Here is a 54278-nt window from a genome sequence, read left to right as displayed (position 1 = left end):
GCGCCCGACCGGCGTGAACCTCTACGACCTGCGCGGCAAGCTGGCGCTGGCCCTGCCCTACGCGACCCTGCGTGACGAGGCGCAGGTGCTGGCGCGGCGGCTGCTGGCCTCTGGGCTCGCTGCGGGCGACCGCGTGGGCCTGGTGGCCGACACCGACGCCGACTTCGTGCGGCTGTTCTTCGCCTGCCAGTACGCCGGCCTGATCCCCGCGCCCCTGCCCCTGCCCGCGCCGCTGGCCGGGCGGCAGGCCTACATCGAGCAGCTCGGCCGCCTGCTGGGCTCGGCGGGCGCGGCGGCGGTGTTCGGCCCGGCCAGCCTGCTGCCCTGGCTGGCGGAGGCCGCCGCGGCGCTCGCCATGCGCGCCCCGATCGGGATCGACGACCTGCCGCCGCCGGCCGCGGGCGAGCTGCCGGCGATCGCGCCGGACGCGCCCTGCTATGTGCAGTTTTCCTCGGGCAGCACGCGCAATCCGACCGGCGTGCTGGTCACCCACAGGGCGCTGATGGCCAACGCCCTGGCGATCACCCGCGACGGGCTGCAGGTGAGGCCGCAGGACCGGGCGGTGTCGTGGCTGCCGCTCTACCACGACATGGGCCTGATCGGCTTCCTGCTGAGCCCGCTGGCCAGCCAGATGACCGTCGACCTGATGCCGACCGCCGCCTTCGTGCGCCGGCCGCTGATCTGGCTCGACCTGATGACCCGCGGCGGGACCATCTCCTACAGCCCCTCCTTCGGCTACGAGCTGTGCGCCCGGCGCGCCGACACCGCCGACATCTCCGGCTACGACCTCTCCGGCTGGCGGATCGCCGGCAGCGGCGGGGACATGGTCCGTCCGGGCCCGCTGCGCGCCTTCGCCGAGCGGTTCGCCGGGGTGGGCTTCAGCGACCGGGCCTTCGTGGCCAGTTACGGCATGGCCGAGGCGACGCTGGCGCTGACCATGGCCCCGCTCGGCCAGGGCCTGCAGGCGGCGGCGGTGGACGTCGCGCGCATGGAGGCCGACGGCCTGGTGCGTCCGGCGTCCGGCCGGCGGGCGCGGGAGTTCGTGAGCTGCGGTCCGGTGCTGCCGGGCCATGAGCTGGAGGTCCGCGGGGCGGCCGGCGAGCGCCTGCCCGAGGGCCAGGTGGGCCGGATCTTCGTCCGCGGGCCCAGCATCATGACCGGCTACCTGAACCAGCCGGAGGCGACCGCCGCCGTGCTGGACGCGGGCGGCTGGCTCGACACCGGCGACCTGGGCTTCCTGGAGGGCGGCGCCTTCACGCCGACCGGCCGGGCCAAGGACCTGATCCTGCTCAACGGCCGCAACATCTGGCCGCAGGACCTGGAGTGGACGGCGGAAGCCGAGGTGGAGCGCCTGCGCTCCGGCGACGTGGCGGCCTTCGCCGTCGAGGGCGACCCGGAGGACGAGGTGGTGGTGCTGGTGCAGTCGCGCTCCAGCGACCCGGCGGTGCGCGAGGCGCTGGCCGCCGACGTGGCGGCCGTGCTGCGGTCCCGCCACGCGGTCGAGGCCCGGGTGGAGCTGGTGGGCGCGCACGCCCTGCCCCAGACCTCCTCCGGCAAGCTCAGCCGCTCCAAGGCGCGCGCCCTCTACCTGGCCGGCGCGTTCCGGTCGGTCGAGCCAGCCTGACGGTGGCCCGAGGGCTCGCGGCGCTCACGGGCGCGACCGGATTCCTCGGCCGCCAGGTGGCGCGCGAGCTGGCCCGTCAGGGCTGGCGCGTCCGCGTCCTCACCCGCCGCGACCCCATCCACGCCGACTGGCGGGGCTTCGAGCCCGAGGTGGTGGCCGGCGACCTCTCCGATCCGGCGGCCCTGGCGGCCCTGACCCGCGGCGCCGACGTGGTGATCCACGCCGCCGGGCTTGTGAAGGCCCGCAGGCTCGAGGACTTCGCGCGGGTCAACGCCGAGGGCGCGGCGACGATCGCGGCCGCCGCGGGGGACGCCCACCTGCTGCTGGTCTCCAGCCTCGCCGCGCGGGAGCCGCAGCTCTCCCCCTACGCCGCCAGCAAGCGCGCCGGGGAGGACGCCGCCCGCGCGCTCGTGGGCGACCGCCTGACCGTCGTGCGGCCGCCGGCCATCTACGGGCCCGGCGACCGGGAGATCCTGCCGCTGTTCCGGGCGGCGGCGCGGACGCCGGTCCTGCCGGTGTTCGCCGACCACGCCCGCACCGCCCTGATCCATGTGGAGGACGCGGCCCGGCAGGTGGCGGCGCTGGCGGACATGACGCCGCAGGGCGCGACCCATGCGCTCAGCGATTCGCGGCCCGAGGGCTACGGCTGGGCCGAGATCATGCGCACCGCCGCCGAGGTGATGGGCGGCCGGCCCCGGCTGGTCCGCACACCGGGCGCGGTCGTGCACGGCCTGGCGGCCGCGAGCGTGCTCCGCCGCCTTGCGGGCGGGGCTCCGATCTTCACGCCGGGCAAGGCGCGCGAGCTCCTGCACCCCGACTGGAGCGTGGCGCCGCATGAGCGCGCGGCCGGGCTGCCACAACCGGAATTTGACCTTTCGACCGGTCTGGCGCAGACGGCGCGCTGGTATCGGGCCGCCGGCTGGCTGCCGCGAGAATTCGTGACCGCGGCGTTACAAACGGTGGAAAATCCGGAGCTTCATGATTAGCTACTCACCGGGACCGGGCCACAGGGGGCAGGGCTTAAGCATGGCCGAAGTCGTGACTGACCTCACGGTGCGCGAAATCGAGCGCGCCGTGGCAACCGTGCTTGGCCGATCCGTGCGGTTGCAGGACGACACTGACATCGCCCGAGACCTGGCGGTCGATTCGCTGGCGCTGATGAACATCGTCATGGAGCTGGAAGACCGCTTCGACATCTCGATCCCCCTCGATCGACTTGCCGATATTCAGACGATCGGCGACCTGAGCGGTCTGATCACCGAGCTGCGGGCGTAAGGCGGACAATGGGACTGCTCGACAAGCATCTGGGCTACAGCCAGGCCTACGAGGGAATCCGCAGCCAGGGCGCGGACCCCTTCAACGTTCGCTTCGACGCCGTGCGGTCGCCCACCGAGGCCGAGCTGCAGGGCCGGCGGGTGATCCTGCTCGGCACCAACAACTACCTGGGCCTGACCTTCGACCCGGACTGCATCGAGGCCTCGGCCGAGGCGGTGCGCGCCTGGGGCACGGGCACCACGGGCTCGCGGATCGCCAACGGCAGCTTCGACGGCCACCTGGCCATGGAACGCGACCTGGCCAAGTTCTACGGCCGCGAGCACGCCATGGTGTTCACGACCGGCTACCAGGCCAACCTCGGCGTGCTCTCGGCCCTGGTCGGCCGGGGGGACCACCTGATCCTCGACGCCGACAGCCACGCCTCGATCTACGACGGCGCGCGGCTGGGCCATTCCGAAGTGATCCGCTTCCGCCACAACGACCCGGAAGACCTCTACAAGCGCCTGCGCCGCCTGAAGGACCAGCCCGGCGAGCGGCTGATCGTCGTCGAGGGCATCTATTCGATGATGGGCGACGTGGCGCCGCTCAAGGAGATCGTCGCGGTCAAGCGCGAGATGGGCGCCTACCTGCTGGTGGACGAGGCCCACTCCATGGGCGTGCTGGGCGACAGGGGCCGCGGCCTGGCGGAAGCCGCCGGCGTGGAAGCCGACGTGGACTACATCGTCGGCACCTTCTCCAAGAGCCTTGGCGCGATCGGCGGCTTCTGCGTCTCCGACGACAGGGACTTCGACATCCTGCGCGTCGTCAGCCGCCCCTACATGTTCACCGCCTCCCTGCCCCCGGCGGTCGTCGCCTCGACGCTGGCGGCGCTGAAGCGGGTCGAGGACGAACCCGGGCTGCGGGCGCGCCTGCAGGCCAACTCCAAGCGGCTGTTCGACGGCCTGCGCGCCATGGGCTTCACGACCGGCGACACCGTCAGCCCGATCGTGGCCGTGGTGATGCCCGACCTGCCGGCGGCGCTGACCGCCTGGAACGCCCTGCTGGCCAACGGGGTCTACCTCAACCTCGCCATGCCGCCGGCCACGCCGGACAACCGCCCGCTGCTGCGCTCCAGCGTCAGCGCCGCCCACACCTTCGAGCAGATCGACGAGGTCTTGGGGGTGTTCGAGGCGGTCGGCCGGCAGATCGGCCTGCTGCCCTCGGAACAGCGCGTCTCGGCCTAGGGCTGGATCCGCCCCGCCCACGACCATCCCTACGCTTCCTCCATCGAGGAGGAAGGGGCGAACATCAGGCCCGCTTCGCGCGCCAGAGGCGCCAGAGCACGCCGGGCGCGGCCAGGATCGGGTGGCGCTCGCGGAACGGGGTGACGGCGATCTGCAGGCCCGTGTGCCGCTCGATCTTCCAGGCGGCGTAGCGGGCGGCGCCGTCGAAGGTGAAGGCGGCCTTGACCAGCCTCGCCATGTTCAGCGGCTTGCCGGCCAGCCGGCGCATCCGCCAGCGATCCTGCAGGTGGCGGCGCAGCGCGGGATCGAGCGCCGGCCGCAGGTCGTCGCCCACGCGCTGGAAGGCCAGGCCCTCGGAGCTCCAGGCGAGCGGCAGGAGCGTCGTCCAGCGGGCCGGGGCGGCGCGCAGCAGCTCGTCGGCCCGGCCCGCGGTCTCGACCCGGAACTCGGCCTGGTAGGTCTGGCGGAACAGGGCGCGCCAGAACTCCAGCGCCACGCCCCGTTCTGGCCCCAGGGCCGCGGCGAACCGGCCGGCGGTGCGCACGGCCGCGGTGACCGCGCGGACGACCTCGTCACGGACGTTGACGTCCCGCGTCCAGACCAGGGCCGTGGGCTGCACGAAGCGCGCCCAGATGGTGGTGTCGAGCGTCTCGCCGCCGGCGGCCCGCGCAAAGGTGGCGAGCGGCATGGTGGCGACCTTGGCGCGCAGGACGCCCACGTCGGCGTCGACCTCGCGATAGCTGACCTCGGGCCACAGGGCGCGCTCGGCGAGGCGCCGCAGGCCGGTGCGGTGCGGCTGGTCCGTGAGGACGTAGAAGTCGAGCAGGCCGGTGAGATCGCCGGTCCGCAGGGTCGAGCCGTAGAACAGCACGGCGATCGCGCCGGGCGCCTGCGCCAGGGCCTCGGCGAAGCGGCGGATGGCCGGCGGCGTCCGCGCGCCCAGCTCCTTCTTCACGACGGAGTCCAGCGACACCGCCATCAGGTGACGAACTCCAGGACCGGGCCCTGGCGGACGGTCAGCGCGCCGGCGGGATAGGCCTCGCCGTCCAGCACGTACTCGCCCTCGAAGGCCACCTCGAGGTCGCCGTCGCGGCGGACATAGCCCGCCCCCTCCAGCCAGGCCGGCCGGGCGCCGGTCCAGAGCGGCGGCAGGGCGGCCACGAGCCGCCGCGGCGGGGCGTCGATGGCCAGGGTCTTTAGGCCCGGTCGGACCGGGCCGAACGGCTTGAGGCCGAGCGGCAGGGTCTCCAGCGTCGAGGCGATCACCAGGAAGCGCGATCCGTCCGTGGCGGGGCCGCCGCCGAGCGCGAGCCGCATGGGCTCCCCGGCCCGCCAGCCGCGGTCGCTGCGGCCCGCCATGCTCTGGGCCACGGAGGCGGCCAGGGTCAGGGCGACCGAGGCGGTCCCGAAAGCGCCCATCCGGTGCGCGGACTGGGCGAGGCGCGTGGCGCGGACATAGGCGCCGGTCCCGAAGATGAAGCCGCGCCGCCGCTCGGTCCCGTCACGGCGCTCGACCTCCACGCAGGGCCGGCTCACCCGCGGCCGGCCGGGGTCCAGCGCGCGCTGCAGGGCGGCCTCCACGGTCCAGCCGGCGGGCACGCCGAGGTCCTCGGCCAGGACGTTGGTCTTGCCGGACGGCACCACGGCCAGCCGCGGCCGACGCTCGCCGAAGGCGGCCGGCAGGCGGGTGAGCACGTCGCGCACGGTGCCGTCGCCGCCGTCGATCACCAGGGTGTCGACCCCCTCCCCCGCGAAGCCCGCGAGCGCCTCGGTGAGGGCGTCCTTGGTCCTCGGCTTGGCGAACAGCGTGCCCTCGGGCGCCGCGGCCCAGGCCATGTCGCGCCGGTTGCGGTGGCTCTTCGGGTTGCGGATGACGCCGGCGCGCATCAGCGCGAGAGCCAGGAGACGACCTGGTCGCGCGGCGTCATCAGCGCCTTGGCGAGCTGCACGGCATGCACGGCCAGGGAGATCGCTGTCCAGGCGCCCACCAGCCAGAAGCCCAGGCCCGGGGCGCCGAGTAGCGCCGCCGGGGTCAGGATCAGCAGGTTGGGGTTCCGCCGGGCGGTGATCAGCCGGAAGAAGCTGTCGAACGGCCGCCACGAATGCACGTGGAAGCCGTAGCGGCGCATGAACACGCCCTCCAGGCCCCGCTGCACCCAGTAGCCGATCAGGATGATTCCCAGCATCAGGCCGGCGTCCGGCGGCAGCTGGCCGGTGGCCTGCAGGCCCACGTACCAGGCCCACCACCAGAAGGGCGGATGGATCAGGTCGATGCCGTGGTCGAACAGGTTGCCGAACTTCGACGAGGTGAGCGTCACCCGGGCGAGCTTGCCGTCGACGGTGTCCAGGAAGGTCATGATCCAGGCGCAGACCAGGCCCCAGCCGAACGCGCCGATCCAGAACAGCCAGAAGGCCGCCAGCACCAGCAGGAAGCCCACGAAGGTGACCTGGTTGGGCGTCATGCGGGCCAGGGCGCACCAGCGGGTGACGATCCGCGCGGGCGTCGGCCAGAGGTACTTGGTGACGATGTCGGTGACGCCCTTGTACGAGCCCTTGAAGGTCCGCGCCTCGACGGTCCGGACGTTGGCCTCCGTCAGCGGCACGAGAACCGGCGGCTCGCGCTTGCGCAGGGCGCTGTTGTAGGCGACCGACGAAGGATCGAGCCGTTCCAGCTCGCCCGGCGCGGATCCGGCCGCGAGCATGGCGGCGACGGCCTCGGCGCGTCCCGCGGGCGCATGCGCCGCCACCGGCTCGCCGCCCGGACCGACCAGCACCACGCCCGGCCGCGCGACGACCTCCTTGACCAGGGGCTCGTCGATAACCCAGTCGGCGCGGGCGATCACCGCGGCGCGGTCCGGCGCGACCGCCTCGGCCGGCTCCAGCCCCGCGCGCACGAAGGTGCGGCGCAGGCGCTCGGCGCCGGTCATGCCCCAGATGCGCGCGGCCCCGCCGCCGACCGTCACGCCGAGCGGCCGACGCCCGCCAGATTCAACCTCGCCCGACTCGCCCAAGACGCGCATCACCCCTATTCAAAGCCGGCGCCTTGATAGCCAGATTGCGCTCGGCCTGACCAGAATCCTTCACGCTTTGCCGCACTTCCGCCTCGCCCACGTCTCCGATCCCCACCTGCCGCCGCCGGACGTGCGGCTGGGCTGGCGCGACGTCGCGTCGAAGCGGCTGCTCAGCCGCATCGCCTGGCGGCGCAAGCGCCGGCGGCACAGGGCCGAGGTGCTGGCGGCGCTGGTGGCCGACGTGCGCGCCCAGGCGCCGGACCATGTGGCCCTGACCGGCGACCTGACCAACTTCGCGACGGCGGAGGAGTTCGCCGCCGCACGGACCTGGCTGGAGAGCATCGGCCCGCCCGGGGCGGTGACGGTGAGCCCCGGCAACCACGACGCCCTGGTCCGCGCCCCGGGCGCCGATCCCTTCGCGGCCTGGCGCGACTGGCTGGGCGACGACGCGGCCGAGCCCTTCCCGAAGCTGCGGGTGCGGGGCGAGGTGGCGCTGATCAACCTCTGCTCGGCCGTCCCCACGGCCCTGCACCTGGCGCAGGGCCGCCTGGGCGAGGCGCAGATCGACCGGCTGGCCGCGATGCTGCGCGAACAGGGCGAGGCCGGGCGCTTCCGCCTGGTGCTGGTGCACCATCCCGTCGCCGACGGCGCAGTGTCCGGCCGCAAGGCGCTGACGGACGCGGCGGCCCTGCGGGCGGTGCTGGCGCGGGAGGGCGCCGAACTCGTCCTGCACGGCCACGCCCACGAGGCCCTGGTGACCCGGGTCGCCGGCCCGGCCGGCGCGATCCCCGTGCTGGGCGTTCCGTCGGCCTCGGCCGCGGCGGACGGGCACGGCGAGGCCGCGCGCTGGCACGGCCTGGAGATCGCCCGGGTCGGCGACGGGTTCGAGATCGGCGTGGTCGCCCGCGGCCTCACCGGCGAGGGCGAATTCGGCGAGCTCGGCCGCTACCGGCTGACGTCGCCGGGGCGAAGGTAGCGCATCTGAACCGGCAGCGTCCGCCCGCCAGCGCCCACCGAGAAGCGCGCGCTCTCGAAGGCGGGCAGGCCGAATCGCGTCGGCGGGTCGTTGGAGAAGGCGAAGCCCTCCACCGGCAGGCCGACGGCGTTGCGGTCGTAGTCATGGTTGCCGTTGGCGTCGTGGTAGACCGCCACGGCATAGGCCCCCGGCCTCACCCAGAAGCAGGCCGTCGTCACCGGGGCCACCGCCCGGGTGCGCACGCGGGCCAGCTTGCCCCCGGGCGCCAGGAACCGCGCCTTCACATTCGGATAGAGGGTCACCGCCACCTGGCCGCGGGCGGACTGCAGGCCGGACACCCGCACGACGAGCTGCACCGCGCCGGCGGACGGATCGCCCTCGCACTCCGCCGCGCGGGCGGGACCCTGCGCGGCGAGCGCGCCGAGGACCGCCATGCACGCGGCGGCCAAACGGGCTTTCATCGGTACGACCCCCTCCCTATGATGGACGGGACAGCGCCAGTGGCCTGTCCTGACGGACGATGACCAATCCTACCGCGCTGAAATTCGGGTATCCAAGGACCCAGGTCGCCGAGACGCCGCACTGGCTGGTGCTCGTGCGTCCGCAGCAGCCGACGCTCGGCTCGCTGGTGCTCGTGTGCAAGGACCCCGCCGGGGCCTTTTCGGAACTCGGCGCGGAGGCCTTCGCCGACCTCAAGACGGCAGTGGACGGGATCGAGCGCCTGCTCGGCGGCTTCGTCGGCTACGCGCGGATCAACTACCTGATGCTGATGATGGTGGACCGGGACGTCCACTTCCACGTCATCCCCCGCTACGAGGGCGCGCGGGAGCACGGCGGCCAGAGCTACCCCGACGCGGGATGGCCCGCCCAGCCGAACCTCGGCGCGCACGTGGCGCTGGACGACGAAGCGGCCGCGGCGCTCGCGGCCGAGCTCGCCGCACGCTGGACCGGCGCCTAGGCGCGGCGACGGGGGACCGGGTGCGGATCATCGACCGCTACGTGCTGAAGCTCATGCTGTGGCCCCTGCTGGGGGCCATGCTGGTGACGCTCACGGGCCTCCTGCTGGAGCGGGTGCTGCGTCTGCTGGACGTGCTTTCGGGCTCGAGCAACCGGTTCGGCTTCCTGACCGAGCTGACCGCCAACCTAGTGCCCCACTACCTGGGCCTCACCCTGCCCGCGGCCTTCTTCATCGCCCTGTTCGTGGTGATCTCGCGCCTGAACCAGGACTCCGAGGTCGACGCCCTGCTGGCCAGCGGCGTCTCGTTCACCCGGATCGTCTACCCCTATGTGGGGCTGGGGCTGGTCCTGATGTGCGTCAGCCTGGTGCTGTTCGGCTTCCTGCAGCCCTACTCCCGCTACGCCTACCGGGCGGTGCTGCACGCGGCGGAGAACGCCGGCTGGAGCGGCTCGGTGCAGTCTGGGATGATCGTCTCGCCAAGCGACAGGCTGACCATGACGACCGATGTGGCGGACGCCGCCGGGCGGCGGCTGACCGGGGTGTTCATCCGCCAGGTCGACGACCGGGGCCGCGAGATGGTGACGACGGCGCGCATGGGCCAGCTCCGCACCAACGCCGACGGGGAGACCGCCACCCTGCTGCTGGACGACGGGCTGCAGCTCAGGGTCAACAGCCGCGGCGAGCCGGAGGTGCTGAGCTTCGACAGCTTCAGCCTCGAGGTGCCGCTGAGCGGGGCCGCGCGCCTGCTGCGGGCCCGGGGCGGCGACGAGCGGGAGCTGACCCTGACCGAGCTGATCCGGGAATCGCGGCGCACGGACGGCCTGATCCCCCGCGAGACCCTGATCGCCGAGTTCCTGGCCCGGCTCGCCCGGGCGCTGTCCCTTCCCCTGCTGCCGCTGCTGGCCCTGCCGCTCGGCCTCGCCACCAAGCGCCGCGGCTCGGCGCCGGGGATCATCGTGGCCGGCCTGCTGCTGCTGACGTTCAACCAGCTCCTGCAGTTCGGCCAGGGCCTGGCGGCGGGCGGCGAGGCGCCGGCCGTGCTCTCCGTCGGCGCGCCGTTCGTGGCCTTCATGGCGATCTGCGCGATCACCTTCGCCACCAGCCGCAAGCGTCCGGGGGAGACCCCCGTGGGCGTGGCCGTGGAGCGGATCGCCGACGCCGTGTTCGACCTGCGCCAGCGGATCCTGCCGAAGCGGGCCCCGGCATGACCGGGACCATGGCCGCCCACATCCTGAAGACCGTGGGCCTGCGGATCCTCGCGGCGCTGCTGGTCCTGCTGGGCGTGCTGCAGGTGCTCGACCTGCTGGACGTGACGACCGACATCATCGAGCGGGAGCTCGGTCTAGCCGGGGTCGCCTACTACGCCCTCCTGCGCCTGCCGCGGCTGATCGAGCAGGCCGCGCCGCTGGCGGTGCTCTCCGGGGCCCTGTTCGGCTTCACCAAGCTGGCCCGCAACAGCGAGGTGACCGCCATGCGGGCGGCGGGCATGTCCGCCTACCGGGTGACCGCGCTCGCCGTCCCGGCCGCGGTCCTGGTGATGGCCGTCCAGCTGCTGATGGCCACCGTCGTCGCCCCGCGCACCGACCAGACCCTCACTGACTGGTGGCGCGCGACCACGCCGAGCGCCGACCAGAAGGCGGCCGAGCCGCGCACCTTCCGCCTGGGCGCGGACATCGTGGTGGCGACGCCGGCGTCCGTGGGCGGCGAGCGGCTGACCGACCTCACCATCTATCACCGCAACGCCGAGGGCCGCCTCACCCAGACGACGCGCGCCCGCTCGGCGATCTACCGCGACGGCGCCTGGGTGCTGGAGGCGCCGACCTTCCGCAGCGTGGCGCCCGGCCGGGTGCAGTCATCCTCGGCGGCGGAGATGATCTGGCGCAGCGACCTCACCCCCGGGGACGTGGAGGCTCTGTTCGCCGGCAGCCAGATCAGCCCCGGCGCGGCGGCCGCGGGCCTGGAAGGCAAGGCGGCGGTCCGGCCCCGGAGCTACTACGCCACCCAGCTCCAGCGGTTCGCGGCGGATCCCCTGGCCTGCGTGGTCATGCTGCTGCTGGCCGCGCCCGTCGCCCTGGCGAACTTCCGCAGCGGCGGGACCGCCCTGCTGGTGAGCTGCCTGGCGGCGGGGCTGGTGTTCCTGGTGGTGGACGGGGTGTTTGTCGCCGTGGGCGAAAGTGGGCTCGCCGCAGCCTGGCTGGCGGCCTGGGCGGCGCCGGTCCTGTTCTCGGTCGGCGGGCTCACGGCCCTCATCTACCTGGAGGGATGATGGACGGGAGCGGCGCGACCAGCGCGATCGGCCTCGTTCCGGTCTCCAGCCGCCGGGAGCTCGACCGGTTCATCCGCCTGCCCATGGCGCTCGGCCGGGGCGACCCGAACTACATCGCGCCGCTCCTGATGGAGCGGCGCGAGGCGCTGACGCCGAAGACCAACCCGTTCTTCGACCACGCCGAGGTACAGCTCTGGCTGGCGGTGCGCGACGGCCGCGACGCGGGCCGGATCAGCGCCCAGATCGACCGTCTCGCGCCGGCGTCGATGGGGAGGGTGGGCCACTTCGGCCTGATCGCCGCGGAGGACGACCCCGCGGTGTTCGAGGCCCTGTTCCGAGAGGCGGAGGCCTGGCTGCGGGCCCGCGGCTGCGAGCGGGCGCTGGGGCCGTTCAACCTGTCGGTCAACGAGGAGGTCGGGCTGCTCGTCGAGGGCCACGACACCCCGCCGATGGTGATGATGGGTCATGACCCCGCCTACACGGGGGCCCGGATCGAGGCCCAGGGCTACGCGAAGGCCAAGGACGTCTACGCTTACATGGCCGACACCACGGTCGACCTGCCGGAGCGGGTGCTGGAGCGGGTGCGGCGCGGCCTGCCCGAGGGCGTGGTCCTGCGCGAGCTGGACATGAGCCGCTACGACGAGGAGGTCCGCCGGCTCACCGAGATCCTCAACGACGCATGGCAGGACAACTGGGGCTTCACCCCCACGACCGAGGCGGAGACCGCCCAGATCGCCAAGGCGATGCGGCCGGTGATCGACCGGCGGCTGACCTGGTTCGCGGAGATCGACGGGGAGCCGGCCGGGTTCATCGTCTTCCTGCCCAACGTCAACGAGGCGATCCGCGACCTCCACGGCCGGCTGCTGCCGTTCGGCTGGGCCAGGCTGCTGTGGCGGCTGAAGGTGAAGGGCGTGAAGACCGCCCGCGTGCCGCTGATGGGGGTGCGCCGGAAGTTCGCCCGCACGCCGCGCGGCGTGGTCCTGCCCTTCCTGCTGATGAACGCCGGCGCCAGCGCGGCCCGGCGACTTGGGTACGAGCGGGCCGAGCTGTCGTGGATCCTGGAGGACAACCGGCCCATGCGGCACATCCTCGAGGCGGCCGGAGCGCGCATCTACAAGACCTACCGCATCTACGAGAAGGCGCTGGCGTGAGGCCGTTCCAGGCGCTGGTTCTGGCCGGCTCGCGGGGCGGGCCGGATCCGCTCGCCGAGGCCGCGGGCGTCACCCACAAGGCGCTGATCCGCCTGGAGGGCCGCACCCTGCTGGCCCGCGTGGTGGGGGCCCTGCGCGAGGCCGGCGCGGACCGTATCGCCGTCTCCGCCGTCCACCCGGACGTGCGGCGCGAGGCCCTGGTCCTGGGCGCCGAGGTGCTGGAGGCGGCCGCCGGGCCGAGCGCCAGCGTCGAGGCTGGAGCCGCGGCCCTGGGGACGCCCCTGCTGGTCACCACCTCCGACCACGCCCTGCTGCGGCCGGAGTGGATCGCCCGCTTCCTGGCCGACGCGCCCGCCGACGCCGACGTCTGCGCCCTGCTGGCCCGGCGCGAAACGGTGGAGGCGGCGGTCCCGACCACCCAGCGCACCTACCTGCGGCTGGCCGACGGCCACTGGTCGGGCTGCAACTTGTTCTACCTGGCCACCCCGGAGGCGCTGGGGGCGGTGCGGCTCTGGCGCCGGGTGGAGGCGGAGCGGAAGAAGCCCTGGCGGATGGCGGCCATCCTCGGGCCCGGCATCCTCGCGGCCTTCGTGCTGGGGCGGCTGACGCTCATCGGCGCGGTGGCGCGGCTGGGCCGGCTGGCCGGCGTGCGGGCGGCGGCGGTGGCGACGCCCTACGGCCTCGCCGCGGTGGACGTGGACAAGGTCGGGGACCTGGAGTTGGTGCGAAAGCTGGTGGGCGAGGCCCAGGCGGCCGACATCTAGGCCGCCGTCTGGGAGGACTGGCGGGCCATCCAGCGCTCGGTCAGCACGAGGTTGGATTCCACGTCGGCCGGGAAGTCCATCTCCCCCCAGTCGAGGCCCTCGATGGACTGGACGGTGACCACCCCGGTTTCCCGGGCCAGTTCGTCGATGGCGCTCAGGTACCAGCGCTTGAGACCGCCCGGCGCGCGGATGACCGCGTCGATCATGGCGACGAAGCGCGCCGCGCCGGCGGCGGAGAAGCGGATGAAGCCGATGGACTCCGCGTTGTACTCGGCGATCGTCTTGCCGATCGCCTTGAGCCGCCCGCCCGCCTCCAGCACCTTCATGTCGTCGGCGTCGTACTCGGCCTTGCGGTCGACCGTGACCGTGATCTCCGACGGAGGCGCGGCCAGCAGGCGCTCGGCCACGGCCGGCTCGAACAGGGTGTCGCCGTTCAGCAGCAGGAGGTCGCGGTCGAAGACCTCGCGGGCCATCCAGCAGGAGGCCAGGTTGTCGGCCACGTCGTAGAACGGGTTGAACAGGGTGCGGACCTCGAGCCCCGGGATCGACAGCCGCGCGATTTCGGCGTCCACCGCCTCGGCCTTGAAGCCGGTGACCACAACCACCTCGCGGACCCCGGCGGCGCGCAGGCCCTGGAGCTGCCACTCCAGCAGGGTCTTGCCGGAGAGGTCGATCAGGCACTTCGGGCGGGCGGTGGTGAGCGGCAGGAGCCGCTTCCCCTGGCCGGCGCTGAGGATGAGGGCGCGAGTCACGGACGACATGGCTTCTCACTCGCAGAAGTTGGACGCGGCGCAAAGCCTCCGGCGGATCCGCGGCCGGGTCCCGCACGGAACGGGACCCGGCCGCAGCGGCGGAGCGCCCGTGAAAGACCGCCCCGCCCGGCTCCGGTGTGGGTATGACGGAGCCGATCCCTGCTAGCAGGTTCCGCGCCAGGAGGTTGCATACGCCCCGGCGTCGCGACCTTCGGACGCAGCGAGTCGACGACCAATGTTCGCCGACCGACCTGACGCCAAACTTGGCGGGATCGTGGCGACTCCGCCTTCCACCCGCCCAATGCGTGTCCCCGGCGCCACAGGAGTGAGGCGCGACCGCCCCGCTTGATGTGAGGCAATTGTCGAGCCCTGCGGCCGGCCTAAATCCCGCGGGCTTTGAGCCGGCGCCCGCGACTCCCCGCGTGGGCCGCTCCGGGAGGTTATCTATGCGAATTGTGAAGCTTCTTTGCGGGACGGCGCTGACGCCGGTCCTGCTGATGTCCGGCCTCGCCACGGCCGCCCACGCCCAGGAGGCCCCGGAGGCCGAGCGCGCGGTGGAAGAAATCGTGGTCACCGCGCAGAAGCGCGAACAGAGCCTGCAGGACGTGCCGATCGTCGTGACCTCGGTGTCCGGCGAGCTGATGCGCGACGCGGGCGTGCGCGACATCCGCGAACTGACCGTGCTGACGCCCGGCCTGACCGTCACCTCCACCTCGAACGAGACCATCGTGACCGCCCGCGTGCGCGGCGTCGGCACCGTGGGCGACAACCCTGGCCTGGAGTCCTCTGTCGGCATCGTGATCGACGGCGTCTACCGTCCCCGCAACGGCGTGTCGTTCGGCGACCTGGGCGAAGTCACCCGCATCGAGGTCCTGAAGGGCCCGCAGGGCACCCTGTTCGGCAAGAACACCTCGGCGGGCGTGATCAACATCATCACCGCCGGCCCGACCCGCGACTTCCAGGCCGAGTCGGAAGCGACCATCGGCAACCACGGCCAGTTCGGCGTCACCGGCGCCGTCTCGGGCCCGATCACCGACACCGTGGCCGGCCGCCTGTTCGCCGGCGCCCGCCGGCGCGACGGCTATCAGGACATCGTGGTGGGCTCCGGCCCGCGCGGCCTGTCGGAAGACAACGACCAGGACTTCTACACCGTCCGCGGCCAGCTCCTGTGGGAGCCCACCTCCGACCTGTCGGTCCGGCTGATCGGCGACTACACCAAGCGTGACGAGAACTGCTGCGTCGGCACCCAGCTGTTCGTCGGCCAGGCCGCCAACAGCCGCGCCAACCTGATCGAGGCCGTCCGTCCGGGCTCGCTCGACACCACCTCGACGCCGTTCGACCGCCGCGGCTACGCGAACCGCGACACCGACCAGCGCGTCGAGGACATGGGCTTCTCGGCCGAGGCCAACTGGGACATCGCCCCGGACCTGCAGCTGACCTCGATCACCGCGGTCCGCAACTGGCGCGCCGAGACCGGCCAGGACAGCGACTTCACCGCCGCCGACCTGGTCTACCGTCCGGCCGACGGCACGAACTTCGTCGAGTTCGGCCAGTTCTCGCAGGAAGTCCGCCTGGCCGGCCAGGCCGTGGACAACCGCCTCAACTGGCTGGTCGGCGGCTTCTACGCCAAGGAAGACCTCGACACCCGCTCGATCCTGCGCTTCGGCGCGGACTACTACCCCTACTTCGCCGGCCGCGTGCTGGGCGGCGCCCCGGCGCTCATCGGCCTGACGCCGGGCACGATCCTGCAGGCGGGCACGGGCTCGGACGACAGCTATTCGCAGGAGGGCGACACCTGGGCCCTGTTCACCAACAACTCGTTCGCGATCACCGACGCGCTCGAGCTGACGGTGGGCCTGCGCTACACCCGTGACGAGAAGAGCCTGACGTCGGACTACACCACCACGGGCTCCTCGTGCGACCAGGGCGAGCGCGCCTTCGGCGCCCTGGCCGGCATCGTCGGGGTCCCGACCGCCACCACCATCGTCGGGGGCCTGTGCCTCAACGCCCAGAACAATGACTTCGACGACCTGGGCGTGATCACCCAGAGCCGCACGGAGGAGGAAGTCTCCGGCACGGCGAAGATCGCCTACCGCTGGAACCCGGACATCATGACCTACGCGTCCTACTCGCGCGGGTACAAGGCGGGCGGCTTCAACCTGGACCGCGAGCAGCTGATCGTCGTCACGCCCACGGGCCCGAACTTCACGGCCGACGCGGACACCAGCTTCAAGGGCGAGTTCGTCGACTCCTACGAGATCGGCGCCAAGACCAGCTGGTTCGGCAACAGCCTGTTGCTGAACACCGCGGTGTTCTACCAGCAGTTCACGGACTTCCAGCTGAACACCTTCGTGGGCACGGCCTTCGTCGTGGAGACCATCCCCGAGGTGGTGTCGCGCGGCGTCGACCTGGACTTCATCTACGTCCCGCCGATCGATGGCCTGACCCTGCAGGGCGGCGTCACCTATGCGGAAACGGAGATCCAGCCGTTCACCGCCGCCGACCTGATCAACCCGACCCGGTTCAACAGCCTGCGCCGCCTGCCCGGCGCCCAGCTGTCGTTCGCCCCGCGGTACTCGGCCTCGCTGGCCGGCACCTACGAGCGCGACGTGTTCGGCGACCTGAAGCTGCGCAGCAACGTCTCGGCCAAGTACACCTCGCGCTACAACACCGGCTCCGACCTGCACCCCTCCAAGGAGCAGGACGAGATGGTGCTGGTGAACGCCCGCGTGGGCCTGGGCTCGGCCGACGAGCGCTGGACCGTCGAACTGTGGGCCAACAACCTGTTCGACAAGGACTACCTGCAGGTCGGCTTCAACGGCCCCTACCAGGTGGACGAGAACAACGATGCGGTCAGCGTCTACGACACCTTCCTGGGCGCGCCCCGGACGGTGGGCGCGACCCTTCGCCTGAAGTACTAGTCTCGCGTACCTGAGACGGACGAACGGCCCGGAGCGATCCGGGCCGTTTTTCTTTGCCTGGGCTAGACCGGCTTCAGCGGCTCGTGCGGGCCGTCGGGCAGCTCGACGGCGATCAGGTCGCCCGCCCTCACCTCGCCGCCCGCCAGCACCACGCCCATGACGCCGGCCTTGCGGACGAGCTCGGTCCCGCGCTTCTCCAGGCAGGCGTGCATCAGGCCGTCCTGCAGCTGGTCGAGCTGGTAGCAGGGGTTGCGCAGGCCGGTGACCTCGACGACGGCCTCCGCGCCGATCCGCAGGATCGCGCCCCTGGGCAGGCCCAGCAGGTCGACGCCCCGGGTAGTGATGTTCTCGCCCATGTAGCCGGGCGTGACCGCGAAGCCCTTGGCCGCCAGCTCGTCGTGCAGCTCCTGGTGCATCAGGTGGACCTGGCGGATGTTCGGCTGGGTGGGGTCGCGCCGCCAGCGGCTGCGGTGCTTCACCGTGGCCCCGCAGTGGGCGTCGCCCTCGACGCCCTGGCCCCGCAGCAGGGTGACGACCTCGCGATTGAGCTTCTTCGGGCCGTGCTTCGGCTTGGTGGAGACGGCGACGACGACGCCGCTCAAGCCAGCCGCTCCGCGTGCCAGGCCAGGTGGTCGGCCATGAAGGTGGCGATGAAGTAGTAGCTGTGGTCGTAGCCGGGCTGCAGGCGGAGCGTCAGCGGAATGCCCGCCCTGCGGCAGGCGGCCTCCAGCAGCTCGGGCTTCAGCTGGTCCTTCAGGAAATTGTCCGCATCCCCCTGGTCGACCAGGACCTCGGGCAGGCGGGCGCCGTCCTCGATCAGGGCGGTGGCGTCGTAGCGCCGCCAGGCCTCGCGGTCGGGGCCGAGGTAGCCGGTCAGGGCCTTCTCGCCCCAGGGGCAGCGCATGGGCGAGGCGATCGGCGCGAAAGCCGAGACGCTTTTCCAGCGGCCGGGCGTCTTCAGCGCCAGCGTCAGGGCGCCGTGTCCGCCCATGGAGTGACCGGTGAGGCCCTGGCGGGCCATGTCGACCGGGAAGTTCGCCGCGACCACCTCCGGCAGCTCGGAGACGATGTAGCTCTCCATGCGGAAGTGCTCGGCCCAGGGCGCCTGGGTCGCATCCACATAGAAGCCGGCGCCCTGGCCGAAGTCGTAGGCCGGGTCGTCGGGAACGCCCTCGCCGCGCGGGCTGGTGTCCGGAGCGACGAACACCAGGCCGAGCTCGGCGCAGGCGCGCTGGAACTGGCCCTTCTCGGTGACATTGGCGTGGGTGCAGGTCAGGCCCGAGAGGTACCAGACGACCGGTCGCGGCCCCTGCCCGGCCTGCGGCGGGACGAAGACGCTGAAGGTCATGTCCGCGCCCGTCTCGCGGCTGCGGTGGCGGTAGACGCCCTGGATCCCGCCGAAGGTCCGGGTCGTGGAGACGGTCTCGAGGCTCAATAGACCACCACGCTGCGGATGCTCTCGCCGGCATGCATCAGGTCGAAGGCCTTGTTGATCTCCTCGAGGCTGAGCTTGTGGGTGATCATCGGGTCGATCTCGATCTTCCCGTCCATGTACCAGTCGACGATCTTCGGGGTGTCGGTGCGGCCTCGCGCGCCGCCGAAGGCCGTGCCCTTCCAGACCCGGCCAGTGACCAGCTGGAACGGCCGGGTGGCGATCTCCTTCCCTGCCTCGGCCACGCCGATGATGATGCTCTCGCCCCAGCCCCTGTGGCAGGCCTCGAGCGCCTGGCGCATGACCGTGGTGTTGCCGGTGGCGTCGAAGGTGTAGTCGGCGCCGCCGTCGGTGAGCGCCACGAGATGGGCCACGAGGTCGCCGTCGACGGTCTTCGGATTGACGAAGTGGGTCATGCCGAACCGGCGGCCCCATTCCTCTCGGGCGGGGTTGAGGTCGACGCCGACGATCTGGCTCGCGCCGACCAGCTTCAGGCCCTGGATGACGTTGAGGCCGATGCCGCCCAGGCCGAAGACGATGCAGCGGGCGCCGGCCTCCACGTCGGCGGTGTTGACCACGGCGCCCACGCCGGTGGTCACGCCGCAGCCCACGTAGCAGGCGCTCTCGAAGGGGGCGTCCTCACGGATCTTCGCCACCGCGATCTCGGGCAGGACCGTGTAGTTCGAGAAGGTCGAGCAGCCCATGTAGTGGTAGATCGTCTGGCCCTTGTACGAGAACCGGCTGGTCCCGTCGGGCATCAGCCCCTTGCCCTGGGTCGCGCGGATCGCCGTGCAGAGGTTGGTCTTGCGCGAGAGGCAGCTTTTGCACTGCCGGCATTCGGGCGTGTAGAGCGGGATCACATGGTCGCCGGGCTTCACGCTGGTGACGCCGGGTCCGACCTCGACCACCACGCCGGCGCCTTCGTGGCCCAGCACAGAGGGGAAGATCCCCTCGGAATCGAAGCCGTCCAGGGTGTAGGCGTCGGTGTGGCAGACGCCGGTGGCCTTGATCTCCACCAGGACCTCGCCGGCCTTCGGGCCTTCCAGGTCGAGCTCGACGATCTCCAGCGGCTTCTTGGCTTCGAAAGCCACGGCGGCGCGGGTCTTCATGGCGGGCCCCTCCCAGATTCCGGATGGGCGACCAATTTCAGAACCGGGGCGCAAAGGGAAGCCCGCCGGGCCCGAAATGACACCGCGGCCGCAACGGCGGCAACGCCGAGCCAAGGTCGGCGTTAGGGGCTTTATGCAACCGGGTCACGAACTCACGTCCGAGGAACGGCAGGTCCTCATGCAGGCGCTGGAGGCGCCTCTGGTCGATCGAGATCCGGTGATCCTCGGCCTGTGCCTTCGGCTCTGCGGCCGCAGGCTGCTGCAGCGGGCCGGGACGACGGCGGTGATGAACGGCTGGCGCGGCTCGCCGCACGCCTTCGTTCTGACCCGCGAGGGCTGGAGCGTGCTGAAGGCCCAGCGCGGCGCCTGGCCGGTTCGCCGGGCGGGCTGACCCCTTCTCCGCGGCGGAGCCAGACCAGCATTTGATGCGGCTTGTCAGATAGTTGCGGGCGCCGATCACGTTTTCGGAACCGGGCGCCCGGCCCGCGGTTGCTTGTGCGGACCGGCCCTTCGGCCGGCCTGCTGACAATCTGAGGGAATTCCGGATGCGACTGAGAACCTTTGGCGCGGCCGTCATGGCGACGGGCGCGATGCTGGGCCTTGCGGGCTGCGGCGGCGGCGACAGGGCGGCCGAGACCCCCGAGAGCACGGCGGCGGCCACGACCGACCCGGCAGTGGCCGGCGGCGCGATGTCGGCGGGCGACGCCGGCATGACGGCCTCGGGTACGACGGGCGCCATGACCACCGATCCCGCGGCCGCCGGCGACACGACGGGCACGGGGATGAACTCCGGCGCCACGGGCGACAGCAGCGGCGGCGCCATGGGGTCAACCACAGGCGCCACCGGCACGGCCGGCGGCACGGGCCCCACCGGTCCGACCGGCTCGACCACCAACCCGTAAGGGCGCGCACATTCGCCGGAACGCGGGCCCGGCTCACCGCCGGGTCCGCGTTTTCGCGTCAGCCGTGCTCGTCGCCGGCCAGCGACAGGGGCGGAGCCACGCTCTCAAGCGGCTTCTTCTCGGCGCGCACGCCGAGGAACAGGGTGACCACGGCCGCGGCCAGCATCAGCCCGCCGCCCAGCAGATAGCCCACCAGGATCTGGCTCCGCTCGCCCGTATCGATCAGGGCCCCGAACACGGCGGGTCCGGCGACGCCGCCCAGGAGGGTGCCGACGGCGTAGAACAGCGAGATGGTCAGCGCCCGGATCTCCAGCGGGAAGAGCTCGCCCACCGTCAGGTAGGCGGCGCTGGCGCCGGCCGAGGCGAAGAAGAAGATCACCGTCCAGGCGACGGTCTGGGTCTCCGCGGTCAACGACCCCTGCGCGAACAGCCAGCCGGTGACGCACAGCAGCAGGCCGGCCAGGCCGTAGGTCCCGGCGATCATCGGCTTGCGCCCGACGCTGTCGAACAGCCTCCCGAGCAGCAGGGGGCCCATGAAGTTGCCGAGCGCGAAGGGCAGCATGAACCAGCCGATGTTCTGCGCCGGGATGGCGTAGAACCGCGTCAGGATCATTGCATAGGTGAAGAAGATGGCGTTGTAGCAGAAGGCCTGGGTCGCCATCAGCACCAGCCCCAGGATGGTCCGCCGCGGATAGGTGCGGAAGAGCGACACGCCGAGCTCGGTCCAGCTGGTGCGGGTGCGGTGGACGAGTCGGATCGTGGGATGCGGCGCGAAGATCGGCGGCATGGCCGTGTGGCGCTCCACCCGGGCCTCGATCTCCCGGACCACGGCCTCCGCCTCCTCGGGCCGGCCGTGGGTCATCAGCCAGCGCGGGCTCTCCGGGATGAAGCGGCGGATCCAGATGACGATCAGCGCCAGCAGTCCGCCGATGATGAAGGCGAGGCGCCAGCCCCAGGCTTGGTCGACCACGTCGGGGTCGAGCACCACGATCGAGCCCATGGCGCCGAGGGCCGCCCCGACCCAGAAGCTGCCGTTGATGGCGAGATCGGTGAAGCCGCGCCGCCGGGCCGGGATCAGCTCCTGAATGGCGGAGTTCACGGCCCCGTACTCGCCGCCGATCCCCGCCCCGGTGATGAAGCGGAAGAGCAGGAACGACCAGAAGTCCCAGGAGAAGCCGGTGGCGATGGTGGCCACGAGGTAGACGGCGACGGTGATGGTGAACAGCCGGCGGCGGCCCCAGCGGTCGGTCAGGCGGCCGAACACCAGGGCGCCGACCACGGCGCCCAGGATGTAGGCGCTGCCGGCCAGGCCGATCTGGCCGGCGGTCAGGTTCAGGCCGTCGGTCCCGGCGATGGCGGGCGACAGCGAGCCCACCAGCGTGACCTCGAGCCCGTCCAGGATCCAGGTGATCCCGAGCGCCGCCACCACCAGCCAGTGGAATCGGCTCCACGGCAGCCGGTCGAGCCGGGCCGGAACATCCGTGGTGAAGACCTCGCGCGCGCCGGGCATCCCCTCCCCGCTTCTAACTGGGCGTCCGGCCACAACGCACGAAGGCCGAGCTTGGGTTCCGCGGGGCGTCGTTGTATGCGCCGCCCATGCCTGCAGACGAGATCCTGGTGGACGCGCGGGGCCACCGCTGCCCGGTGCCCACGCTGCGCCTGCGCCGCGCCCTGGAGGCCGCGCCGTCGGGCGCGCGGGTGCGGCTGCTGGCCGACGACCCCCTGGCCCGCATCGACGTGCCGCACTTCGCCGCCGAGACCGGCGCCGCGCTGGCGGAGCGCGCCGAGGCGGACGGCGTGCTGAGCTTCGTGGTGGTCAAGGCCTAGCCGCCGCGCCCGGCGGCGTGGGAGTCGATGGCGATCTCCACCTCGGTGGCCAGCGCGCCGCCGAAGAAGATGGCGTTCACGTTCCACGACAGCCAGATCAGGAAGATGACGACGGTGGCCACCGAGCCGTAGGTGGCGCCCAGGTGGGCGATCTGCTCGACGTAGATGCCCAGGCCCCAGGAGGCGAAGATGCAGAGCGCCGCCGCGCTCGCCCCGCCCATCAGCGAGGCCCGCCAGGCGACCGGCTGGCGCGACATCGCCCAGCGGTAGATGAAGCTCATGCCGATGGTCATGCCGGCGCTGGCCCAGGTCCACTCGCTGTAGAGCCAGAGCGCGCCGCGCAGGGGCCGCAGATCGAAGGTCTCGCCGAGGATCCGGAAGCCGAAGAACACGACGGACAGGACGCCGAGGCCCACGAAGCTCGCCACCAGGACGGCCAGCGCCAGCAGGTTGAAGCCCACGAAGCCGCGGGGCTCGTCCTCGTCGTGGATGAAGGAGAGGCCGGCCAGCAGGGCCTTGAAGCCGCGGTGGGCGGCGTAGCCCCCGACGACCAGCGCCACGCCGCTCTGGAAGGACACCGCCTCCAGCGGCGCGTGGCTGAGCCGCATCAGCTCGCTGCGGAAGATCAGCCGGGCGGCGTCCGGCATCAGCCGGGCGAGATACTCCCCCTGGCGGGCCGCCTGGGCCGGGTCGGACATCAGGCTGTAGAGCCCCATGCCGATGGCCAGCGCCGGGAAGATGGCCAGCATGATGAAGAAGGAGACGCCGCCGGTGTAGAGCATCACGTCGCGGCCCCAGAGCCGCCTGAGCGCCTTGGCGAGGATCTGCAGGCCGATGCGGAGCCAGTGGGTGGGATCCCATTCGGCCGCCCGCAGGCGGCCAAGTGCGCGCCGGGTCGTCATCCGGCGGGAGGGTGGTGAAGCCGGCAGAGTCTGGCAAGCGCCCAAATGGAAACGGCGCGCCACCTTGTTGAAGGGTGGCGCGCCGCCGATGGGCGTGTCGTTCCATCAGGTCGGCCGCCGCTTCGAGGGACGGGAGAGCGCGACGTCCAACCTGCGTTGAGGTTTAGAGCCCGGCGGCTGAACCCAACCTGAACAGGGGCTTCAGGAAACTCGGGTGTCGGCGATCGCCCCGGCGTCGGCCAGCCGGTCGATGTCGGGACCACTGAAGCCCCAGTCGAGCAGCGCCTCGCGGTCGTGTCTGCCGACGGCGGGCGGCGGGCCCTGGATCGCCCCCGGCGTGGCCGAGAACCGCGGCGCGGGCGCGGGCTGGGTGACGCCGGCGACCTCGACGAAGGTCTGGCGGGCGACGTTGTGCGGGTGCCTGGGCGCCTCGTCGAGGTCGAGCACCGGAGCGAAGCAGACGTCGGTGCCGCCCATGATCGCCGTCCACTCGTCGCGGGTCTTCGTCGCGATGACCGCCGCCAGCTTGTCGTGCAGCTTCGGCCAGGCGGCGCGGTCCATCTGGGCCTGGAAGTCGGGGTCCGAGATGCCGGTCTTCTCCAGCAGCAGGGCGTAGAACTGCGGCTCGATGGAGCCGATCGAGACCCACTTGCCGTCGGCGCACTGGTAGGTGTCGTAGAAGTGGGCGCCGCCGTCGAGCAGGTTGGCGCGGCGCTCCTCCTGCCACATGCCCGAGGCCTTGAAGCCGTAGAACATGGCCATCAGCGAGGCCGCCCCGTCGCTCATGGCGCAGTCCACCACCTGGCCCTTGCCGGTCTCGCGGGCGTGGATCACCCCCGCCAGCAGGCCGAAGGCGAGGTAGAGGGCGCCGCCGCCGAAGTCGCCGACCAGGTTCAGCGGCGGGACCGGCTTGTCCTTGGTCCCGATGGCGTGCAGGGCGCCGGTGATGGCGATGTAGTTCATGTCGTGGCCGGCGGCCTGGGCGTAGGGGCCGGTCTGGCCCCAGCCGGTCATGCGGCCGTAGACGAGCTTCGGGTTGCGGGCGAGCGCCACGTCGGGGCCCAGGCCCAGGCGCTCCATGACCCCCGGCCGGAAGCCCTCCAGGATGGCGTCGGCGCCCTCCATCAGCTTCAGGCAGGCCTCGATGGCCGCGGGGCTCTTCAGGTCCAGCGCCACGGAACGGCGGCCGCGGGCGGTGATGTCGGACGGCGCTCCGCCGCGGCCGCCCTTGCGGTCGATCCGGATGACGTCGGCGCCGAGGTCCGACAGCAGCATGCCGCAGAACGGGCCGGGCCCGATCCCGGCGAACTCGATGACCTTCAGGCCTGACAGCGGTCCCTGGCGCATGTTCCGGTACTCCCTTGTGGGCCTATCCAATCATCCTGCCGCCCGGTCAGCCAAGCGTCAGCCGCCGCCGGGGAGCGACTGGCCGTCGTCCACGGTGACCACGGCGCCGGTCATGGCGCGGGCGGGATCGCCGACCAGCATGAGGAAGGCGGCGTCGAGGTCGGACGCCTGCATGAGACGCCGGCGCGGGAAGCCCCTGAGCTGTTTCTGGCCGCCTTCCGTGGGCCACCAGTCGGCGTTGATGTCGGTCTCGATATAGCCGGGGCAGAGCGCGTTCACCGCGATCCCCCGCCGCGCCCATTCCCGGGCGAGGCTCCTGGTCAGCATGGCCACCGCCGCCTTTGAGCCGCAGTAGGCGGACAGGCCCGGCAGGACGGTGTGGCTGGCGATGGAGGCGATGTTGAGGATCCGCGCCTGGCCCCGCTCACCGGCGCCGGAGGCGATCATCGCGCGCGCGGCGGCCTGGGCGGCGAAGAAGGTCCCGCGCACGTTCACGGCGAAGGTGTTGTCGAAGTCCTCGACCGAGAGCTCCAGGGCCAGCCCCTCGCCGCCGACGCCGGCGTTGTTCACCAGGATGTTCAGCGGGCCGAGCTCGGCCTCGATGCGCCGGAAGGCGGGGGCGATGGCGGCGGCGTCGGCCACGTCGAGCCGCAGGGCGAGCGCGCGCCCGCCCGCCGCGTTCAGCTCGTCGGCCAGCGCCTGCACCTTCTCCTGCCGCCGGGCGGTGAGCGCCACCGCGGCGCCCTCGCGCGCCAGCAGCCGCGCGAAATGCTCGCCCAGGCCGCCGGACGCTCCCGTCACGACCGCCGTCAGCCCCGTCAGCGTTCCCGTCATTCCGTCCCCTTCCCCGCGACTCACCGCCACGCCTGCAACTGAGAGGTGCAAGGCTATTGTTCCTATTCGCCCCGCCGCGATTCCGTGCTTAGCACGGTGGCGGGTCACGTCAGGGAATGGGGGATATGGCGGCAGGCGTCCAGGCGCGGGTCCTCATCGTTGCGCGGGACGATGTGCTGGCCGGGCCGCTCGCGGACGGGCTGGACCGTCTCGGGTGGCGCACGGTGACGGCGCGCGGGCCCTATGCGGCCATCGCCTGCCTGGCGGACCTGCAGATCGAGGCGGTGATCGTCGACCTGAAGCACGGCGGCGAGGAGGCCCTCCTCCTGGCCCAGCGGCTGAAGGCGGCCTGCGCGCCCCGCAAGATGCCGGTGGTGGCCATCGGCGACCCCGATCCGTCGCTCGCCGCCCATGGGTTCGACCTCACCCTCGCGCCGCCCCTGCATCCGGCCCAGGCGGCCATGCGGCTGGAGACCCTGGTGCGCGTGGCGGTCTCCGAGGAGGAGTTCGAGCTCCGCCAGGAGACCTTCGCCGACCGCGGCCGGGCCATGGACCTGCCGGAGCCCGACGCGAGCGCCTTCCGGGTGCTGGCGATCGGCGAGCCGGCCCCGCAGTTCCTGGCGCTGTCCAATGCGCTGAAGCGCAACGGCGCGGACGTCGTCGGCGCCTTCACCGCCTTCACGGCGTTCGACTACCTGCACGAGCGCGCCTTCGACGCCGTGGTCCTGTGGGCGGGCGAGAACCCGCAGGAGGCCATGTCCATCGCCGCGGGCCTGCGCCGCAACACGCGGCTCTTCCACACGCCCTCCCTGCTCTACATGCAGAAGGAGGCGGCGGTGACGATCTCCGAGGCCTACCATCGCGGCATCTCCGACGTGGCCTCGCCCGAGACCCCGGAGAGCGACACCGCCAAGCGCGTGGTCGAGCTGGCCCGCAGCCACCGCCGCGGCGTGGGCGTGCGCCAGGCGCTGGAGCGGGCCCGCAGCTCCGGCCTCATGGACGCCGCCACCGGCCTGTTCACCCGCGACCTGTTCGCCGCCCACCTGGCGCGCCTGGCCCAGGCGTCACGGGTGCGCAACCGGCCGCTCAGCGTCTGCGTGCTCAAGGTGGCCGAGAAGCCCGAGGTGCACGCCGCCCGGGCCGGCGGCTGGCTGGACCGCGCGGTGCCGCAGATCGGCTCGATGATCGGCCGGCTGGTGCGGGTGGAGGACACCGCCGCGCGCCTGGCCCCCGAGGTCTTCGCCTTGGCCCTGCCCGCCACGCCGCACGCCGCCGCCAAGGCGGCCGGCGAGCGGATCAGCGCGGTGATCGGCTGCACCGCCTTCGAGGCCGGCGACGGCAAGCCGCCGTTCGTGGTCGACTTCGACATCGGGGTCGCCGAGGTCGGCGCGCCCGAGACGGTGGCCCGCGCCCTGGAGGAGGCCGCGTCCCGGGCCCAAGGCCTGAAGGCCAGCTGATGCCGGGCGGCGCCTTCGCCCTGCCCGTCTGGGTCTGGCTCGTCGCGCTCCTGGTGATCCTGCTGGTCGTGGTCCTGAGCGCCCGGCCGCGGCCGCTGCGGGTGCAGCGTCTGTGGATCGGTCCGGGCCTGTTCCTCGGCGCGGCGACGGCCGTCATCGCCCAGCAGGGCCCGCCCCGGCCGCTGGCCGCGCTGGCGTACGGCGGCGCCCTGGCCGTGGGGGCGGTGTTCGGCTGGTGGACCGGGCGGCACACGGAGATCCGCCGCGATTCGGACGGCGGCCGGCTGACCAGCCAGATCTCACCCTTCGGCCTGATGGTGGTCCTGGCGCTGGTGGCGCTGCGCCTCGGCCTGCGCGATACGCTCAGCGCCAACGCGGGCGTGCTGCGCCTGACGACGGCGGAAATCGCCGACGCCTTCCTGCTGATGGCGGTGGGCCTGGTCTGCGCCCACGGCGCGGAGCTGTGGCTGCGCGCCTCGCGGCTGCTACGGGGGCCAGGCGCGCCCGCCGCCTAGCTCGCCGCGGCCCTTGCTCGGGATCGCCAGAAGGCGGACGACGGAGCGGTTCAGGCCGCCAGCTTGGCCAGTTCCGTCAGCACCTTCTCGGCGGCGTTCAGGCGCTGCTCCGGCGTCTCCCACTCGCCCTTGACCACGATCTTGTGGTCGGGACGCAGCTTCCAGGCGACCTGGTTCTTGGCCACGAACTGGACGAGGGCGGCCGGGTTTTTCGGCTCGTCGCCCCGGAAGGTGACGACCGCGCCCTTCGGACCCACGTCGATCTTGGCGACATTGGCCTCGCGGCAGAGCCCCTTGATCGCCACGACCTTGAGCAGTTGGCCGGCCTCCGGCGGCAGGGGGCCGAAGCGGTCGATGAGCTCGGCGGCGAGCGCCTCGCGGTCCTGCGCCTTCTCGGCGTCCGACAGCCGGCGGTAGAGCGACAGGCGCACGTTGAGGTCGGGGACGTAGTCCTCGGGCAGGAGGACGGCCGCGCCGGTGTTGATCTGCGGCGACCAGCCCCGGTCGTGCTCCAGGCCCTCGGCGCCGGCCAGGGTCTTCAGCTCGTTGACCGCGTCCTCCAGCATCTGCTGGTAGAGCTCGACCCCGATTTCGCGGATGTGGCCCGACTGCTCCTCGCCCAGCAGGTTGCCGCCGCCCCGGATGTCGAGGTCGTGGCTGGCGAGCTGGAAGCCCGCGCCCAGGCTGTCGAGCGACTGCAGCACCTTCAACCGCTTCTCGGCCGAGAGCGTGATCTGCTTCTGCGCCGGCGTGGTGAGATAGGCGTAGGCGCGGCTCTTGGCGCGTCCGACCCGGCCGCGCAGCTGGTAGAGCTGGGCCAGGCCGAACATGTCGGCCCGGTGGATGACCAGGGTATTGGCGGTGGGGATGTCGAGGCCGCTCTCCACGATGGTGGTCGACAGCAGCACGTCGTACTGGCCGTCGTAGAAGGCGCTCATCACCTCCTCGAGCTGGGTCGGGGCCATCTGGCCGTGGCCGACCACGAACTTCACCTCCGGCACCTGCTCGCGCAGGAACCGCTCCAGCTCGGGAAGGTCGTTGACCCGCGGGGCGACATAGTAGGCCTGGCCGCCGCGGTACTTCTCGCGCAGCAGGGCCTCGCGGATGACCACGGGGTCCCAGGGGGTGATGTAGGTCCGCACCGCCAGCCGGTCGACCGGCGGGGTGGCGATGATCGACATCTCGCGGATGCCGGAGAGCGACATCTGCAGGGTCCGCGGGATCGGGGTGGCGGTCAGCGTCAGCATGTGCACGTCGGCGCGAAGCTCCTTGAGCTTCTCCTTGTGCTTGACCCCGAAGTGCTGCTCCTCGTCGACGATCACCAGGCCGAGGTTCCGGAAGCCCACCTGCTTGCCGAGGATGGCGTGGGTGCCGATGACGATCTCCACCTCGCCGTTCTTCAGCGCCTCGCGGGTCTCGGCGGCCTCCTTGGCGGTGACCAGGCGCGAGAGCCGGCGGATGCGCACCGGCCAGCCCTCGAACCGCTCGGTGAAGGTCTTGTAGTGCTGGCGGGCGAGCAGGGTCGTGGGGGCCACGACCGCCACCTGCTGGCCGCTCATGGCGACCACGAAGGCGGCGCGCAGCGCCACCTCTGTCTTGCCGAAGCCCACGTCGCCGCAGATCAGCCGGTCCATGGGCTTGCCCGCGGAAAGGTCCTCCAGGACGTCGCCGATGGCGGCCAGCTGGTCGTCCGTCTCCTCGTAGGGGAAGCGGGCGCAGAACTCGTCGAACACCCCGTGCGGCGGCTCCACCGCGTCGGTCTGCTTGGTGGCCCGCTCGGCGGCGATGCGGATGAGGCCCTCGGCCATCTCCCGCAGCCGCTCCTTGGCGCGCGCGCGCCTCGCCTGCCAGGCCGCCCCGCCCAGGCGGTCGAGCTGCACGCCCTCGCTGTCGGCGCCGTAGCGGGTGAGCAGGTCGATGTTCTCGACCGGCAGGTAGAGCTTGGCCTCGCCGCCGTACTGCAGCTCGAGGGTGTCGTGCGGCGCGCCCTGGACGTCGAGGGTCTTCAGGCCCTCATAGCGGCCGATGCCGTGGTCGATGTGCACCACGAGGTCGCCGGGGGTCAGCGAGGAGGCCTCGGCGAGGAAGTTGGACGCGCGCCGGCGGCGCTTCGGCCGGGCCAGGCGGTCGCCCAGGATGTCGGTCTCGGAGATGACCGCCAGGTTGTCGGTCTCGAAGCCGGCGTCGAGCGGCAGGACCACCCGCTGCGGGACCTTCGGGTTGGCGGCGCGGGCGGCGTCCCAGTAGGCCGCGAACGGCACGTTCTTCAGGCCGTGGTCGGCCAGCATGTGCCCCAGCCGGTCGGAGGAGCCCTCGGACCAGGAGGCGAACAGCACCCGCTTGCCGGCTTCGGAGAGCCTCTTGGCGTGGTCGGCGGTGGCCTCGAAGAGGTTCACCGAATCCATTTTCCGCTCGGCGGCGAAGCTGCGCCCAGCCCGGGCCCCCATGTCGATGGCGACCTCGCCCTCGGCCTCGTTGAAGGCGGAGAACCGGCGGTTGGGTCGCCTGGCGAGCTCGGCCTGCCACTCCTCGGCGTCGAGGTAGAGGCGGGTGGGCTCCAGCGGATGGTACTGGACCCTGCGCTCGGTGGCCGCGCGGGACTCGTAGGCGTCCTCGATCAGCGCGAACCGCTCCTCCCGCGCCTCCCGGGCGAGGTGGTCGAGCGCCACCAGGGCGTCCTTCGGCAGATAGTCGAAGAGGGTCGCCATCTCCGGATAGAAGAGCGGCACGTAGTGCTCCATGCCGGCCCGGCGGCCGCCCTCGGAGACGGCGGCGTAGAGCGGGTCGTCGCCGGGCGCGCCGAAGGTCTCCAGGTAGCCGGTGCGGAAGCGGCTGATGGCGTCGGCGTCCAGCAGGGCCTCGTTGACCGGCAGGAGGCTGACCTCCTTGAGCTGCTTCGTGGACCGCTGGGTCTCCGGATCGAAGGCGCGGATGCTCTCCAGGGTGTCGCCGAACAGGTCCAGGCGCACCGGCTCCTCGGCCGACGGCGGGAAGACGTCGATGACCCCGCCGCGGATGGCGAACTCGCCGCGCTCCGAGACGGTGGAGGCCCGCTGGTAGCCGTTGACGGCGAAATAGGCCTCCAGGTCGGCGATCTCGACGGTGTTGCCGGTGCGGGCCGAATAGCTCGCCCGCTTGACGACCTTCTGCGGCGGTACGCGCTGGATCAGGGCCGGCACCGAGGTGACCAGCAGGACCTTGGCCTTGCCGTCGACGCCCTCCACGAGCCGCGAGAGCGTGGTCATCCGCTGGGCCGAGACGCCGGCCGAGGGGCCTACCCGGTCGTAGGGCAGGCAATCCCAGCTCGGGAAGACGAGGATTTCCACGTCCGGGGCGAAGAAGCGGAAGGCGTCGGCGAAGGCCGAGAGCCGGGCGCCGTCGCGGGCGACGAAGACCGACAGGCCCTTACGGGCCTTGACCACGTCGGCCATGACCATGGCGTCGAAGCCCTCGGGGGCGCCGACGAGGTCCAGGCGGCCGGGATCGTCGGCCACGCGGCGGAGCTGGGCCGGCGCCACGGGCCGCGCGTCGTCAGCCGCCATGATCGTCTCCGCGAACCTGATGAACTTCGAACCGGAATGCCTTGATCCGGTTCATGATTTCCACGTCGAACTCCGGCGGTGTCGGCAGGGTTCCGATGATCCAGGCGTAGAGGTCCTGGTCCGGCTGCTCCAGCAGGGTCTCGAACCAGTCCAGCTCGGCCGGGCTGAAATCCTGGACATGGCGGTCCGCGAACGGCCCCAGGATGAGGTCCGCTTCCCTGAAGCCGCGCCGCCAGGCCCGGAACCTCAGCTTCTTCAGCCGTGCTTCGTCGATGCTCATGAGGAGGTCGCGGATATAGAGCGCGCGTGACGCCGGCGCCAGTCGGCTATGTTCGAAGGATGCGGCCGGAGATTCTGTTCCCGCTTTTTGCGCCGATCACCTCCCTGAAGGGGGTGGGCCCGCGCGTGGCGCCCCTGCTGGAGCGGCTCGCGGGACCGATCGTTCGCGACGTGCTGTTCCTGAAGCCGCACTCCCTCGTCATCCGCACCCCCGCCGACGTGGCCGCGGCGGTGGACGGCCAGGTGATGACCTTCGAGGTGACGATCGACGCCTACGAGCGGCCGCGCAGCAGCGCCCAGCCCTGGCGGGTGCGGGTCTCCGATCCCACCGGCTTCCTGACCCTGGTGTTCTTCGGCCGCTTCGCCGACCAGCTCGAGCAGCGCCATCCGGTGGGGGCGAAGCGGATCATCTCCGGCAAGGTCGAGGACCAGAAGTTCGGCCGCCAGATGGTCCATCCCGACTACATGGTCGAGCCCGGCAAGGCCGGCGACATCCCGGAGTTGGAGCCGATCTATCCGGCCACCGAGGGGCTGCCCGCCCGCCGGGTGCGGGTGTTCGCCCAGGAGGCGCTGGAGCGCGCCCCCGAGTTGCCCGAATGGCAGGACCCCGCCTGGCTGGCCCGCGAACAGCTGCCGCCCTGGCGCGAGGCGATCGCGCGGCTGCACGGACCCGAGAGCGAAGCCGACCTCTCCCCCCTCTCCCGCCACTATCGCCGCCTGGCCTATGACGAGCTGCTGGCCCAGCAACTGGCCATGGCCAAGCGGCGGGCCGAGCGGCGGCGGGAGCCGGCGGTGCGGGTCCCGCCCAGCGAGACGGCCGAGCAGATCCGCGGCGACCTGCCCTTCGCCTTCACCGGCGCCCAGACCCGGGCCCTGGCCGAGATCCGCGCGGACCTGGCCGGCGGCGAGCGGATGAGCCGGCTGATCCAGGGCGACGTGGGCTCGGGCAAGACGGTGGTGGCCATGTGCGCCATGGCCGACGTGGCGTCCGCGGGCGGACAGACGGCGCTGATGGCGCCCACGGAAATCCTGGCGCGCCAGCATTTCGAGACCATCCAGGGTCCCCTCACCGACCATGGCGTGGGCGTGATCCTGCTGACCGGGCGCGACAAGGGCGCGGCGCGGGCCGAGAAGCTCCGGGCGCTGGCCGGCGGCGTCGTGCAGGTGGCGGTGGGCACCCACGCCCTCTTCCAGGACGACGTCGCCTTCCATCGCCTGCAGCTGGCGGTGATCGATGAGCAGCACCGGTTCGGGGTGGCCGAGCGCCAGCGGCTGCAGGCCAAGGGCCAGGCGGTGCACCTGCTGGCCATGTCGGCGACGCCGATCCCGCGAACCCTGGAGCTGACGGTCTACGGCGACCTCGACGTCTCCCGCATCGACGAGAAGCCGCCGGGCCGCACGCCGGTGGCCACCCGCGCCATGCCGATGACCCGGATCGCGGAGGTGGAGACCCGGCTGCACGAGGTGGTGCAGGCCGGGGCCCAGGCCTTCTGGATCTGCCCCCTGGTCTCCGAGAGCGAGCTGGTGGACCTGAAGGCCGCCGAGACCCGCGCCGCCGAGCTGCGCGAGCGGATCGGCCCCAGCGTCGGCCTGATCCACGGCAAGATGCCGGCCGCCGCCAAGGACGCGGTGATGGCCGAGTTCGCCGACGGCAAGCTCTCGGTTCTGGTCGCCACGACCGTGGTCGAGGTGGGGGTCAACGTGCCCAACGCCACCATCATGGTCATCGAGCAGGCGGAGCGCTTCGGCCTGGCCCAGCTCCACCAGCTCCGCGGCCGGGTGGGCCGCGGCAGCCGCGAGAGCGCCTGCGTGCTGCTCTACGACCCGCCGCTGTCGGAGACCGCCCAGAAGCGGCTCGACATCCTGCGGCGCACCGACGACGGCTTCCTGATCGCCGAGACGGACCTCGAACTGCGCGGCGGCGGCGACGCGCTGGGCCTGCGCCAGTCGGGCTTCCCGGACTACGTCTTCGCCGACCCGATCGCCCATCGGGACCTGATCGCCGCGGCCGGCGACGACGCGCGGCTGATCATCGGCCGCGATCCGGAGCTCACGAGCCCGCGCGGCAAGGCGCTGCGCGTGCTGGAGGAGCTGTTCGACTGGAAGGCCGGGATGGCGCTGAAGTCGGCCGGCTAGGCGACCTTCACCATCCGCTTCCCGCGGTTTTCCCCGTGGAGCAGGCCGACGAGCGCCTGGGGAAGCGTCTCCAGCCCCTCCAGCACGTCCTCCTGCACCTTCAGCTTGCCCTCGGCGACCCACTGCTGGAGGTCCTTCAGGGCCTGGTCGCGCTGGGCGTCGAAGTCGGAGACGATGAAGCCGCGCAGCGTCAGACGCTTGGTGACGATCAGGCCGGGCACGCCGCGCGGCCCGTGCTGCGGCGGGACCCCGTCGTACTGCGAGACCGCCCCGCAGCAGGCGATCCGCCCGTGGGTGTTCATGGCGAAGAGGCAGGCCTCGAAGATGTCGCCGCCGACGTTGTCGAAGTAGACGTCGATGCCGTTGGGCAGGACCTCCTTGAACTGCTGGCGGAGGTTCCCGGCCTTGTAGTCGACGGCCGCGTCGAACCCGAGTTCGTCGGTGAGCCAGCGGCCCTTCGCCTCGCCACCGGCGATGCCGACCACGCGGCAGCCCTTGAGCTTGGCGATCTGGCCGACGATCGAGCCAACCGAGCCGGCGGCGGCGGAGACCACGACGGTCTCGCCCGGCTTGGGCTGGCCGCACTCCAGCAGGCCAAAATAGGCGGTGAGCCCGGCCACGCCGTAGACGCTGAGCAGGTGGGTCATGGGTTCCAGCGCCGGCAGCTTCGCCAGGCGCTTCGCCGGGAGGACGGCGTACTCCTGCCAGCCGGTGTCGGCGAAGACGAGGTCGCCGGGCTTCAGGTCGGAGCCCGGGGCCTCCACCACCTCGGCCAGCGCCCCGCCGGCCATCACCTGGCCCGCGCTGAGGGCGGAGCGGTAGGTCGCCCCCTGCATCCAGGCGCGGTTGGCCGCGTCCAGGGAGACGTAGCGGATCTTCAGCAGGGCCTCGCCCTCGCCGGGGGCCGGCCGATCGGCCTCCGTGACGCGGAAATGCTCGGGCGACAGCGGGCCCTGCGGGAGCTGGTCGAGCACGATCTGACGATTGGCCGGCATGGTCACGCCTCCTGGAAATGGAGGCGCGACCATGAGGCCTCAGGCGCGAGGCGCCAAGGCTCAGCGGCCGCCGTGGCGGTCCAGCCAGCCCTGCAGCTCGCCGATCTCCTTGCGCTGCATCTCGATGGTCTTCTGGGCCATCCGCTTCAGCTCGGCGTCGTCCCCGTGCTTCATCAGCACCTCGGACATGGCGATGCCGCCCTTGTGGTGCTCGATCATCATCTTGGCGAAGGCGCGGTCGGGGTCGCGGTCGGAGGCCTTCATCATCGCCTGATTCATGTCGTGCATGGCGCGCATGTTGTCCTGGCCGGCGGGGCCGCCGTGCATGGACATGTCGCCCTTCATCATCATGCCGTGCTCGCCGTGCTTCATCTGGCCCTGGCCCTGCTTCATGGGGGCCTGGGCGTGCTGGCCGTGCTGGTGCTGGGCAGCGCCCTGGGCGACGGCGGCCCCGCCGAGGGTGAGGGCCGCGACGGCGGCCAGGCCGGCGAAGGTGGTGGTCTTCATGGGTGTCTCCCGGTTGTGACGGGAGAACGTCCGCGCCTCGGCGGCGGGTCCCTAGCGGTCGGCGAAGGTGGCGACCCGGCCCTTCGCGTCCGCCTCGAGGTCCGCATAGAAGAGGTTGTAGCCGGGGACCTTGCGCCGGTCGGCCCAGGAACCGGTGCGCTTCAGCGCCGCCGAGCGCGGCGCAGATACCCGCAGCACCCCGCCCTCGCAGCGTGCGGAGACCTGGCGGGCCATGAAGGCCGGCCTCGCCCCCCACTCCAGGTCGGTGGCGTTGGCCGCGCCGCGGTGCAGCCGGGCCGGCGCGGGCTCATCCGTGGTGGCGCTGAGGATCGGGTTGAAGCAGAGCGCCGGCCGCGCCCCGAGGTTCTCCAGGTCGCCCTGGGGCGTCCAGACCAGGGCCCGGTCGAGCAGCACCTGGGCGCGCTCGAACTCGGCGCTGTTCACGCTGGCCCAGGCGGCGAGGCAGCCGGCCTGGCCGGGGCCCATGCAGGGCGTCAACGGGGGCGCATCGGCCGGGACCACGGTCTCGATCAGGTAGGCGGCGACGAGGCGGCCGCGCAGCGCCGGGTCCAGGGCGATCTCCTCGGCCAGCAGGCGCGCGGCCAGTGTGCCGCCCTGCTCCACGCCGACGATGATGAACGGCCGGCCGCGGCCGTAGCGCGCGAGGTAGGTACGGAAGGCCTGGGCCACGTCGCCGTAGGCGAAACGGCGGGCCTCGCGGGCGTCCTCGCGCAGCGTGAGCAGGCTGTAGAGGCTGGCCTGGCGGTAGCGGGGCGCGAAGATCCGGCCCACCCGCACGAAGGGGCCGGCGTAGTTCGGCGCCATGGTGCGGCGGAACAGCCGGTCGGCCCGGCCGTCGTCGATCGGCGCGTTCCAGTGGTCGCCGCCGTCGTAGGTGGTGGGCGAGACGAAGAAGACGTCCACCGCCGGGTCTCCCGGGGCCACGCCGTCGGGCGTGGTCGGCATCAGCGCCCAGGCCGTGCGGCTCGCATAGTCGGGCGCCGGCGGCGGCTCGTAGGTCTGGAACGGCACCTTGGGGTCGAGCGCCGTCCGCCGGAGGTCGCCCCAGAACACCCCGGTGGCGACGCCCAGCAGGAGAGTCACGCCCACCACGAAGACGGCCAGCCACCGGGTGCGGCGCGGCAGCGGCGCCATCGTCAGCGGTACGGGTCCGGCTGGGAGAGGTAGCGGCCGACGTATTCGCCGATCCCCTCCTCCAGCGAGGTCATGGGCTTGGGGTAGCCGGCCTGGAACAGCCGGTCCATCTTCGCCTCGGTGAAGTACTGGTACTTGTCGCGGATCGCCGGCGGCATGGGGGTGTAGTCGATCTGGGCGTTCTTGCCGGCCGCGGCGAACACCTGGCGGGCCATCTCCTCGAAGGTCCGCGCCGTGCCGGATCCCAGGTTGTAGATGCCGTTCACCTGCGGGTTCTCGTAGAGCCAGCGGGTCACGTCGGCGGCGTCGCGGACATAGACGAAGTCGCGCTTCTGGCCGCCGTCCGGCACGTCCGGCCGGTAGCTCTTGAAGAGCTGGACCGAATGGCCCTCGCGCACGTGCGGCCAGATCTGCGAGGCCACCGACTTCATGGAGTGCTTGTGCTCCTCGTTCGGCCCGTAGACGTTGAAGAACTTCAGGCCCACCCACTGCGGCGGGGCGTAGTCGCGGGCCGCCTGGCGGGCGGCGAAGATGTCGAACAGGGCCTTGGACCAGCCGTAGGTGTTGAGCGGCCGCAGCCGCGTCAGGCCCTCGTAGCTGTTGTCGTCGTCGAAGCCGTGCTCGCCCGCGCCGTAGGTGGCGGCCGAGGAGGCGTAGACCAGCCGGCGCTGGCGGTCGGCGCACCAGCGGAACAGGTCGCGGGAGAGGGTGAAGTTCGAGTGGACGATCTTGTCGGCGTCCGGCTCGGTGGTGGAGGAGACGGCGGCCATGTGGACGACCATCTCCACGTCGCGCCAGCGCTTCTCCAGCCAGTCGAACATGTCGTCCGGGGCCACGAAGTCGCCGATCGGGTGCTTGGCGATGTTGCGCCACTTGCCGAGCTCGGCCTCGCGCAGGCGGTCGCAGACAACGACGTCGAGGTCGCGGTCCTCGGCGAGCCGGGCCACGATGTTGGAGCCGATGAAGCCGGCTCCGCCGGTGACGAAGACGATGCGGCGGGTCATGCCTGTTCCTTCCGCGTCATGCGGCTGATGGCGGCGGTGGTGGAGTAGCCCTCGACGATCTCCGCCAGCTTCACCTCGCCGCCCCAGGACTTCACGAGGTCGCCGCCGACCACCTGCTCCTCGGAATAGTCGGCGCCCTTGACCAGAACGTCGGGGCGTGCGGCCTCGATGAGCTTCAGCGGCGTGGACTCCTCAAAGGGCACCACGAGGTCGACGCTGCCCAGGCCCGCCAGCACGATGGCCCGGCTCTCCAGGTCGTTGACCGGCCGGCCCTCGCCTTTCAGATCGCGCACCGAGGCGTCGGAGTTCAGGCCGACGATCAGCCGGTCGCACCAGGCCCGCGCCTGGCCGAGGTAGGCCACGTGGCCCTTGTGGAGGATGTCGAAGCAGCCGTTGGTGAAGCCCACGCGCAGCCCCTTGGCGCGCCAGCGGGCGACCTCGTCGGCCATGCGCTGCACGGTCGCCACCTTGGCCTCGGCGGGGGCCAGGTGGGCGGAGATGGCGGCCTCCACCAGCTCCTCGGGGCTGACGGTGGCGGTGCCTACCTTGCCCACGGCCACGCCCGCGGCGAGCTGGGCGAAGGCGATGGCGTCGTCCAGCGGCGCCTCCGCGGCGAGCGCGAGGCCCAGGGCGGCGAGGGTCGTGTCGCCGGCCCCGGAGACGTCGAACACCTCCCGCGAGACGGTCGGGAAGTGCCGGACCGTCTCGCCGCGGACGGCGAGCGAGATGCCCTTGGCGGCGCGGGTCACCAGCACCGCCTTGGCGTCCCAAAGCTCCAGCGCGCGGGCGAGCGCGGCCTCCACCTGGGCGTCCGTGCCGGTGGGCATGTCGGTGGCGTGGGCGAGCTCCAGCGCGTTGGGCTTGATCAGGTCCACGGCGCCGTAGCGGGCGAAGGAGCGGGCCTTGGAATCCACCACCACCTTCGCCTTGCCGGCGCGGGCGGCCTCCAGGCAGGCGGCGATCAGGGCGTCGGTGACCACCCCCTTGCCGTAGTCGGAGAGCAGGATGACGCCCGCACCGTCGATGGCGTCGCGCACGGTGCGGACCAGGCGCTGCTCGCAGTCGCCCTCGACCGGGCGGCTCTCCTCGAGATCCACGCGCAGGAGCTGCTGCTGGCCGGAGACGTAGCGGGTCTTGAGCGTCGTCGGCCGGCCGGGGTCGGTGACCAGATAACCCTCGATGCCGCTTTCCTCGCCCACCAGCCGCATGGCCTCGTGGCCCTCGGCGTCGCCGCCGATCAGGCCGACCAGGGCCACCGAGCCGCCGAGCGCGGCCACGTTGCGCGCCACGTTGCCGGCCGCGCCCAGCATCACCGTCTCGCGCGAGCGGGTGAGCACGGGGATCGGCGCCTCCGGCGAGATGCGGCTCACCTCGCCGTAGACGAAGCGGTCGACCATCACGTCGCCGACGCACACCACGCGCCGGCCGGGCGCGAGGCCCAGGAGGTGCTGCAGGGCGGAAAGGTCCATGGCCTAGCGTGTGCGGCGCGTCGTGCGGCGGGTCAAGCCGCGCGCCTAGCCGGCCACCGCCGCATGGACCGCCTTGAGCGTCGCCAGCAGGTCGCGCGCGCCCGACAGCGGCAGGCAGCTGGGCCCGTCGCAGAGCGCCTTGTCGGGGTCCGGGTGAAACTCCAGGAAGACGCCGTCGGCGCCGGAGGCGACGGCCGCCTTGGCGATCACCGCCACGCCCTCCCGCCGGCCGCCGGTGGAGGCGCCGCCGGTGCGCGGATCGGCGCCGGGAAGCTGGACGGCGTGGGTGGCGTCGATGGTCACGGGCACGCCCAGCTTCTTCATCTCGCCGATGCCCAGCATGTCGACCACGAGGTTGTTGTAGCCGAAGGAATTACCGCGCTCGCACAGGATGGTCAGGTCCGCGCCGCCGGTGGCCTCCTTGACCTTGGAGACGATGTTCTTCGCGTCCCAGGGCGCGAGGAACTGACCCTTCTTGACGTGCAGCCAGCCGCCGGCGGCATGGGTGGCGCGCGCCGCGGCCACCACCAGATCCGTCTGCCGGCAGAGGAAGGCGGGGATCTGCACCAGGTCGGCGACCGCGGCGACCGGACCGGCCTCCTCAGGCGCGTGGATGTCGGTGGCGATCGGCACGTCGAGCTGGCGCTTCACCTCGGCCAGCATCTTCAGGCCCTCGGCCAGGCCCGGCCCGCGGTAGCTGGCGATCGAGGAGCGGTTGGCCTTGTCGTAGCTGGCCTTGAACACATAGGGCAGGCCGAGGTCGGAGGTGACCGCCTTCAGCTCGCGGCCGACCCGCAGGGCGAGGTCCAGGTCTTCCAGCACGTTCAGCCCGGCGATCACCACGAGCGGCTGGCCGTCGCCGATGGCGAGCTTCCAGCGGTCCAGGGTCAGGGCGGCCATGGCGGGTCCTCGCAGGCGATGGATCGGGCTGGCGGCTAAGTGGCGCGGGCTGCGCGGCTTCACAAGCGCCTTTCGCGCATCCGCGGAGCCAGCGCGGCCGTATCAAAGGCGAATCGGCTCTTCCCGGACCTTGGGTGACCGGTGTTATGTTCAACCGAGTTTCCGGGGGAGTGCGTGCCATGAGCGTCGCCCACGAGACGTCACTGACGGCCCTGGCCGCGGATTCGCGGGCCTTCCGCCGGCTGCCCGAGCTGAGGGACGCCCCCGCCCACTTTCGCTTCGCCCTGAGGATCATCGCCCGCAACTGGGGCGTCGGCCGTCTGACCTTCGTGCTGCCCTCGGGACGCGAGCTGCCGCTGGTGGGCCAGGAGACCGGGCCGCACGGCCGGCTGGTGGTGCGCGACTTCCGGTTCATGCGCCGGGTGCTCGCCGCAGGCGACATCGGGTTCGCCGAGGGCTACATCGCGGGGGAGTGGGAGACGCCGGACCTCTCGACCCTGCTCACCGCCTTCTCGCTGAACTTCGACCGGCTGCGGCGCGTGACCCACGGCGGTCCGCTGATGCGGGCGGTGAACCTCGTCCACCATGCGCTGAACCGGAACACGAGGGCCGGCTCGAAGCGGAACATCCACGCCCACTACGACCTGGGAAACGCCTTCTATTCCCGCTGGCTGGACCCGAGCATGACCTACTCCTCGGCGCGCTTCGAGCGGCCGGGACAGCCGCTGGACCAGGCCCAGCGCCACAAGTACCGCACGCTCGCCGAGGGCATGGCGCTGCAGCCCGGCCACCACGTGCTGGAGATCGGCTGCGGCTGGGGCGGCTTCGCCGAGTACGCGGCCCGCGAGGTGGGCGCCCGCGTCACCGGCATCACCATCTCGCGCGAGCAGTTCGACTACGCCCGGCGCAGGATGTTCGAACAGGGCCTCGCCGAGCGGGCCGACATCCGGCTGGTGGACTACCGCGACGTGGACGGCCGGTTCGACCGCGTGGCCTCGATCGAGATGTTCGAGGCGGTGGGCGAGCGCTACTGGCCAGGCTACTTCGGCAAGATCCGCGACTGCCTGACGCCGGGCGGCCGCGCGGGCCTGCAGATCATCACCATCCGCGACGAGCTGTTCGGGGAGTACCGGCGGCGCGCGGACTTCATCCAGAAATACGTCTTCCCCGGCGGCATGCTGCCCTCAGAGGCGCGGCTGAAGGCGGAGACCGACCGGGCGGGGCTCGACTGGCGCGGGATCAGCCGGTTCGGCCAGCACTATGCCGACACGCTGGCGGCCTGGGCGCAGCGCTTCGAGGCGGCCTGGGAAGACATCCACCGGCAGGGCTTCGACGAGCGCTTCCGTCGGCTGTGGCGGTTCTACCTCAGCTACTGCGAGGCGGGATTCCGCACCGGCCAGACCGACGTGGTCCAGCTCAGCCTCGCCCGGACCTGACCTCCCCCTGTTCGCGAGCGCCCGCCGCGCTTAAGTAGCGAGCCATGCAAGTCGCCAGAAGCGTCCTCGACGCCATCGGAAATACCCCCCTCATCCGCCTGAACCGGGCGAGCGAGACCACCGGCTGCGAGATCCTCGCCAAGGCCGAGTTCATGAACCCGGGCCAGTCGGTCAAGGACCGCGCGGCCCTCTACATCATCCGCGACGCGGAGCAGTCCGGGCGGCTGCGTCCCGGCGGCCGGATCGTCGAGGGGACGGCGGGGAACACCGGCATCGGCCTGGCCATGGTCGGCAAGGCGCTGGGCTACAGGTGCACCATCGTCATTCCCCGCACCCAGAGCCAGGAGAAGAAGGACGCCATCCGGCTGTATGGCGCGGAGCTGGTGGAGGTGGACGCCGTCCCCTACGCCAATCCGATGAACTATGTGAAGTATTCCGGCCGGTTGGCGGAGGAACTTGATGCGTCCGAGCCCGGCGGCGCGGTCTGGGCCAATCAGTTCGACAATGTCGCCAACCGGGAGGCGCACCTGCACGGCACCGGCCCGGAGATTTGGGACCAGACGGACGGCAGGGTGGACGCCTTCATCTGCGCCGTGGGCTCGGGCGGGACCCTGGCCGGCGTCGCCCAGGCGCTGCGCGCGAAGAAGCCGGAGGTCGCCATCGGCCTGGCCGATCCGCACGGCGCGGCGCTCTATTCCTACTACACCGACGGCGAGCTGAAGTCGGAGGGCAGCTCGATCAGCGAGGGCATCGGCCAGGGGCGGATCACCGCCAACCTGGAGGGCCTGAAGATCGACCGCGCCTACCGGATCTCCGACGAGGAAATGCTGCTGGCCATCTACGACCTCGTGGAGCACGAGGGCCTGGTGATGGGCGGCTCGACGGGGGTCAATGTGGCGGGCGCGATCCGCATGGCGAAGGACCTCGGACCCGGCCACACCGTGGTGACCGTGCTCTGCGACCACGGCCAACGCTACCAGTCGAAGATCTACAATCCCGCATTCCTGGAGGAGAAGGGGCTTCCCCTCCCCGTCTGGCTCGCATGACCGACCCGCTGGTCTCCACCGCCTGGCTGGCCGAACGCCTGGGCTCGCCGCAGGCGCAGGTGGTGGACGCCACCTGGTTCATGCCGGGCGAAGGGGTCGGCCGCGACAGCTATGCGGCCGGGCACATCCCGGGCGCGGTCTTCTTCGACATCGACGAGATCGCCGACCGGTCCACCGACCTGCCGCACATGCTGCCGCAGCCCGCAGCCTTCGCCGAGGCCGCCGGGCGGCTCGGCCTGCGCCGGGAGGCGACCGTGGTGGTCTATGACGCCCACGGCCTGTTCTCGGCGCCTCGCGTCTGGTGGACGCTGCGCACCATGGGGTTCCCCGAGGTCCGGGTGCTCGACGGCGGGCTGAAGAAGTGGCGCGCCGAGGGCCGCCCGGTGGAGACCGATGCGGCCGCCCCGGCGGTGAGCGAACTGGAGTCGGCGCACGACCCGCGGCTGGTCCGCGACCTGGGCGCGGTGAGGAACCTGCTGGCCCGCCGGGAGGCCCAGCTGGTGGACGCCCGCGCCGCCCCGCGCTTCCGCGGCGAGGCGCCCGAGCCGCGCGCCGGCCTGCGGTCCGGGCACATGCCCGGCGCCTGCAACGTGCCCTGGGGCCAGCTCGTGAACCCGGACGGCACCCTGAAGTCCGCGGCCGAACTCCGCGCCGCCTTCGAGGCGGGCGGGGTCGACCTCGCCCGGCCCATCGTCACCACCTGCGGCTCCGGCGTCTCGGCCGCCCTCCTGGCCCTGGGCCTTGCCCGGCTGGGCCGCGACGACGTGGCGGTCTACGACGGCTCCTGGACCGAGTGGGGCGGCCGGACCGACACCGACGTCGTCACCGGAGCCTGACCCATAGAGATCCGCCTCGCCCACGTCGCCGACCTGAGCGAGCTTCCCCGGGTGGAGCTCTCCGCGGCCCAGTCGTTCCGTGGGCGCGACGTGCCGGAGCGCGTGTTCACCGAGTTCACCCCACCGGAGGCCTGGGCCGGTCGGCAGGCGGCCGGCACCCTGTGGGTGGCCACCGAGGCCGGGCGCATCGAGGCCTTTCTCGGGGCCACGGTCCACGGCGACCGGCTGCATATCGACGAGTTCGCGGTGGCCGAGGGCCACCAGGGCAAGGGCCTGGGCCGGCGGATGCTGGAGCGGGTCGTGGCCTGGGCCCGCGACCGGGGTTTCCGCCGCCTCAGCCTCACCACCTTCCGCGACGTGCCGTTCAACGGCCCGTTCTACGCCTCCGCGGGATTCCGCGTCTGGGACCCGGCCCCGCCGGAGATCGAGGCGCTGCTGGCCGGCGAGGCGGCGCGGGGGCTGAAGGACCGCTGCGCCATGGTCATGGAGCTCTAGGAGCTCAGCGCATCGGCGGGGCGTACATCAGGCCGGGCTTCGGCGCGCTCCACAGCGCGTTCAGGCCCCGGTCGAGGTTGAGGCCGGAGTCGGCGCCCACGTCGCGCCGGAAGATCTCGTGGTAGGCGCCGACCTGCTTGATCACCTGGTAGGCCCAGTCCTCGGAGAGTCCGAGCAGGGGGCCGAGCTCGCCCTCCAGGCCCAGCAGGCGCCGCGCCTGGGGGTCGGTGACCGTCTCGCGCGCCGCCTCCACCGTGCGCGAGGTGAGGCCCAGCTCCTCGGCCAGCACCGTGGCGTGCACCGTCCAGCGCACGATGTCGGTCCAGGTGGGGTCGTTCTGCCTCACCACAGGCCCCAGCGGCTCCTTGGAGATCACATTGGGCAGGATGACGTGGGCGCCGGGATTGCTCATCACCGAGCGCGACGCCGCCAGGGCCGAGATGTCGGCCGTGTAGACGTCGCAGGCCTCGCTCTCGTACAGCCGGCGGGATTCCTCCTCCGACGCCGCCACGATGGGACGGTAGCTCAGCCCCCGGACGCGGAACCATTCCGCGAGGTTGACCTCGCTGGAGGTGCCTGCCTGCACGCAGATCCGCGCGCCGGACAGTTCCTCGGCGCTGGCGATGCCGAGGGTGCGCGGCGCGAGGAAGCCCTGGCCGTCGTAGTAGGTGACCACCGCGAAATCGAGGCCGAGGCCGGCGTCCCGGGCGTAGGTCCAGGAGGTGTTGCGCGAGAGCAGGTCGATCTGGCCCTTCTGCAGGGCGCTGAACCGGTCCTGGGCGGTGATCGGGATGAAGCGGACCTTGCCGGCGTCGCCGAGGGCAGCGGCGGCCACCGCCCGGCAGACGTCGACGTCGAAGCCCCGCCAGACTCCGCGCACGTCGGGGAAGGCGAAGCCCGGCAGGCTCGGATGGACGCCGCAGCGCACATAGCCGCGCCTGCGGACCTCGGCCAGTGTCGGGCTCTCCGCCGGCTTGTAGGTCGCCGCGGCGGTCGCCGCCTTCGGGGCAGGCTGGGGCGGCGCCGGCGGCGGGGCCTCCTGCCGCTCGCAGGCCGCCAGGCAAAGGCTCATGATCGCCGTCGCCGCCAGGCGCCTGTTCATCCCTGCTCCTTGATCGCGGGAACCCGTGAGGCTCTAAGTGCCCCCGGCACTTTCGCCAGCGTCGCATGGGCCCGCAACCCCGCATGGACGAAGAAACCCGACTGATCCGCGCCGGGACCGCGCCGAGGAGCCTCGTCAAGACGGTGGGGCCGCCGATCCAGAAGGGCTCCACCGTCCTGCTGCCCAACGCCGAGGCGCTGTACGACGACGACCACCACGTGACCTACGGACGGCAGGGCCTGGCCGCCCAGGGGGCGCTGCAGGATGCGCTGGCGACCCTGGAGGGCGCGGTCGGCGTCTCCCTCTACCCTTCCGGGCTCGCGGCCCTCGCGGGCGCCCTGCTGGCGGTGCTGAAGGCCGGCGACCAGGTGCTGGTCTCCGACGCCATCTACAAGCCGACGCGGCGGTTCTGCGACCATGTCCTGAAGCGGTTCGGGATCTCGACGACCTACTTCGACCCGGAAGCCGAGGCCGAGCCCCTGGTCGCCGGGGCCTCGGACGCCGTACGGCTGATCCTGATGGAGAGCCCGGGTTCGCTGACCTTCGAGATGCAGGACCAGGCGGCGGTGGCGCGGCTGGCGCGCGACCGCGGCATCCTCACCGCGACCGACAACACCTGGGCCGCGGGCTACCTCTACCGGCCGCTGGAGCACGGGATCGACATCTCCATCCAGGCGCTGACCAAGTACGTCGGCGGCCATTCCGACGTGTTCATGGGCTCGGCGGCGGCGCGGGACCCCGAGCTGGTGCGCAGGCTGGACGACGGGGTGCTGCACCTCGGCTGGGCGGTCAGCCAGGAGGACGCCTACCAGATGCTGCGGGGCCTGCGGACCCTGCCCACGCGGCTGGCGCGCCACGGCGAGAGCGCGCTCAGGATCGCCCACTGGCTGAAGGCGCGGCCCGAGGTGGCGGAGGTCTACCACCCGGCCCTGCCCGGCGCGCCCGGCCACGAGCTCTTCGCCCGGGACTATTCGGGCGGCTGCGGCCTCTTCGCCTTCGCCCTGAAGCCTGCGCCGGAGGAGGCGGTCAACGGCTTCCTGGACGCCCTGACCCTGTTCGGGCTCGGCTTCTCCTGGGGCGGGTTCGAGAGCCTGGCGATCTCCTGTGAGCCGCAGCTGAAGACCCGGAAGTTCCGGCGCGACTACGGCGGGCCGCTGATCCGGCTGCACGTGGGCCTGGAGAGCCCCGACGACCTGATCGCCGACCTGGCCCAGGGGCTGGCCGCCTACGAAAGGCTCGCCGGCTAGGAACCCCCCGGGCTCCCGGGAATTGCCCCGCCGAACCCACCACATGAGGGACCAGGCGATGAGCACTTCCGACATGGGCCGCTTCGAGGCCGAAGGCGAACGCACCGCCCAGGCCGAGCGCGAGATCCAGGCGCCGCTGGACGCCAAGCACGAACAACGCTCGTTCGAGTCCGGCGAGGACGACAAGCCGATGCAGGCCGGCGCGCGGGAATACCCCGCGCCGCCGATGCCGAAGCAGCACCTGCAGAAGCCGGGCCTCGAGGCCGACCTCGAGCTGAAGCCGATGTGGGACGCGCCCTACTGGGAGGGCTCCGGCAAGCTGAAGGACAAGGTGGCGCTGATCACCGGCGGCGACTCCGGGATCGGCCGGGCCGTGGCCGTGCTGTTCGCCCGGGAGGGCGCGGACGTGGCCATCGCCTACCTCGACGAGGACGAGGACGCCGAGATCACCCGCCAGGCCGTGGAGAAGGAGGGTCGCCGCGCCATCCTGCTGCCCGGCGACGTGGCCGACCCGGCTTACGCCGAGACCGCGGTGCAGAAGACGGTCCAGGAGCTCGGCCGGCTCGACATCCTGGTCAACAACGCCGCGTTCCAGGAGCACGCCCACGACATCGCCGACCTGACGCTGGAGCACTTCGACCGGACGCTGAAGACCAACCTCTACGGCTACTTCCTGATGGCCCAGGCGGCGATCCCGCACATGAAGCCGGGCTCGGCGATCGTGAACTGCGGTTCGGAGACGGCGCTCAAGGGCTCGAAGAACCTGCTCGACTATTCGATGACCAAGGGCGGCATCCACGCCTTCACCCGCTCCCTGGCCGGCAGCCTGATCCCGAAGGGCATCCGGGTGAACTGCGTGGCCCCCGGCCCCGTCTGGACCCCGCTGAACCCGGCCGACAAGGTCGAGGACGAGATCGAGAGCTTCGGCGGATCGGTCCCGATGAAGCGGCCCGCCCAGCCGGAGGAGATCGCCCCGGCCTTCGTCTTCCTCGCCTCGCCGCAGATGTCGAGCTACATCACCGGCGAAATCCTGCCGGTGATCGGCGGGTACTAGGGGCCAGGCCCCACGAGGGGCTCACGTGCGCGACGACGACTGGCTGGCGGACTTCATGGCGGCGGAGGGCCTGCCCGAGGACTTCCGCGCCACCTTCGAATGGGTCTGCCGGCCGCTCGCCGACCGGGCGGCGCGCCTGCGCCAGGTGCGGCGGCGCACGGCCACGCTCGGCCTCTGCGGCGCGCAGGGGTCCGGCAAGTCGACCATCGCCGCCGCCACGGCGCGTCTGCTGGAGGCGCGCGGGCTGACCGCGGTGGCCCTGTCGCTGGACGACTTCTACCTGCCGCTGGGCGTCCGCCAGCAGCTCGCCAGGGAGATCCACCCCCTGCTCGCGGTGCGCGGCCCGCCGGGAACGCACGACGTGCGCCTGGCCGGGGCGACGCTCGACCAGCTGCGGGCCAAGGGCCGGGTCACCCTGCCCCGCTTCGACAAGGCCGCGGACACCCGCACGCCGCGCGGGACGTGGACGACGCTGGCCACCCCGGTGGACGTGGTGATCTTCGAGGGCTGGTGCGTCGGGGCCCGGGCCCAGGGGCTGGCGGCTCTGGCGACGCCGGTCAACGACCTGGAACGCGAGGAGGACCCGGACGGCCGCTGGCGGACCTGGGTCAACGAGCAGCTCGACGGCCCCTACCAGGAGCTGTTCGCCCGCCTGAACAGCCTGGCCTTCCTGAAGGCGCCGAGCTTCGAGGTGGTGGCGGGGTGGCGGGCGGAGCAGGAGCGCAAGCTGCGCGAACGGACCGGCCAGGGCATGGCCGAGACCGAGATCGCCGGCTTCGTCGCGCACTATGAACGCCTGACCCGCTGGATGCTCGCCGAAATGCCCGAGCGCGCCGACTGGACCGTCGAGCTCGACGCGGAGCGCCGGCCCGTCGGCGAACGCTAGGCGCCTCGCGCCCGGCGCGGCCATGTCGTAGAACCCGCAGCCTCGCGACGGACGGACCGCACATGAGAACCGATCGGCCCCGGGTGGTCTTCGCCTACGACTTCGACGGCACGCTGGCGCCGGGGTTCATGCAGAACCACGCCTTCATCCCGGACGAGCTGGCCATGGACCGGGCCGAGTTCTGGGCCGAGGTCGACGCGCTCGCCAAGGCTCAGCGCGGCGACACCATTCTCGCCTACATGCACATGATGCTCGCCAAGGCCCGGGAGAAGGGGCTGGAGCTGTCGCTGGAGAGCTGGCGCCGGCGCGGCGCGACCCTGAGGCTGTTTCCCGGCGTGGAGGACTGGTTCGAGCGCCAGAACCGGCGCGCCGCCGACATGGGGCTCGACCTGCACCACTTCATCATCTCGTCGGGCAACCGCGAGCTGATCGAGGGCTCGCCGATCGCCCGCCACTTCGAGCGCATCTACGCCTCGGCCTTCATGTTCGACGAGAACGAGGAGGCGATCGGGGTGGCGCTGGGCGTCAACTACACCTCCAAGACCCAGTACCTCTTCCGGATCAACAAGTGGACGCTGGAGGAGTGGGACAACTACGCGATCAACCGCGCCCAGGAGAAGGACGAGCGGCCGGTGCCGTTCGACCGGATCGTGTTCTTCGGCGACGGCTTCACGGACGTCCCCACCATGCGGCTGGTGACCGACCAGGGCGGCTATGCGGTGGCGGTCTACGAGGACGGCAACCCGTTCACGGAGAAGGCCGCCGTGGACCTGCGCAAGGACGGCCGGGCGCACCTGGCGGGCCCCGGCGACTACCGCGAAGGCGCGCCGCTCGACCAGCTGGCGGCCACGATCCTGGCGGAGATCGCCGCCCGCACCCGGCTGCACGACCTGACCCGCTGGCCCGACGCCGAGACCCAGCCGAAGCTGCCGCTGTAGGTCAGGCCGGAGGCGTCACGCCCAGGCTCGGATCGGGTGCCCCCGCGAGCCCCAGAAGACGAACCAGCGGCCGGCGGCCTCCACGATCTTCAATTGCTCGTCGAGCGGCGTCGGCTCCGTTCGCTTGCCGCCCAGAAACCCGAGAAGACCACGCTTCGGCGCCGCACGCGGCCCCGACGATCTCGCCGCCTCCGCCGCCGCCAACAGCTCCTGCCCATAGGCGACGGCCTGCTCGGGCAGCTTGTGCTCCCACGCGCGGTTGATGAGAACCTGATCGAGCACTGAGGTGCAGAGCGACAGGAAGGATCCACGGAAGCTGGTCTCGTCGACGCCGTCGTACTGCCCGCCATGCGTGTAGTCGGGAACTCCGTCGCTCTTCACGAGGGGAAGCGCGTAATAGCCGCGATACTCCGTCAGCACGCTCGCGATCTCCTCGGGGGTGCGCGCCTCGAGTTTCTCGATGATCCAGGCATCGGCGGCGGGGTCCTCTCCCACCCGGGGCGCCCCCAGACGCTCGTAGGCTGGCGTGCTGATCTGCGGGAAGTGCTCGGTCTCGGCGTCGCTAAGCTGCTCGTCCGCGAGGTAACGCTCCATGATGCGGCGCCACTCGGCCTCGTGACCCGGCCGCGCACACCCCTCGACGAGAAGATCCAGCCCCATGTCCGCCGCACCATGTTCAGAACAAAAGAGAAACACGAAGGAAGGCGTTTGGCCAGACGCCATCGTTCCGGGGCAGTCCTGCCCTGGCGCGCCCGGCAGGACTCGAACCTGCAACCGTCCGCTTAGAAGGCGGATGCTCTATCCGGTTGAGCTACGGGCGCCCGGGACGGGCCGGATCAGTGCGTCCAGGGGATCTTGCGGCCGAAGGCGAAGTTGTCGGCGTAGGCCTTGATGATCTTCTTGGCCGGCTTGGGGTCGATCAGCTGGAAGGCGATGCCGTGCGCATCCGCATAGCGGACCGCGTCCTCCTTGGTCTCGAAGGTCAGCCGCACCTGGCTGGAGACGGTGTCGCGGGTCTGGGTCCAGCCCATCAGAGGATCGGGTCTGCGCGCGGCGCTAGGCTCGAACTCCAGCACCCAGTCCTGGGTCTTCTGCTTGCCCGACTGCATGGCGGTCTTGGACGGGCGGAAGATGCGCGCGAGCATGGACGGTCCTCAAACTCCTCAAGCCGACGTGGTCGGGGCGGTGTGATTCGAACACACGACCCTCTGCTCCCAAAGCAGATGCGCTACCAGGCTGCGCTACGCCCCGGAAACGCCGGCGGACCTGCAATATGGGCGTTTTCCGCTTTCCGCAAACGGAACGCGGCCGATCAGTGGCCCATGAGCTTGAAGACGCCCGAGCAGCGGACCACGTCGGTCCCGCCCACATAGGCCCGCCCCTCGGCGAAGGCGACGTCGCGGGTGGCGCGGGTGAGCCTGGCCTCGCCGATGATCCAGTCGCCGGCCCGGGCCATGTGCAGGAAGTCGATGGACAGGTGGATGGTCACCGCCCGCCGGCGCGCCCCGCGCCAGACCGCGCCGGCCAGCACCCCGTCCATGAAGGCCGACAGCATGCCGCCATGGACGATGCCCACGCCGTTGGTGTGGCGCTTCAGGGCATAGAAGGCCTGGGCCACCCCCTCTTCGCCGCCGGGGCGGTGGAAATAGGGGCCGTTGTGGGTGGAGAAGGCGCCCCGGCCCTCGGCCAGGACGAAGCCCTCGGGCGGGTCCGGGACCCGTTCGTCCTCCTCAGCCACCGGCGAAGATCCGATGGACCACCTTGTCGCCCGGCAGGATGCCAAGCTGGGCCGCGCGGCCGCCGGGGATCTCCAGCACCGCGCGCGCCGGGCCGTTGGAGGGCAGCGGCGTCTCGTCCAGGGGCCGGGCGTTGCGGACGATCGAGAGCACCGTCCCGTCGGCGCGGATGTAGAGGATGTCGAGCGGGATGAGCGTGTTGCGCATCCAGAAGGCCAGGTGCTGCGGCTTGTGGAAGTCGAACAGCATGCCGCGGTCGGGGGCCATGGTCCGGCGGCACATCATGCCGTACTGCCGCTCGCGCTCGCTGTCGGCGTACTCCACCTGGAAGCTGGCGCGGCCCTTCTGGGTGACCACCTGCAGCGGCTGCAGCGGCCGGATCTCGGGCTGGCCCTGGCACTTGCCGGGATCCTGCCGCGGGATGTCCTGGGCGTAGGCCGCGGGCGAGAGCGCGAGGACGGCGGCGAGCGCGAGGAGGCCGCGCCGGCCGGGCTGGAAGGTGGACAAGACGGGACTCCGAGGCTTTCGCGTCAGCCTAGAGTGGTTTCGATCTCGGCGACAACAAGGCCCTTCGGCCCCTCGGCGAAGCGGACCATGACGTCGTCACCCGGCTGGAGGTCCTCCATCCCCGAGCGCCGCAGCGTCTCGATGTGGATGAAGATGTCGCCGGGCTCGGTGTCGCGAACGACGAAGCCGTAGCCCTTGGTGCGGTTGAACCACTTCACCTTGGCGCGTTCCAGCGGGCCCGAGGCCTGCACCGGCCGGCGCGGGGCGCGGCCGACGAAGCCGCCGGAGCCGAAACCGTCGGGCCGCTCGCGGCGGAAGCCGTCGTCACGGGTTCGGCGCTCGCTGGGCGGCGGGGCGCAGCTCTCGTCGATCTCGACGACCTCGGCGACCTGCCAGCCCTTGGGCCGGCGGACGACGTCGCAGGTGATGGCGGACCCCTCGAGGGCGTTGTCGCGGCCGGAGTTCCGCAGCGAGGTCACGTGCAGCAGCACGTCCTTCAGGTCGGTCTGGCTGGGATCGTCGGGGACGATGAAGCCATACCCCTTGCCCGCGTCGAACCACTTGACGCGTCCGGTGATCCGCACGGCCACAGCCTGCGCGTCCACCTGCTCGAATTCGAAACCAGCCATCTCGCCCCTCGGCCCCGGTACCCCCCATCCACACGGATTGGAGCCAACTATAACACTGTTCGCCTAATGCGTGCGGCGTCAACGGGGATTTTAAGCGTGGCGACGGGCCCGGAGCGGAACGGGTGCTCAATACGGGGGAGACGCGATGGCAGTCCCTAGGGGAGTCGAACCCCTCTTTTCAGGTTGAAAACCTGACGTCCTAACCGATAGACGAAGGGACCGCGGTCGCGAGGCGGGCTCTATATAAGCCTTCAGACGGGGGTGCAAGACCCTCCGCTAAACATCAGGCGCGACGGGGATCGGCGACATCCTCGATCTCCAGCTGGACGCCCTCGCGGCCCTGCCAATCGTCCGGCTTCAGACGACCCACGACATGGACCGCCCCGCCCTCGGCGAGCAACCGGCGGCCGGTCTCGGTGTCCTCCACGCGCCAGGCGATGGCCTTCAGCTTGCCGCCGGAGCCGTCGGCGAGGGTGCAGCGGACGTGGCCGCCGCGCAGGGCCATCGGCCGCTCGACGCGCACGTCGGCGGCGGCGAACACCGGCTCGGGATTGCCGGGGCCGAAGGGCGCCAGGCGCTGGAAGTCCTGCCACATGGCGCGGCTGCAGCCCTGGGTGGTGACCAGCGCGTCCACATCCAGGCAATCCTCGGCCGCGGCGGCTTCCGATTCGGCGGCCAGGCGCTCGTTCAGGAAGGCGCGCAGCTCGGGAATCGAATCGGGGCGGACGGACAGGCCCGCGGCCATGGCGTGGCCGCCGCCGGCCAGCAGCAGGCCCTCGTCGAAAGCCGCCTGGACGGCGCGGCCGAGGTTCACCCCCGGCTGCGAGCGGCCGGATCCCTTGCCGACGTTGGCGGCGCGGTCGATGCCGACGACGACCACGGGCTTGCGGTAGCGTTCGCGCAGGCGGCCGGCGGCGATGCCGATGACGCCCGGATGCCAGCCGTCGGCGGCGACCAGCAGGCAGGGCTGGTCGGGCTGGTTCATCTCGCGCTCGATGACGGCCACGGCGGCCTCGACCACCTCGCGCTCCACCTCCTTGCGCGAGGCGTTGAGGGCGTCGAGCTCCTCGGCCAGCGCCCTCGCCTCCTCTGGATCGTCGGTGGAGAGCAGGCGCGCGCCGAGGTCGGCCCGGCCGATCCGGCCGCCGGCGTTGATCCTCGGGCCCAGGATGAAGCCCACGTGGAAGACGCTGGCCGGGCCTTCGCTCTTGGCCACGTCGAGCAGGGCCTTGAGGCCGAGGTTGCGCCAGGCGCTCATCACCTTCAGGCCCTGGGCGGCGAGCGCGCGGTTGAAGCCTGTGAGCTGGGTAACGTCGCAGATCGCGCCCATGGCGGCGAGGTCGAGCCACTGGCGCAGGTCCGGCTCCAGCCGGTCGCCGAACAGGCCGCGGCGGCGGGCCTCGCGGTTCAGGGCCGCCAGGAGGACGAAGGTGACGCCGGCGGCGGCCAGGTGACCCTGGCCCGAGACGCAGTCGGGACGGTTGGGGTTCACGAGCGCCGCGACCTTCGGGATCTCGTCGCCGCGCATCAGGTGGTGGTCGATGACCACGACCTCCAGGCCGATCTCGGCGGCGCAGGCGAGGGCGTCGTGGGCGGCGGCGCCGCAGTCCACGGTGACGACCAGCTCGGCGCCCTCGTCGCGCAGGCGACGGAAGGCGGCAGGCGACGGGCCGTAGCCTTCGGTGATGCGATCCGGGACGTAGATGGGAAGTTCATGGCCCAAGGCCCTGAACCACCTCACCAATTGGGCGGCGGAAGAAGCCCCGTCCACGTCGTAGTCGGCGAACACGACCATGGGCCGCCGTCGTTCGAGCGCGTCCACCAGGACCTCGGCGGCGCGGTCCATGTCCTGGAAGCCGGAGGGGTCGGGGAAGAGCGCCTTGAGGGTCGGGTTGAGGTAGATCTGGCCCTGGTCGTCGCCGACGCCGCGGGCGGCCAGCGCCCGGGCCAGGGGCTCGCTCAAGCCCAGCGAAAGCTGGTGGCGGCGGGTCAGGTCCGGGCAGGCCGGCCGCTCGCGCCACCGCCGGCCCGAGAGCGAGCGGTCGACGCCGAGGTAGCCGATCGAGACGCCGCCGTCCGCCAATGCCAGTCTCCTGCCCGCTCCGAACGGCCACTATCGGCCGCCGGGGCGTGAGTCGCCACCCGACCGGTAGCCGCAGCCGGCGTCAGAATCGGACGCCGCCTCAGATCGGGCGCTTCATCCGGACCTCGCGCACCGTGCGGGTGGCGGAGTTCATGACCAGGGTGTGGGTGTGGACGAAGCCGCCCTCGAACTTCACGCCGTCCAGCAGGGCGCCCTTGGTGACCCCAGTGGCGGCGAAGATGGCGTCGGCGCGGACCATCTCGTGCAGGTCGTACGTCTTGTCGAGGTCGGTGATCCCGGCGCGGGCGGCGCGGGCGCGCTCGTCGGCGTTGCGGAACATCAGCCGGCCCTGGAACTGGCCGCCGACGCACTTCAGGGCGGCGCAGGCCAGCACGCCCTCCGGCGCGCCGCCGGAGCCCAGGTAGAGGTCGATGCCGGTCGTGGGATCGGCGGTGTTGATGACGCCGGCGATGTCGCCGTCGCCGATCAGGTAGACGCGCGCGCCGACCTCCCGGAGGCTGCCGATGATCTCGGCATGGCGCGGCCGGTCGAGCACGCAGACGGTGATCTCGGCGGGCTCGACGCCCTTGGCCCTGGCGAGCGCGCGGACGTTGTCGGCGGGGCTGGCGTCGAGGTCGATGATCCCCGCCGGATAGCCCGGCCCGCAGGCGATCTTGTCCATGTAGGTGTCGGGGGCGTGGAGCATCGTGCCCTTGGGCGCCCAGGCCATCACCGCCAGGGCGTTGGCCATGGCCTTGGCGGTGAGCGTGGTGCCCTCCAGCGGGTCGAGGGCGATGTCGATCTTGACCTTGCCGCCCCTGCCGACCTTCTCGCCGATGTAGAGCATCGGCGCCTCGTCGCGCTCGCCTTCGCCGATGACGATCTCGCCGTCGAGGGCCAGATCGTTGAGCGCGGTGCGCATGGCGTCGACCGCGGCCTGGTCGGCGGCGATCTCATCGCCCCGGCCGGCCTGACCCCAGGCGGCGATCGCCGCGGCCTCGGTGACCCGGACGGCGTCGAGCACGAGCCCGCGGTCCAGAACTTCGGAAC

General features: G+C 71.9%; 53 protein-coding genes and 3 tRNA genes (1 of these 56 running past the window's edge). 25 read left to right on the top strand and 31 right to left on the bottom strand.

All coding sequences use genetic code 11. The features are described 5' to 3' along the window. The 4 genes in view from V7Z97_RS09840 to spt are tightly spaced (at most 40 nt apart) and all read left to right on the top strand, a layout consistent with a single transcriptional unit that may run on beyond the window. On the top strand, positions 1 to 1624 hold the 3' portion of the coding sequence (locus tag V7Z97_RS09840) for a fatty acyl-AMP ligase (RefSeq protein WP_334163140.1). It extends 83 nt beyond the left edge of the window; only the last 1624 of its 1707 coding nucleotides appear in the window; the start codon falls outside the window, past its left edge; its stop codon occupies positions 1622 to 1624. Between the two features lie 2 nt (positions 1625 to 1626). Further along, positions 1627 to 2610, top strand: coding sequence for an NAD-dependent epimerase/dehydratase family protein (locus V7Z97_RS09835; protein ID WP_334163138.1), 984 nt, complete (start codon positions 1627 to 1629; stop codon positions 2608 to 2610). Positions 2611 to 2650: 40 nt separating this feature from the next. Continuing rightward, a complete protein-coding gene (locus V7Z97_RS09830; protein WP_334163137.1) occupies positions 2651 to 2899 on the top strand; it encodes an acyl carrier protein in 249 nt (82 codons plus the stop codon). A gap of 8 nt (positions 2900 to 2907) precedes the next feature. Beyond that, entirely contained in the window at positions 2908 to 4122 is a 1215-nt protein-coding gene (spt, locus tag V7Z97_RS09825) for a serine palmitoyltransferase (RefSeq protein WP_334163135.1), read from the top strand. A 64-nt stretch (positions 4123 to 4186) separates the two neighbouring features. Here the strand turns inward: spt and V7Z97_RS09820 are convergent, their stop codons facing one another. Genes V7Z97_RS09820 through V7Z97_RS09810 form a run of 3 tightly spaced genes read right to left on the bottom strand, consistent with a single transcriptional unit; the run spans position 4187 to position 7142 of the window. Continuing rightward, positions 4187 to 5101, bottom strand: coding sequence for a hypothetical protein (locus V7Z97_RS09820; protein ID WP_334163134.1), 915 nt, complete (start codon positions 5099 to 5101; stop codon positions 4187 to 4189). After that, positions 5101 to 6009 carry a diacylglycerol/lipid kinase family protein gene (locus tag V7Z97_RS09815; protein WP_334163131.1) on the bottom strand — a complete coding sequence of 303 codons (909 nt, stop codon included), beginning with the start codon at positions 6007 to 6009 and terminating at the stop codon, positions 5101 to 5103. Before V7Z97_RS09815 ends, V7Z97_RS09820 begins: the two co-directional genes overlap by 1 nt. Continuing rightward, the gene (locus V7Z97_RS09810) at positions 6009 to 7142 is read right to left on the bottom strand and encodes a CDP-alcohol phosphatidyltransferase family protein (RefSeq protein WP_334163130.1); all 1134 of its coding nucleotides are present in this window, start codon (positions 7140 to 7142) and stop codon (positions 6009 to 6011) included. The genes V7Z97_RS09815 and V7Z97_RS09810 overlap by 1 nt, the downstream gene beginning before the upstream one ends. Positions 7143 to 7209: 67 nt before the next feature. Between V7Z97_RS09810 and V7Z97_RS09805 the strand changes: the two genes are divergently transcribed. Beyond that, entirely contained in the window at positions 7210 to 8109 is a 900-nt protein-coding gene (locus tag V7Z97_RS09805; RefSeq protein ID WP_334163129.1) for a metallophosphoesterase family protein, read from the top strand. Here V7Z97_RS09805 and V7Z97_RS09800 read toward each other — a convergent pair. Beyond that, on the bottom strand, positions 8079 to 8570 hold the full coding sequence (locus tag V7Z97_RS09800; protein ID WP_334163127.1) for a DUF2141 domain-containing protein: 492 nt from the start codon (positions 8568 to 8570) through the stop codon (positions 8079 to 8081). The genes V7Z97_RS09805 and V7Z97_RS09800 overlap by 31 nt on opposite strands. Before the next feature lie 59 nt (positions 8571 to 8629). Between V7Z97_RS09800 and V7Z97_RS09795 the strand changes: the two genes are divergently transcribed. Genes V7Z97_RS09795 through V7Z97_RS09775 form a run of 5 tightly spaced genes read left to right on the top strand, consistent with a single transcriptional unit; the run spans position 8630 to position 13248 of the window. Next, complete coding sequence (locus V7Z97_RS09795) at positions 8630 to 9067, top strand: HIT family protein (RefSeq protein ID WP_334163125.1); 438 nt, start codon at positions 8630 to 8632, stop codon at positions 9065 to 9067. Between the two features lie 20 nt (positions 9068 to 9087). Then, on the top strand, positions 9088 to 10275 hold the full coding sequence (locus V7Z97_RS09790; RefSeq protein ID WP_334163123.1) for an LptF/LptG family permease: 1188 nt from the start codon (positions 9088 to 9090) through the stop codon (positions 10273 to 10275). Continuing rightward, positions 10272 to 11333 (top strand): LptF/LptG family permease, encoded by a 1062-nt coding sequence (locus V7Z97_RS09785; RefSeq protein ID WP_334163121.1) that lies wholly within the window; start codon positions 10272 to 10274, stop codon positions 11331 to 11333. Before V7Z97_RS09790 ends, V7Z97_RS09785 begins: the two co-directional genes overlap by 4 nt. Further along, positions 11333 to 12484, top strand: a complete 1152-nt coding sequence (locus V7Z97_RS09780; protein WP_334163119.1) for a dATP pyrophosphohydrolase — start codon at positions 11333 to 11335, stop codon at positions 12482 to 12484. The genes V7Z97_RS09785 and V7Z97_RS09780 overlap by 1 nt, the downstream gene beginning before the upstream one ends. Then, a complete protein-coding gene (locus V7Z97_RS09775) occupies positions 12481 to 13248 on the top strand; it encodes a nucleotidyltransferase family protein (RefSeq protein ID WP_334163118.1) in 768 nt (255 codons plus the stop codon). The genes V7Z97_RS09780 and V7Z97_RS09775 overlap by 4 nt, the downstream gene beginning before the upstream one ends. On the opposite strand, the gene V7Z97_RS09770 is transcribed toward V7Z97_RS09775, so the two are convergent. After that, positions 13245 to 14009, bottom strand: coding sequence for a phosphocholine cytidylyltransferase family protein (locus V7Z97_RS09770; protein WP_334163117.1), 765 nt, complete (start codon positions 14007 to 14009; stop codon positions 13245 to 13247). The genes V7Z97_RS09775 and V7Z97_RS09770 overlap by 4 nt on opposite strands. Positions 14010 to 14446: 437 nt before the next feature. Between V7Z97_RS09770 and V7Z97_RS09765 the strand changes: the two genes are divergently transcribed. Next, entirely contained in the window at positions 14447 to 16921 is a 2475-nt protein-coding gene (locus V7Z97_RS09765) for a TonB-dependent receptor (RefSeq protein ID WP_334163115.1), read from the top strand. Positions 16922 to 16983: 62 nt separating this feature from the next. Here the strand turns inward: V7Z97_RS09765 and V7Z97_RS09760 are convergent, their stop codons facing one another. Genes V7Z97_RS09760 through V7Z97_RS09750 form a run of 3 tightly spaced genes read right to left on the bottom strand, consistent with a single transcriptional unit; the run spans position 16984 to position 19462 of the window. Continuing rightward, a complete protein-coding gene (locus V7Z97_RS09760; protein WP_334163113.1) occupies positions 16984 to 17523 on the bottom strand; it encodes an MOSC domain-containing protein in 540 nt (179 codons plus the stop codon). Further along, positions 17520 to 18356, bottom strand: coding sequence for an S-formylglutathione hydrolase (gene fghA, locus V7Z97_RS09755; protein ID WP_334163112.1), 837 nt, complete (start codon positions 18354 to 18356; stop codon positions 17520 to 17522). Before fghA ends, V7Z97_RS09760 begins: the two co-directional genes overlap by 4 nt. Beyond that, a complete protein-coding gene (locus V7Z97_RS09750; protein ID WP_334163110.1) occupies positions 18353 to 19462 on the bottom strand; it encodes an S-(hydroxymethyl)glutathione dehydrogenase/class III alcohol dehydrogenase in 1110 nt (369 codons plus the stop codon). Before V7Z97_RS09750 ends, fghA begins: the two co-directional genes overlap by 4 nt. A gap of 133 nt (positions 19463 to 19595) precedes the next feature. Here V7Z97_RS09750 and V7Z97_RS09745 point away from each other — a divergent pair, with 133 nt between their 5' ends. Together V7Z97_RS09745 and V7Z97_RS09740 are read left to right on the top strand one after the other, a co-directional pair. Further along, a complete protein-coding gene (locus tag V7Z97_RS09745; RefSeq protein ID WP_325460462.1) occupies positions 19596 to 19853 on the top strand; it encodes a hypothetical protein in 258 nt (85 codons plus the stop codon). 154 nt (positions 19854 to 20007) lie between these two features. After that, positions 20008 to 20364 carry a hypothetical protein gene (locus V7Z97_RS09740; protein WP_334163109.1) on the top strand — a complete coding sequence of 119 codons (357 nt, stop codon included), beginning with the start codon at positions 20008 to 20010 and terminating at the stop codon, positions 20362 to 20364. A gap of 58 nt (positions 20365 to 20422) precedes the next feature. On the opposite strand, the gene V7Z97_RS09735 is transcribed toward V7Z97_RS09740, so the two are convergent. Beyond that, a complete protein-coding gene (locus V7Z97_RS09735) occupies positions 20423 to 21874 on the bottom strand; it encodes an MFS transporter (protein WP_334163108.1) in 1452 nt (483 codons plus the stop codon). Between the two features lie 86 nt (positions 21875 to 21960). Between V7Z97_RS09735 and V7Z97_RS09730 the strand changes: the two genes are divergently transcribed. Continuing rightward, positions 21961 to 22191, top strand: coding sequence for a sulfurtransferase TusA family protein (locus V7Z97_RS09730; RefSeq protein WP_334163107.1), 231 nt, complete (start codon positions 21961 to 21963; stop codon positions 22189 to 22191). On the opposite strand, the gene V7Z97_RS09725 is transcribed toward V7Z97_RS09730, so the two are convergent. The 3 genes from V7Z97_RS09725 to V7Z97_RS09715 form a co-directional block, all read right to left on the bottom strand. Further along, positions 22188 to 23093 (bottom strand): YihY/virulence factor BrkB family protein, encoded by a 906-nt coding sequence (locus V7Z97_RS09725; RefSeq protein ID WP_334163106.1) that lies wholly within the window; start codon positions 23091 to 23093, stop codon positions 22188 to 22190. The genes V7Z97_RS09730 and V7Z97_RS09725 overlap by 4 nt on opposite strands. A 201-nt stretch (positions 23094 to 23294) precedes the next feature. Next, complete coding sequence (locus V7Z97_RS09720; RefSeq protein ID WP_334163105.1) at positions 23295 to 24440, bottom strand: CaiB/BaiF CoA transferase family protein; 1146 nt, start codon at positions 24438 to 24440, stop codon at positions 23295 to 23297. Between the two features lie 57 nt (positions 24441 to 24497). Next, a complete protein-coding gene (locus V7Z97_RS09715) occupies positions 24498 to 25274 on the bottom strand; it encodes an SDR family NAD(P)-dependent oxidoreductase (protein ID WP_334163103.1) in 777 nt (258 codons plus the stop codon). Positions 25275 to 25399: 125 nt separating this feature from the next. Between V7Z97_RS09715 and V7Z97_RS09710 the strand changes: the two genes are divergently transcribed. Both V7Z97_RS09710 and V7Z97_RS09705 read left to right on the top strand, forming a co-directional pair. Then, positions 25400 to 26731, top strand: a complete 1332-nt coding sequence (locus V7Z97_RS09710; RefSeq protein WP_334163101.1) for a diguanylate cyclase domain-containing protein — start codon at positions 25400 to 25402, stop codon at positions 26729 to 26731. Continuing rightward, positions 26731 to 27246: a CcdC protein domain-containing protein gene (locus tag V7Z97_RS09705; protein WP_334163099.1), complete on the top strand. Its 516-nt coding sequence runs from the start codon at positions 26731 to 26733 to the stop codon at positions 27244 to 27246. Before V7Z97_RS09710 ends, V7Z97_RS09705 begins: the two co-directional genes overlap by 1 nt. 50 nt (positions 27247 to 27296) lie before the next feature. Here V7Z97_RS09705 and mfd read toward each other — a convergent pair whose 3' ends face one another. After that, positions 27297 to 30788, bottom strand: coding sequence for a transcription-repair coupling factor (mfd, locus tag V7Z97_RS09700; protein ID WP_334163098.1), 3492 nt, complete (start codon positions 30786 to 30788; stop codon positions 27297 to 27299). Continuing rightward, positions 30778 to 31068 (bottom strand): FAD assembly factor SdhE, encoded by a 291-nt coding sequence (locus V7Z97_RS09695; RefSeq protein ID WP_334163096.1) that lies wholly within the window; start codon positions 31066 to 31068, stop codon positions 30778 to 30780. Before V7Z97_RS09695 ends, mfd begins: the two co-directional genes overlap by 11 nt. 59 nt (positions 31069 to 31127) lie before the next feature. On the opposite strand from V7Z97_RS09695, the gene recG reads away from it, so the two are divergent. Then, on the top strand, positions 31128 to 33203 hold the full coding sequence (gene recG, locus V7Z97_RS09690) for an ATP-dependent DNA helicase RecG (protein ID WP_334163095.1): 2076 nt from the start codon (positions 31128 to 31130) through the stop codon (positions 33201 to 33203). On the opposite strand, the gene V7Z97_RS09685 is transcribed toward recG, so the two are convergent. The 6 genes from V7Z97_RS09685 to kdsA are packed head-to-tail and all read right to left on the bottom strand — an operon-like array spanning position 33200 to position 39233. Next, entirely contained in the window at positions 33200 to 34198 is a 999-nt protein-coding gene (locus tag V7Z97_RS09685) for an NADP-dependent oxidoreductase (protein ID WP_334163093.1), read from the bottom strand. The two genes, recG and V7Z97_RS09685, sit on opposite strands and share 4 nt — an antisense overlap. Before the next feature lie 60 nt (positions 34199 to 34258). Then, entirely contained in the window at positions 34259 to 34705 is a 447-nt protein-coding gene (locus V7Z97_RS09680) for a DUF305 domain-containing protein (protein WP_334163091.1), read from the bottom strand. Positions 34706 to 34756: 51 nt separating this feature from the next. Next, positions 34757 to 35860, bottom strand: coding sequence for a DUF3089 domain-containing protein (locus tag V7Z97_RS09675; protein ID WP_334163090.1), 1104 nt, complete (start codon positions 35858 to 35860; stop codon positions 34757 to 34759). Positions 35861 to 35862: 2 nt separating this feature from the next. After that, entirely contained in the window at positions 35863 to 36864 is a 1002-nt protein-coding gene (rfaD, locus tag V7Z97_RS09670) for an ADP-glyceromanno-heptose 6-epimerase (RefSeq protein WP_334163088.1), read from the bottom strand. Next, entirely contained in the window at positions 36861 to 38333 is a 1473-nt protein-coding gene (gene rfaE2 / locus V7Z97_RS09665) for a D-glycero-beta-D-manno-heptose 1-phosphate adenylyltransferase (RefSeq protein ID WP_334163087.1), read from the bottom strand. The genes rfaD and rfaE2 overlap by 4 nt, the downstream gene beginning before the upstream one ends. A gap of 45 nt (positions 38334 to 38378) precedes the next feature. After that, the gene (gene kdsA / locus V7Z97_RS09660; protein ID WP_334163086.1) at positions 38379 to 39233 is read right to left on the bottom strand and encodes a 3-deoxy-8-phosphooctulonate synthase; all 855 of its coding nucleotides are present in this window, start codon (positions 39231 to 39233) and stop codon (positions 38379 to 38381) included. A gap of 179 nt (positions 39234 to 39412) precedes the next feature. Between kdsA and V7Z97_RS09655 the strand changes: the two genes are divergently transcribed. The 4 genes from V7Z97_RS09655 to V7Z97_RS09640 are packed head-to-tail and all read left to right on the top strand — an operon-like array spanning position 39413 to position 43046. Continuing rightward, on the top strand, positions 39413 to 40669 hold the full coding sequence (locus tag V7Z97_RS09655) for a cyclopropane-fatty-acyl-phospholipid synthase family protein (RefSeq protein ID WP_334163084.1): 1257 nt from the start codon (positions 39413 to 39415) through the stop codon (positions 40667 to 40669). 44 nt (positions 40670 to 40713) lie between these two features. Beyond that, complete coding sequence (locus V7Z97_RS09650) at positions 40714 to 41715, top strand: cysteine synthase A (RefSeq protein WP_334163082.1); 1002 nt, start codon at positions 40714 to 40716, stop codon at positions 41713 to 41715. Further along, on the top strand, positions 41712 to 42551 hold the full coding sequence (gene sseA, locus V7Z97_RS09645) for a 3-mercaptopyruvate sulfurtransferase (protein ID WP_334163081.1): 840 nt from the start codon (positions 41712 to 41714) through the stop codon (positions 42549 to 42551). The genes V7Z97_RS09650 and sseA overlap by 4 nt, the downstream gene beginning before the upstream one ends. 51 nt (positions 42552 to 42602) lie before the next feature. Beyond that, positions 42603 to 43046 carry a GNAT family N-acetyltransferase gene (locus V7Z97_RS09640; protein ID WP_334163079.1) on the top strand — a complete coding sequence of 148 codons (444 nt, stop codon included), beginning with the start codon at positions 42603 to 42605 and terminating at the stop codon, positions 43044 to 43046. A 4-nt stretch (positions 43047 to 43050) separates the two neighbouring features. Here V7Z97_RS09640 and V7Z97_RS09635 read toward each other — a convergent pair whose 3' ends face one another. Next, complete coding sequence (locus V7Z97_RS09635) at positions 43051 to 44148, bottom strand: amino acid ABC transporter substrate-binding protein (protein WP_334163077.1); 1098 nt, start codon at positions 44146 to 44148, stop codon at positions 43051 to 43053. Positions 44149 to 44231: 83 nt separating this feature from the next. Between V7Z97_RS09635 and metC the strand changes: the two genes are divergently transcribed. The 4 genes from metC (at position 44232) to V7Z97_RS09615 (ending at position 48273) form a co-directional block, all read left to right on the top strand. Continuing rightward, positions 44232 to 45395: a cystathionine beta-lyase gene (metC, locus tag V7Z97_RS09630; protein ID WP_334163076.1), complete on the top strand. Its 1164-nt coding sequence runs from the start codon at positions 44232 to 44234 to the stop codon at positions 45393 to 45395. 58 nt (positions 45396 to 45453) lie between these two features. After that, entirely contained in the window at positions 45454 to 46449 is a 996-nt protein-coding gene (locus tag V7Z97_RS09625) for an SDR family oxidoreductase (protein WP_334163075.1), read from the top strand. Positions 46450 to 46474: 25 nt separating this feature from the next. After that, positions 46475 to 47335 carry a kinase gene (locus V7Z97_RS09620; RefSeq protein WP_334163073.1) on the top strand — a complete coding sequence of 287 codons (861 nt, stop codon included), beginning with the start codon at positions 46475 to 46477 and terminating at the stop codon, positions 47333 to 47335. A gap of 62 nt (positions 47336 to 47397) precedes the next feature. Beyond that, the gene (locus V7Z97_RS09615) at positions 47398 to 48273 is read left to right on the top strand and encodes an HAD family hydrolase (RefSeq protein ID WP_334163071.1); all 876 of its coding nucleotides are present in this window, start codon (positions 47398 to 47400) and stop codon (positions 48271 to 48273) included. 15 nt (positions 48274 to 48288) lie between these two features. On the opposite strand, the gene V7Z97_RS09610 is transcribed toward V7Z97_RS09615, so the two are convergent. The 10 genes from V7Z97_RS09610 to glpX all read right to left on the bottom strand — a co-directional run. Beyond that, positions 48289 to 48933, bottom strand: a complete 645-nt coding sequence (locus V7Z97_RS09610; RefSeq protein WP_334163069.1) for a hypothetical protein — start codon at positions 48931 to 48933, stop codon at positions 48289 to 48291. 84 nt (positions 48934 to 49017) lie between these two features. Then, positions 49018 to 49094: transfer RNA gene (locus V7Z97_RS09605), tRNA-Arg, on the bottom strand. 15 nt (positions 49095 to 49109) lie between these two features. After that, the gene (locus V7Z97_RS09600) at positions 49110 to 49418 is read right to left on the bottom strand and encodes an ETC complex I subunit (protein WP_334163068.1); all 309 of its coding nucleotides are present in this window, start codon (positions 49416 to 49418) and stop codon (positions 49110 to 49112) included. 29 nt (positions 49419 to 49447) lie between these two features. Then, a tRNA-Pro gene (locus V7Z97_RS09595) sits at positions 49448 to 49524 on the bottom strand. 61 nt (positions 49525 to 49585) lie between these two features. Continuing rightward, on the bottom strand, positions 49586 to 50011 hold the full coding sequence (locus tag V7Z97_RS09590) for a PaaI family thioesterase (RefSeq protein WP_334163066.1): 426 nt from the start codon (positions 50009 to 50011) through the stop codon (positions 49586 to 49588). Beyond that, on the bottom strand, positions 50004 to 50516 hold the full coding sequence (locus V7Z97_RS09585; RefSeq protein WP_334163064.1) for a DUF192 domain-containing protein: 513 nt from the start codon (positions 50514 to 50516) through the stop codon (positions 50004 to 50006). The genes V7Z97_RS09590 and V7Z97_RS09585 overlap by 8 nt, the downstream gene beginning before the upstream one ends. 23 nt (positions 50517 to 50539) lie before the next feature. After that, positions 50540 to 51145 (bottom strand): cold-shock protein, encoded by a 606-nt coding sequence (locus V7Z97_RS09580; RefSeq protein ID WP_334163062.1) that lies wholly within the window; start codon positions 51143 to 51145, stop codon positions 50540 to 50542. A 146-nt stretch (positions 51146 to 51291) separates the two neighbouring features. After that, positions 51292 to 51366, bottom strand: a tRNA-Glu gene (locus V7Z97_RS09575). 62 nt (positions 51367 to 51428) lie between these two features. Continuing rightward, positions 51429 to 53228 carry a single-stranded-DNA-specific exonuclease RecJ gene (gene recJ, locus V7Z97_RS09570; protein WP_334163061.1) on the bottom strand — a complete coding sequence of 600 codons (1800 nt, stop codon included), beginning with the start codon at positions 53226 to 53228 and terminating at the stop codon, positions 51429 to 51431. A 100-nt stretch (positions 53229 to 53328) separates the two neighbouring features. Next, the coding region (gene glpX / locus V7Z97_RS09565) for a class II fructose-bisphosphatase (protein ID WP_442958024.1) at positions 53329 to 54278 on the bottom strand (950 nt) is incomplete at its 5' end.

Origin of the sequence: Phenylobacterium sp., from assembly GCF_036821595.1 — a bacterium.
In the GTDB taxonomy this organism is placed as follows: domain Bacteria; phylum Pseudomonadota; class Alphaproteobacteria; order Caulobacterales; family Caulobacteraceae; genus Phenylobacterium.
The sequence above is the reverse complement of the archived record's forward strand: the minus strand, read 5'-3'. Positions and strand labels throughout refer to the sequence as shown.

What these genes read in the sequence shown, in the direction of transcription:
- V7Z97_RS09685 (WP_334163093.1), bottom strand. Translation starts at nt 34,198, where the DNA reads ATGCCGGCCAATCGTCAGATCGTGCTCGACCAGCTCCCGCAGGGCCCG.
- V7Z97_RS09625 (WP_334163075.1), top strand. Translation starts at nt 45,454, where the DNA reads ATGAGCACTTCCGACATGGGCCGCTTCGAGGCCGAAGGCGAACGCACC.
- V7Z97_RS09740 (WP_334163109.1), top strand. Translation starts at nt 20,008, where the DNA reads ATGCGACTGAGAACCTTTGGCGCGGCCGTCATGGCGACGGGCGCGATG.
- V7Z97_RS09785 (WP_334163121.1), top strand. Translation starts at nt 10,272, where the DNA reads ATGACCGGGACCATGGCCGCCCACATCCTGAAGACCGTGGGCCTGCGG.
- V7Z97_RS09610 (WP_334163069.1), bottom strand. Translation starts at nt 48,933, where the DNA reads ATGGGGCTGGATCTTCTCGTCGAGGGGTGTGCGCGGCCGGGTCACGAG.
- V7Z97_RS09695 (WP_334163096.1), bottom strand. Translation starts at nt 31,068, where the DNA reads ATGAGCATCGACGAAGCACGGCTGAAGAAGCTGAGGTTCCGGGCCTGG.
- rfaD (WP_334163088.1), bottom strand. Translation starts at nt 36,864, where the DNA reads ATGACCCGCCGCATCGTCTTCGTCACCGGCGGAGCCGGCTTCATCGGC.
- V7Z97_RS09810 (WP_334163130.1), bottom strand. Translation starts at nt 7,142, where the DNA reads ATGCGCGTCTTGGGCGAGTCGGGCGAGGTTGAATCTGGCGGGCGTCGG.
- recG (WP_334163095.1), top strand. Translation starts at nt 31,128, where the DNA reads ATGCGGCCGGAGATTCTGTTCCCGCTTTTTGCGCCGATCACCTCCCTG.
- V7Z97_RS09680 (WP_334163091.1), bottom strand. Translation starts at nt 34,705, where the DNA reads ATGAAGACCACCACCTTCGCCGGCCTGGCCGCCGTCGCGGCCCTCACC.
- V7Z97_RS09655 (WP_334163084.1), top strand. Translation starts at nt 39,413, where the DNA reads ATGAGCGTCGCCCACGAGACGTCACTGACGGCCCTGGCCGCGGATTCG.
- V7Z97_RS09615 (WP_334163071.1), top strand. Translation starts at nt 47,398, where the DNA reads ATGAGAACCGATCGGCCCCGGGTGGTCTTCGCCTACGACTTCGACGGC.
- V7Z97_RS09815 (WP_334163131.1), bottom strand. Translation starts at nt 6,009, where the DNA reads ATGCGCGCCGGCGTCATCCGCAACCCGAAGAGCCACCGCAACCGGCGC.
- V7Z97_RS09800 (WP_334163127.1), bottom strand. Translation starts at nt 8,570, where the DNA reads ATGAAAGCCCGTTTGGCCGCCGCGTGCATGGCGGTCCTCGGCGCGCTC.
- V7Z97_RS09750 (WP_334163110.1), bottom strand. Translation starts at nt 19,462, where the DNA reads ATGAAGACCCGCGCCGCCGTGGCTTTCGAAGCCAAGAAGCCGCTGGAG.
- V7Z97_RS09600 (WP_334163068.1), bottom strand. Translation starts at nt 49,418, where the DNA reads ATGCTCGCGCGCATCTTCCGCCCGTCCAAGACCGCCATGCAGTCGGGC.
- V7Z97_RS09820 (WP_334163134.1), bottom strand. Translation starts at nt 5,101, where the DNA reads ATGGCGGTGTCGCTGGACTCCGTCGTGAAGAAGGAGCTGGGCGCGCGG.
- V7Z97_RS09710 (WP_334163101.1), top strand. Translation starts at nt 25,400, where the DNA reads ATGGCGGCAGGCGTCCAGGCGCGGGTCCTCATCGTTGCGCGGGACGAT.
- V7Z97_RS09715 (WP_334163103.1), bottom strand. Translation starts at nt 25,274, where the DNA reads ATGACGGGAACGCTGACGGGGCTGACGGCGGTCGTGACGGGAGCGTCC.
- spt (WP_334163135.1), top strand. Translation starts at nt 2,908, where the DNA reads ATGGGACTGCTCGACAAGCATCTGGGCTACAGCCAGGCCTACGAGGGA.
- V7Z97_RS09720 (WP_334163105.1), bottom strand. Translation starts at nt 24,440, where the DNA reads ATGCGCCAGGGACCGCTGTCAGGCCTGAAGGTCATCGAGTTCGCCGGG.
- V7Z97_RS09725 (WP_334163106.1), bottom strand. Translation starts at nt 23,093, where the DNA reads ATGACGACCCGGCGCGCACTTGGCCGCCTGCGGGCGGCCGAATGGGAT.
- V7Z97_RS09765 (WP_334163115.1), top strand. Translation starts at nt 14,447, where the DNA reads ATGCGAATTGTGAAGCTTCTTTGCGGGACGGCGCTGACGCCGGTCCTG.
- V7Z97_RS09580 (WP_334163062.1), bottom strand. Translation starts at nt 51,145, where the DNA reads ATGGCTGGTTTCGAATTCGAGCAGGTGGACGCGCAGGCTGTGGCCGTG.
- V7Z97_RS09730 (WP_334163107.1), top strand. Translation starts at nt 21,961, where the DNA reads ATGCCTGCAGACGAGATCCTGGTGGACGCGCGGGGCCACCGCTGCCCG.
- metC (WP_334163076.1), top strand. Translation starts at nt 44,232, where the DNA reads ATGGACGAAGAAACCCGACTGATCCGCGCCGGGACCGCGCCGAGGAGC.
- V7Z97_RS09780 (WP_334163119.1), top strand. Translation starts at nt 11,333, where the DNA reads ATGGACGGGAGCGGCGCGACCAGCGCGATCGGCCTCGTTCCGGTCTCC.
- kdsA (WP_334163086.1), bottom strand. Translation starts at nt 39,233, where the DNA reads ATGGCCGCCCTGACCCTGGACCGCTGGAAGCTCGCCATCGGCGACGGC.
- V7Z97_RS09795 (WP_334163125.1), top strand. Translation starts at nt 8,630, where the DNA reads ATGACCAATCCTACCGCGCTGAAATTCGGGTATCCAAGGACCCAGGTC.
- V7Z97_RS09830 (WP_334163137.1), top strand. Translation starts at nt 2,651, where the DNA reads ATGGCCGAAGTCGTGACTGACCTCACGGTGCGCGAAATCGAGCGCGCC.
- rfaE2 (WP_334163087.1), bottom strand. Translation starts at nt 38,333, where the DNA reads ATGGACCTTTCCGCCCTGCAGCACCTCCTGGGCCTCGCGCCCGGCCGG.
- V7Z97_RS09650 (WP_334163082.1), top strand. Translation starts at nt 40,714, where the DNA reads ATGCAAGTCGCCAGAAGCGTCCTCGACGCCATCGGAAATACCCCCCTC.
- V7Z97_RS09675 (WP_334163090.1), bottom strand. Translation starts at nt 35,860, where the DNA reads ATGGCGCCGCTGCCGCGCCGCACCCGGTGGCTGGCCGTCTTCGTGGTG.
- mfd (WP_334163098.1), bottom strand. Translation starts at nt 30,788, where the DNA reads ATGGCGGCTGACGACGCGCGGCCCGTGGCGCCGGCCCAGCTCCGCCGC.
- V7Z97_RS09745 (WP_325460462.1), top strand. Translation starts at nt 19,596, where the DNA reads ATGCAACCGGGTCACGAACTCACGTCCGAGGAACGGCAGGTCCTCATG.
- V7Z97_RS09770 (WP_334163117.1), bottom strand. Translation starts at nt 14,009, where the DNA reads ATGTCGTCCGTGACTCGCGCCCTCATCCTCAGCGCCGGCCAGGGGAAG.
- V7Z97_RS09705 (WP_334163099.1), top strand. Translation starts at nt 26,731, where the DNA reads ATGCCGGGCGGCGCCTTCGCCCTGCCCGTCTGGGTCTGGCTCGTCGCG.
- sseA (WP_334163081.1), top strand. Translation starts at nt 41,712, where the DNA reads ATGACCGACCCGCTGGTCTCCACCGCCTGGCTGGCCGAACGCCTGGGC.
- V7Z97_RS09635 (WP_334163077.1), bottom strand. Translation starts at nt 44,148, where the DNA reads ATGAACAGGCGCCTGGCGGCGACGGCGATCATGAGCCTTTGCCTGGCG.
- V7Z97_RS09735 (WP_334163108.1), bottom strand. Translation starts at nt 21,874, where the DNA reads ATGCCCGGCGCGCGCGAGGTCTTCACCACGGATGTTCCGGCCCGGCTC.